Here is a 49,639-nt window from a genome sequence, read left to right as displayed (position 1 = left end):
AAATTATGTGCGGTCCCGGGAAAAAGAGAAAGGCTTGTGCTATCTTACCGGAAATATGGAGGCTATTTCTTATCTTCATTCCAAAAAAATCCGTAATGAAGGTGACGGAGCAAAGCTGATCTCATCAAATGACAGTCAGAATTTTACTTATCGGGGACGGTTTGTAAGTAAGGAAGAGGCTTTTGCAGTAGGAAATGAAACCTCTCAGAAAATTCATAATGCATTGAAGTGGATCATTCGGAAACAGGGAACGTTTTTTGATACGTTGGCAGTTGTTACATGGGAATCTAATCGACTGTGTATGCCAAGATGGAATGTAGATACAGAGATGATTACATCGGAATATGCCTGGGATGATGAAGAACCTGAAGAAGAAACCATATCAGATGGAAATGCAGTCACAGCTGAAAAATTTTACAAAGCACTTCGAGGATATGGAAAAAAGGTAGATAATACATCCGCAATGATCTTACTTGGTTTTGATGCGGCCACACCGGGAAGATTGTCCATGGTTGAGGAGATGACGCTGGATTCTGCGCGATATCTGGAGAATATAAAGAAATGGCATGAGAGCTGCAACTGGATTCATGAGAAATGGAAAGGTAAAGAAAGAATAGCGTTTTCCGGAATGGTTGGTGTTAAAGATGTAGCAGAGATTCTGTTTGGCATAGAAAGTAAAGGCGGACTTGCGATTGCGGACGCAAACGGAAAGAAAATGTATGCGGAAGTTGCGAGAAGATTAATTCCATGTATCTGGAATGGAACCGAAATCCCGCATGATTATGTGAACAGAGCTGTGCTTAAGGCGTCCAATCCATTAACATATAAAGATCGCAAAAATTGGGAAAGGGTTTTAACGTTAGCATGTTCGCTGGTGAAAAAAGATAGAAAAATGGAGGAATGGAATGTGGCATTAGATAAAAATCAAAAAGACAGAAATTATTTATACGGACGTTTACTGGCAGTGGCAGATCGGATTGAATATCGTACTTATGATGATGGAGATAAAGCAAGGGTTACAAATGCAAAAAGATACATGAGTACTTTTTCCCAGAGACCTTTTGAAACATGGAAGGTGATTGAAGAAAATATCCAGCCATATATGAATAAATTGGGGATTGCGGAGAGGCGTTTTTATGAAAATCTGTTAAATGATATTTATGAATTATTTGAAATAGATAGTTTCAAGGATAATAAAAAATTGGATGGTTTATATCTTCTTGGTTTTCACAGCCAGGCTTATGATCTGAAACTGAAAAAGGAAGATTCCAAAGAGAAGGAAGAGGAGGAATAAACGATGAGTGAATTAAAAGGAAAAATTGATTTTACTTTATTTGTAAGTGCTGATAATGCGAATCCAAATGGAGATCCGTTAAATGGAAACCGTCCAAGAATCAACATGGATGGATATGGTGAAATATCGGACGTGTGTATCAAAAGAAAGATAAGAAATAGACTTCAGGATCTTGGACAGAAAATTTTTGTACAGTCAGATGATCGTACAGATGATCCTTATACCAGTTTGAAAGACCGTGCAGATGGATGTGAGGAACTGAAAACTCAGATAGGAAATAAGAAAAATGCAAATCGCGATGCTTGTGCGGCGATTGCCTGCAAAGAGTGGCTGGATGTCAGAGCTTTTGGTCAGGTTTTTGCGTTTAAGGGAATTCCTGTATCATTTGGAGTAAGAGGCCCCGTTTCCATTCATCAGGCGATCAGTCTTTCGCCAATTGATATCATCAGCATGCAGATTACTAAGAGTGTGAACAGCGAATCCGGAAAAGAAAGCAAGGCCTCAGATACCATGGGGACGAAGCATAGAGTAGGTTTTGCAGTATATAAAGTAATGGGAAGTGTAAATGTTCAGCTTGCTGAAAAAACAGGATTCAGTCAGGAAGATGCGGAATTACTGAAAGAGGCATTGAAAACCTTATTTGAAAACGATGCTTCTTCTGCAAGACCAGAGGGAAGTATGGAAGTCTGCAAAATGTACTGGTGGCAGCACGATGAAAAAACGCCGGCTGTTTCCAGTGGAAAAATCCAGAGAGGCTTTGATATTAAATGTAAAGAGGAACATCCAAGAGAATTTAAAGATTACAAAATTTCATGGCATGTAGACGGATGTAAAGAACCGGAGGAGTTTGATTTTGTATAAGGAAGAAGATTTTCTTCAGTTATCCGGAATCCAGCATTTTGCATTTTGCCGAAGACAGTGGGCATTGGCTTACATAGAGTTGCAGTGGCAGGAAAATGTCAGAACAGTAGAAGGGAAAATTTTTCATGAAAACGCACATGATGTAAGTATGAAAGAAAAAAGAGGAGATCTTTTGATCGTACGTGCAATGCCGATTCACTCCTGGGAAATGGGAGTGAGCGGCGAATGTGATGTAGTGGAATTTCATAAAGTAAAAGATGGAATTCAACTGGCAGGGAAAGAAGGGCTTTATAAGGCTGTTCCGGTAGAATATAAAAGAGGCAGGCCGAAAACAGATGATTCGGATATTCTTCAGGTAGCGGCACAGGCAATGTGTCTGGAAGAAATGTTATGCTGCGATATATCTTATGGCTATATCTTTTATGGAGAAACCAGGCATCGCATGAAAGTAGAATTTACAGACGAAGTACGGGAAAAGGTTCGGAAGATATTTTCGGAGATGCATAAATATTATGAGCAGCGCTACACACCGAAGGTAAAAACAAGTAAAAAGTGTAATGCCTGTTCATTGAAGGATATTTGTATTCCTGCTTTGAATAAAAAGAAGTCTGTTTCCAGATATATCGACAGTATAATTGCAGTAGAGGAAAAAGAATGAAAAGGCTTTTGAATACATTGTATGTAACAACTGGGAATAAGTATCTGTCTTTGGATGGAGAAAATGTAGTTGTTTTGGAAGAACAGAAAGAAATCGGCAGAGTTCCTTTGCATAATCTTCAGGCAATCATTACATTTGGCTACACGGGGGCCAGTCCAGCACTTATGGGAGCATGTGCGCAGAGAAATATAGATCTTTCTTTTATGTCCAGAAATGGAAGATTTTTGGCCAGAGTTACTGGTGAGGTAAAGGGAAATGTAACATTGAGAAAGCAGCAATATCGAATCAGTGACAACAGGGAAGAAAGTATACATATAGCCAGAAATTTTATTCTCGGAAAAGTGTATAATTCCAGGTGGGTTTTGGAAAGAGCTACAAGAGACTATGCAATGCGTCTGGATGTAGAAAATATAAAAAAGAAATCTCTGTTTCTTGCACAGAACATGGGGAAAATAAGAGGATGTGAAAGAGAAGAAGAATTATTAGGGCTAGAAGGAGAAGCTGCTTCTGTATATTTCTCTGTGTTTGATGAACTGATATTACAGCAAAAGGAATTTTTTTACTTTCATGGAAGAAATAAGAGACCGCCTTTGGATAACGTTAATGCCATGCTGTCGTTTGGATATTCTTTGCTGGCAGGAATGTGCGGATCTGCGCTGGAAGCAGTGGGCCTTGATCCGTATGTTGGATTTTTTCATACAGACAGACCAGGACGTATGTCGTTAGCCCTGGATCTGATGGAAGAATTCAGAAGCGTTATGGTAGATCGTTTTGTTTTGACATTGATCAATAAAAAAATTATGAAGGAAAAATATTTCATAAAAAAGGAAAATGAAGCGGTCGTTATGACAGATGAAGGTCGAAAAGCCTTTTTGTCAGCTTGGCAGTCCAAAAAACAGGAAACTATTAAACATCCATTTCTGGATGAAAAGATAGAATGGGGAATGGCTCCGTATGTTCAAAGTATGTTGCTGGCGAGATATCTAAGAGGAGATTTGGATGAATATCCGCCATTTTTCTGGAAGTAGGTGAGATAATGCTGGTTTTGATAACATATGATGTGAATACACAAACGGCAGCAGGAAGAAAACGTCTGCGTAAAGTTGCGAAAGAGTGTACCAATTATGGACAGAGAGTGCAGAATTCAGTATTTGAGTGCCAGATGGATGCGACAAAATGCAGACAGGTGAAGAATATTCTGGAGAATATTATAGATAAAGACGTGGACAGCCTGAGATTTTATTATCTGGGTGAAAAGTACAAAAATAAAGTAGAACACATTGGTGCAAAGCCTGGATTTGATGTTACAGATACTTTAATATTATAGTGCGAAAGGTAAGCTTACAGAAATACTTCAGGACATTCGCACCAGAAAATGTGTGTATTTTACTAGAAAAAAATTTACAATATAATGATTTGAATAAAAAACAAGATTGATATGTGCAATAAGCGTAAAAAACAATTTTAGATAAATGTATTTTTGTCTAAAATTGCCGTCAGCCTCTTCGTGAGGCTGTGAGTTGAAATCGTGACCATACCACCGTTATGCACGGTATCGAAAAGTCAGCCTCTTCGTGAGGCTGTGAGTTGAAATGAATCTGAGGGGATAGATTTCTCTCAGGTAATGGTCAGCCTCTTCGTGAGGCTGTGAGTTGAAATATTTTTGTGAGAAAAATAAAAAAGGGGAGCTTTGTCAGCCTCTTCGTGAGGCTGTGAGTTGAAATATGACCGGAGATTACATGGTTGCCGTGCAGGAGGGTCAGCCTCTTCGTGAGGCTGTGAGTTGAAATTCCCTTTGCCAGAGGAATCTGACAGAAAAAGTAGGGTCAGCCTCTTCGTGAGGCTGTGAGTTGAAATATTACAGCCTGATTATTACAGGCAAATGTTTTACTGTCAGCCTCTTCGTGAGGCTGTGAGTTGAAATGTACGACAGAGGATGGAATGATGCACTGGAAAAGTCAGCCTCTTCGTGAGGCTGTGAGTTGAAATAATGATGGAAAAATCATTGGAGCATTTGCGGTAGTCGTCAGCCTCTTCGTGAGGCTGTGAGTTGAAATATCCAGGGAGTGTTCTCGGGGAACTGGAGGCAGGTCAGCCTCTTCGTAAGGCTGTGAGTTGAAATATGTAAGTTGAAATACGAACAATCTTACGGCTATAAATTCCAAATAACTGGGAATTGCAGGGAGAACTTCGCCTGGAAGAACAGTGTGAATGGTATCGTGCAATGTTTGAGGCCTGTAAGAAACGACCATGGCTTCGTGGCTTTGCTTTATGGGAGTGGGCACCAAAGCTGTCTTCTGCTTCCGAGGCATGGAAGGACGACAGTTATGAAATATGTGAGAAACCGGTGCAGGAGATAATAAAGAGATTCTATGAGCATGAGGCAGGAACCTCATTAATGTAATATTTGTAAAGGAAAAAGAACAGTCTGTTTTGATGGGATTAATTTCTGTTATGACAGACTGTTTTTTCTATTCCATTATCAATAGTTGATTTGCGGAAAAACATCGAAATATATGTGTCGTGAGGAGAAGTTTATGCTGTATATAATACTATTAGCTGAGTTATATGGGCATATGTCAAAAACATTATTGACATATGCCTTTTATAGAATTATTATATAAGAAAAGCAAGAAAGGAGCAGTTTATGCCGAGACCAGTAAAATGCAGAAAAGTTTGCCATTTCCCCAATGTTTTAGAATTCTTTCCGGCAGATGATACTGAGAAAAAAACACCTATTGTTCTGACGGTAGATGAGTATGAAACCATCCGTCTTTTGGACAAGAAAGGTTATAGTCAGGAGCAGTGCGCAGCATCTATGCAAGTCGCAAGAACAACCGTTCAACGAATTTATGAGATTGCCAGGAAGAAAATAGCAGATGCACTCATTGATGGATATCCGCTTAAAATTGAAGGTGGAGATTTCAAAATCTGTGATGGTCAGAGCGGTAACTGTAGGCTTGGAGGATGTTATAAGCAGGAGTTTCATCAAAAATATGCAGCAGAAAAAGGAGAAGGTATCATGAGAATAGCAGTAACGTATGAAAATGGACAGATTTTCCAGCACTTTGGACACACAGAGACATTTAAGATTTACGATGTAGAGGAAGGAAAAGTAGTACATTCAGAAGTAGTAGATACGAATGGAAGCGGACATGGCGCATTGGCAGGAGTTCTTAAAGCATTGAATGCAGATGTTTTGATCTGTGGCGGAATCGGAGGCGGCGCACAGACAGCGTTAGCGGCAGCCGGTATTAAGCTTTTCGGAGGAGTTTCCGGAGATGCGGATGAAGCAGTAGAAGCGTTTATCAATGAAACACTGGAGTATAATCCGGATGTGAAATGTTCTCATCATGAGCACAGCCACGGGGAAGGACATACATGTGGCGAGCATGGATGTGGAAGCCATAGCTGTCATTAAGAAAAATAGCAAAAAATAATAATACAAAAGAATGTGTCAAGGTAATGGAGAAAGGCAACTGTTGACTTTTGCTTTTTAGCGTGTTAAAATCAAGAATGTAGAAAAACAAAGACGTTTTGCAGTCATTATTGCAAAGCGTCTTTTTATTTTATCAGCAGTGATAAAGAGTGTGCGGTAAACAGATAATACAGAAAAGGAAGAATGCTCTATGAAAGAATTGTTATTTTTGCTTGTATTGTTTGTTTCTAATGTTATTCAGGCTATCACAGGGTTTGCCGGCACGGTATTGGCGATGCCGCCTTCCGTTTATTTGCTTGGGCTGGATCATGCAAAGGTGGTCCTGAATGTTATGGCCTGGCTGTCCGGACTGATGATTGCAGTGACCGGATATCGACATATAAACTGGAAAGAATTGCTTAAGATGTCTGCGGTCATGTTGTTTGGAATGTTTGCAGGGATACAGATCTGCCGGATCGTGAAATCTGAAAATATTCTTCTGACAATATATGGAATCATAATCGTCGTAGTTGCATTAAAGAATCTGTGCATCCATACAGAGAAAAAACTTCCGGATCTCATTTTGTGGATAGTTCTGATCCTAGCAGGGATAATTCATGGTATGTTTGTATCAGGAGGGGCTTTACTTGTGATCTATGCAACACAGGTACTGAAAGAAAAAGAAGAATTTCGTGCGACAGTGGCCCCTGTATGGGTGGTGCTGAATTTTTTTCTGATGGTTACCCAGTTCAGGAGCGGCCTGGTTGGAACGGCAGATATTCGACTGATCTGTATCAGTATCCTGCCATTACTTATAGCTACATGGTTAGGTAAAAAGCTGGTATGTAAAGTATCTCAGAAGGTATTTCTGAATCTGACTTATATACTGCTTCTGATATCTGGAGTATCTTTGATCGTCTGATGCAGTTGATCACAGGAAGCTGCGGTGGAGAAAGGTGTATAAATATGGCAGTAACATTGCGTGAGATCATAAAACAGGTACAGCATTTGGAGATGAAGCTGGTAGCAGGTGAGACAGGACTAGATCATGAAGTGTCATGGACGCATATGGTAGACAGCGACACGATTTCTGCATTTCTGCAGGGACAGGAACTTACCTTTACAACAGGGTTGGGACTGAATGAAAATCTGACTCTTCTTCGTCTGGTAAAGGAAGTATGGCGAAACAAAGCCAGTGGGATCGTGATCAATACAGGGCCTTATATCAGTGAGATCGGACAGGATGTTATTGATTTTGCAAATGAAAAGGGATTCCCGGTATTTGAAGTACCGTGGAAGGTTCGAATGGCTGAAATCATGCGGATCATATGTTTTGCAATAACAAAAGAGCAGCAGAACGCAATTGAGGTTGCGACGGCACTGAACAATGCCTTTTTATGTCCGTCCCAGGAAGAACTGTATGTTTCGGCACTGATGAGAAAAGGGTATTTTACAGACAGTGCATATACGGTTGTGAATGTGTGTGTTCTGGAAGACAATGATCGTGTAACAGGAACAAGGCTAGAGCAGATTTTATCTAAACTGAACAGTCATATCCGCTGTAATTATAATGGGATTTTGTGTTGTGCCCAGGATAAGCAGATTCTTCTGGTTTTGTGTGATTATTCTGATGAAGCATGCAGAAAAACTACAGAGAGGATTTTTCAGATACTATGCAGGATGGTATGTCAGAAGGAACAGATTTTTGTAAGTGTAAGTAAGCAGATTTACGGGATCAGGCAGATTTATAAGAGCTATCAGTTTGCGGAAAAAATGTCTGATCTATTATGTGTCTGTCAGGTTCCGGGCGAGCAAAGCACAGATGGCGGAAAGATTATTTTTTACAAAGATCTTGGGATTTACAGGGTACTGCTCACACTTACAGATAAGGAAGCAATAAAAGAATATCTGGCAGATACAGTAGCTCCATTGTATGAATATGATGAGATGAACCACTCAGATCTGGTCAGAGTACTTCAGTGCTACCTGGCTAACGACTGCAGTGTCAAAAGTGCGTCACAGGAATTGATCGTACATCGAAATACAATTAATTATAAGCTTGGAAAGGCCGCTGAGATACTTGGAAAAAATCTTTCTGATTTTGATGTGCGTTTTCAGCTGAGGTTGGGTTTCCTGTTATATCAGATGAATGAAATGTAAAAGGAAAATGCGGCAGCAGAATAATAATGATTGTGCTGCAGCACAAAAATAATTGGATAGATGTCTATTGCAGACAGCCAGTGTCGAGAGTAATATATGACTCAGATAAGACAAAGGCGTCTGGTTCACAAATGAATGTGGGCCGGGCGCTTTTCTTATTCTACAACAAATAATAAGTTTGTTTACCGCAAAAATGAACAATATTTAAAACTGAATTACAGATAAAGAGGAGGAAGTTATTATGAGTTTAACAGGAAAAGAAGTAGCACAGATGCACAAAGATTATGTGATGCAGTCATGGGCAAGATCAGGAGCAGATACTTTACCGGTAGAAAGAGCTGAGGGAATTTATTTTTACGATTATGATGGAAAAAAATATGCAGATATGGCTTCACTTCTGGTGTGTTCCAACCTCGGACATGAGCTTCCGGAGATCGTTGAAGCGATCAAGGAACAGGCTGATAAGATGTGCTTCATGGCACCGGCATATGCATCCGAGCCTAAGAGCATGCTGGCAAAAATGCTTGTAGAAGCAGCAGGAGCAGATACATACAAGAGAGTTTTCTTCACAAATGGTGGAGCAGAATCCAATGAGAATGCTATAAAAATGGCACGTATGGTAACCGGAAGAACCAAGATCTTTTCCTGCTACAGAAGCTATCATGGAGCTACACTTGGAGCATCCAATGCTTCCGGTGACTGGAGAAGATATGCAGCAGAGATCGGTGGTGCAAATGGATTCGTACACTTTATGAACCCTCAGATGTATCGTGACGGATATACAAAAGGAGTTGATGATGCAGAGGTAACGAAAAAATATCTGGATGCGCTGGATCTGCAGCTCAGATATGAAGGCCCCGGAAATGTGGCAGCGATCCTGATGGAGTCTATAGTAGGTGCAAACGGTGTCATTCTTCCTCCAGACGGATATATGGAAGGTGTTCGTGCACTTTGTGACAAATATGGAATCCTTCTGATCTGTGATGAGGTTATGGCAGGATTTTACCGTACAGGAAAAATGTTTGCATTTATGAATTTTGACATGAAACCGGATATCATTACATTTGCAAAAGGTGTTACCTGTGGTTATGTACAGCTGGGCGGATGTATTGTAAGTAAAAAGGTTGCGGAGTATTTTGAGAAAAATGTTCTTCAGTGCGGACTTACTTACAGTGGACATACACTTGCATGTGCAGCTGGTGTAGCAGCAATGAAATATTATAAAGAACACGACATCGAGGGCCATGTAGCTGAGATGCACGAGATCGTTGCTCCGTTTATGGATGAGATGGTAAAGAAGCATAAATGTATTGGTGAAGCAAGATGTATCGGTTTGTTCGGTGCACTTGAAGTAGTCAAGAATAAAGAAACCAGAGAACCGATGCAGGAATACGGCGTACCCGGACCGGTAATGCCGTGGATATTTGCAGAATTAAAAAAACGTGGCTTTGCAACCTTCGGACGTGAGAACTTTATTGAAATCTGTCCGCCACTGATCATCACGAAAGAGGAGCTGGAAGAGTATCTCCCGATCCTTGATGAAGTGCTTACAATGGTCGATGAAAAATTTTGTGACTGATAAAGCAGGAGGTAGCCTATGAACTGGGATTATCTACAGCCGGTAAAAATTCATTTCGGCAAAGGCAGAGTAAAAGAAATCAAAGAAATAGCCAGAGAGCTTGGCTGCAAAAGAGGCCTTCTGGTGGCAGGACCGTTTTTCTTTAAAAGCGGTCTTGCCGAAAAGGTCATAAAAGAGTCAGAAGGAATGATCGTTGCTTCTTTTGGAGATGTTTCTCCAAACCCGGACGTTGCAGAGGTAGATGCCTGTGCGGAAGTGATCCGGCAGAAAAATATCGGATTTGTGGTAGCACTGGGTGGAGGCAGTCCCATGGATTGTGCCAAAGCAGCTGCCAGTGTAGCTCTGACTCCGGATTCCATCCGTAAGTATCATGGAACCGGAGTAGCAATGCCGGAGAAACATCTTCCACTGATCGCAGTTCCTACGACTGCAGGAACAGGAAGTGAAGTGACCTGTGTATCAGTTCTTTCGGATCATGCAAATGGAAAAAAAGCGCCGATCGTATCAGAGGGATTTTATCCGGCAGCAGCTATCATTGATCCGGAACTTACTTATACAATGCCACCGCAGGTTACGGCAGGAACAGGAATTGATGTTCTTTCCCATGCGATCGAAGGCTATTGGAGCAAAGGTCATCAGCCGATCTGTGATGTACTTGCGATGCATGCAGCAGAACTGGTATTCAAATATGTTTACAGAGCATACAGGAAGCCAGATGATGAGGAAGCAAGGGAGAAAATGTGCGAAGCATCTTTGATCGCAGGATTGGCGTTTACTTTACCGAAAACTACTTCGTCCCATGCGTGTTCATTTCCATTGACCAATATTTATCACATCCCGCATGGCGAGGCGTGTGGCCTGACCCTGGATTATTTTATAAGAATCAATGCAAAAGGCGAAGGTGGTGAACGTGTAGAGGAATTTGCCAGAAGGATTGGATTCAAAGATGCAGAAGAGATGGCGGATGCAGTTCTTGAATTAAAGAAAAAAATGGGATTGCGGTGTGATCTGAAGGATCTGGAGCTTGATGATGATCAGATTGCGGAGCTGGTTCGTATCAGCAGACATCCGAACCTTTATAACAATCCGGTGGAGATCACAGACGAGATGCTGGATGAGATGTATCGATATCTGGCCAGAAAGTGAAAGATTTTGATTGAATATTGAAAAAAATAATGATAATATAGAGAGAGACGATGGAGTCCGGATACTTTGGTATCTGGGCTCTTTTTGTATTTATGGATGGGAGATGAAAGATTATGAAACTGATCACAGCAATTGTAAGACCTGAGAAAGTGATGGACGTCATCAAAGCACTGGAGCAGGAAGGATATTTTGCTTTTTCAAAATGGGCAATTTCAGGAAGAGGTAAGGAAAAAGGAATTCAGGTAGGGGATGTCCTTTATCAGGAAATGGCAAAAAACATGCTGTATATTACTGTTGGGGACAAAGAAAAAGATGAGGTTGTAGATATTATCATTAACAGTGCAAAGAGTGGGCAGTATGGACATTATGGTGATGGAAAAATTTTTGTTTCCGATATCAGTGAGGCATATACGATCAGTGAAGAAACCAGAGAAGATGATGAATGATATGATTGATGAAGCAGGAGGATATATATGGGTGAAAGAAATAAAAGAACAAAATTAAAAAAATCCATGGGACCTGGTTCGATCTGGGCAGTTGCAGTCGGTTCCATCATTGGATGGGGATGTTTTATACAGGGTGGTCTCTGGACAGAACGTGCAGGTGGACCGCTCCCACTGTTTCTGGGATTTCTGGCAGGCGGTCTTTTAATGATCGTGGTAGGCTACAGCTATTCTTATATGATCGCAAAATTCCCGGTAGCGGGTGGTGAATTTGCCTATGCATATAAAGGCTTTGGAAGAACTGCTTCGTACATATGCGGATGGATGCTGTCGCTTGGATATCTGTCTATTGTAGCTTTGAATGCAACGGCACTTCCGGTATTGGCATCCTATATTTTTCCTGGAGTCTTTAACAGAGGTTACCTGTATACAATTGCAGGATATGATGTATATATGGGTGAAGTCGGATTATCCCTGTTCTTTATCATACTTTTCGGGATCATGAATTACAAAGGTGCGAAATCTGTAGGAAATCTTCAGCTTGCGATGGTCCTTATCATGTGTGCAGCGGTTGTTGTATCAGTCATTGGTGTGATCGCAACAGGACATTTTGATGCTTCAAATCTGCAGCCGGCATACGGAGCCGAAGGCAAGTCTCTTGGAAGCGGTTTTGTATCTATCCTGGCATTGGCTCCGTTCCTTTATGTAGGATTTGACTGTATTCCACAGGCGGCAGAAGAATATGATTTTCCACCACAGAAGTGCAAAATGCTGATCATTTCAGCATTGATTGTAGGTGCTTTGATCTATGGTGCAATGGCACTGGTGACAGATTGTGTTGTTCCCTGGCAGCAGGTTCTGACTATGACAGATGCGAATGGAACTCTTGTAAAATGGCATACAGGTGCAGTTCTTGATCTTGCAATGGGAAAAGTTGGTGTGTGCTTTGTGGCACTGGCAGTGTGCATGGGGATTTTTACCGGTATGAACGGATTCTTTATGACATCCAGCCGTCTTTTATTTGGTATGGCAAGAGCAAAAATGCTTCCGTCAGCTTTTGAAAAGGTTCATCCGGAGCATAAAACTCCGTCCATATGTGTTGGGTTTACCATGATCATCTGCTGTATCTGCCCATTTTTCGGCAGAGAAGTGATCGGCTGGGTTGTAGATATGTGTTCCGTAGGTACTGCGTTCGGATATTTCTTTACCTGTGCAGGTGCTTATATTCTTCTGAAAAAATATGGCGATGATACAGATACAAATAAAATCCATCCGGCAGTAGCAATGGGCGGCTGCGTGATCTCTGTTGTAATATTACTGCTTCTGATCGTGCCCGGTTCTCCAGCATTCATGGCTCCACAGTCCTTTGCAGCACTGATCGTGTGGGTGTTGATGGGAGTTACCTTCTATTTTGTTTCAAAGAAAAATTTTGCGAAAGTCACTAAGAGGGAAATGGATTATCTGATTCTTGGAAATGTACAGGTAGTTCGAGGACTGAGAAAAGGAAAAGATCAGGGAAGAGTTGTACAGGGAAATATTGTGGCTGATCAGAGTAATAAATCTTAAAAGGTAATAAAACGGCTGCAGGCCTATAATACTTTCAGGGTAACAGAAAAACTTCCATTCAAAAAATGGGAGTTTTTCTGTTACCGGAGTATCATATTTGCAAGGTGTGATTTATAAAGTATCTTGACAGAGGTACCGATCCTGTTATACTATTAAAACTGATAAAGGGGAGTAACCTACGTTTGGAAATCTGCGTTTGCAGTGTCGTCAGTACGGTGGAAACATCCGGCGCTGCAGGGAAATGGTGAGACTTTTATTGCATTTTTTGTTATGCAATAAGGGTTTCTTTTTTTATATCATTTATCAAAAAAATCCTTTATTGCATAAAAAAATTACAGTTGGTGAATATTTGCAAAAAAGGAGGTAAAGGTAATGAAGGAAATTTATCAGCAGACAGCAGAGGAAGTTCTCGAGCGTGTGGAAAGCAGGGAATCAGGGCTTACCGATGAACAGATCAGACGGTCCAGAGAGAAGTGCGGATGGAATGAGCTTGCAGAAGGAAAGAAAAAAAGTATTTTGCAGATCTTCTTTGAGCAGTATAAGGATTTTCTGGTGCTGATCCTGATCGCATCGGCAGTGATATCCGGTATGCTTGGAGATGTGGAAAGTGCAGCAGTTATCGTGATCGTTATCACGATCAATGCGATCTTGGGAACCGTGCAGACAGTAAAGGCTGAGCAGTCCCTGCAGAGCTTAAAGAAGCTTTCCGGACCGGAGGCAAAGGTATTGCGTGATGGTGTGGCGGTACAGCTCCCGGCAAGAGAGCTGGTTGTAGGAGATGTGATCCTTCTTGAAGCAGGTGATATGATCCCGGCAGATGGAAGACTGATTGAAAATGCAAGTCTTAAGGTCGATGAAAGTGCCCTTACCGGAGAAAGTCTTGCAGTTGAAAAGAGTATGGACACTATTTTGGAGGAAGCACCGCTTGGTGATCGGACAAACATGCTGTTTTCCGGAAGCTTTGTCACATATGGGCGTGGCAGAGCAGTTGTAACGAATGTAGGAATGCAGACAGAAGTTGGAAAGATTGCGGGACTTCTGAAATCAACTTCGGAAAAACAGACGCCACTTCAGGCGAATCTGGATGATTTTGGAAAGAAGCTTTCCATTCTGATCCTGATATTTTGCGGAATTCTGTTTGCGATCAGTGTATTCCGCGGTGAGAAGATCAGCAGTGCATTTATGTTTGCAGTAGCACTTGCAGTCGCAGCGATTCCGGAAGCTTTAAGCTCCATCGTGACGATCGTCCTTTCTTTCGGAACACAGAAGATGGCAAAGGAGCACGCGATCATTCGTAAGCTTCAGGCTGTGGAAGGTCTTGGAAGCGTATCTGCTATCTGTTCGGATAAGACCGGAACACTTACACAGAATAAAATGACAGTAGAAGATTATTATATTGATGGAAAAAGAATCACAGCAGATGCAATTGATGTAGCAGATCCGGCGCAGAGATGTCTTTTAGACTACAGCATTTTATGTAATGATTCAACAAATGAAAATGGAGTGGAGATCGGAGATCCGACGGAAACGGCATTGATCAATCTGGGCAGCCGGTACGGAATCGAGGCTGCAGGTGTAAGAACACTTTACCCAAGGGAAGGAGAGCTTCCCTTTGACAGTGACCGTAAGATGATGTCAACACTTCACAGAATTGATGATGAAAACCGGATGATCGTAAAAGGTGCGGTTGACCGGCTTCTGGAGCTGACAGACAGGATCTGGACAAAGGACGGAGTTCGGGAAATCACAGAAGCAGATAAAGAAAAGATCCGGCGCCAGAATCAGGAATTTTCAATGGAAGGGTTACGGGTACTGGCATTTACCTATCGTGAAATTCCGGAGAAGCATGTATTGACGACAGAAGATGAGAATCATCTGGTATTTCTTGGCCTGATCGCTATGATGGATCCGCCGAGGGAAGAATCAAAGGCTGCAGTTGCAGAATGTATAAAAGCGGGGATCCGGCCGGTCATGATCACGGGAGATCATAAGATCACAGCAGCGGCAATCGCAAAAAGGATCGGGATCCTACATGATCTGTCAGAGGCCTGCGAGGGTGCTGATATTGAAAATATGAGTGATGAGCAGCTGAAGGAATTTGTCCCGAATATTTCTGTGTATGCAAGAGTATCACCGGAGCACAAGATCCGTATTGTCCGTGCATGGCAGGAGAAGGGGATGATCGTGGCAATGACCGGAGACGGTGTGAATGATGCTCCGGCACTGAAGCAGGCAGACATTGGTGTTGCAATGGGAGTGACCGGAACCGAGGTCGCAAAGGATGCCGCAGCAATGGTGCTTACAGATGATAATTTTGCAACAATTGTAAAAGCAGTGGAAAACGGACGAAATTTATATCAGAATATCAAGTATGCGATCCAGTTTCTTCTGTCAGGAAACTTTGGTGCGATCCTGGCAGTTCTTTGTGCATCCCTTGCAGGACTTCCGGTTCCTTTTGCACCGGTACATCTGCTGTTTATCAATCTTTTGACAGACAGTCTTCCGGCGATCGCGTTAGGCGTGGAGCCGCACAGCAGTGAGGTGATGAATGAGAAACCAAGATCAGCAGACGAGTCAATACTGACAAAGGATTTTCTTGGTAAAATCGGTCTGGAAGGACTGGTGATCGGTATGATGACGATGATCGGATTTTTGACAGGATATCATCAGAATGGTGCGCTGCGTGGCAGTACTTATGCCTTCGGAATACTTTGTCTGGCACGTCTGTTCCATGGATTCAACTGCAAATCGGATCATCCGGTTATCTTTACAAAACGTTTCTTTAATAATAAATGGCTTCAGGGAGCATTTGTACTTGGGGCAGTACTCATTACCGTTGTACTGACGATTCCAGGATTTCATCTCCTGTTTAAAGTAGAGACGTTGGATCTGATGCAGCTTGGCTGTGTATATCTGTATGCGTTTGCAAGTCTTCCGATCATTCAGCTGCTTAAATGGATACGCATGAAATTAAGAAAAAGAGGAGAATGATAGTGGATATAAGTAAAATATCTGTAAAAAAAATCCGAGAGCTTATTGTGTTTACAGCATTTCTTGTGGTCGCCCTGTGGAAGTTTGATGTGGTGCTCGATGTGCTGAAAGCAATATGGGGGATCGCATTTCCTTTTGTACTTGGCGGAGCGATCGCATTTGTGACCAACGTGCCAATGAGCTTTTTGGAAAAGAAAATTTTTGGAAGGGTAAAAAAAGAAAATAAGATAGGTGCAAAATTGGCAAGACCGATAAGTCTGTTCCTTACGATCGTATTTGCGGTTGGCGTGATCGTACTGGTGATGTTTGGTGTGATCCCGCAGCTTACGCGGACAATGGGAACTCTGATGATGAGTATCGCTGATTTTATTCCGCAGATGCAAAGCTGGATCCGGGAATTCTCCCATAATAACCAGGAAATCATGAAGCTGGTAGATCAGGTACAGTTTAATCCGGATCAGGCGATCAAGTGGGGGATAAGCCTTCTTGGAAACGGTGCAGGAAATATGATGAATACCACAATGTCAGCAGTGGGTTCCATAGTCAGTGGATTGGCAACCTTTTTTATTGCTTTTTCATTTGCCTGCTATGTCCTTTTTCAGAAGGAGAAGCTGCATGTGCAGATCCGAAAAGTATTTTTTGCCTTTCTCCCAAAGAAAAAGGCAGATGCTTTTCTTAAAGTCTGTTCTCTGACTTATCGGACATTTGCAAATTTTCTTGCAGGTCAGTGTCTGGAAGCTGTGATCCTCGGCTGTATGTTTGTTGTGATACTGAGTATTTTGAGGATGCCATATGCACTTTTGATCGGAGTTTTGATTGCGTTTACCGCATTGATTCCGATTTTCGGGGCCTTCATCGGGTGTGCGGTGGGAAGCTTTTTGATCTTTATGGTAAATCCGAAACAGGCAATTTTATTTATTATAGTATTTCTGGTGCTGCAGCAGATCGAGGGAAATCTGATCTATCCTCATGTTGTGGGTGAATCCGTAGGACTTCCGTCGATCTGGGTTCTTGCAGCAGTTACGATCGGCGGAAACCTTATGGGAATTGTAGGTATGCTTGTTTTCATTCCGCTGCTTTCCGTGTTCTATACTATCTTTCGGGAATTCGTATATCTGCGCCTGAAAAAAAGCATATCAAACAGGTGACAAAGACAGAAATAGAGGAATATACGGCAGAGGAAATTGTAAATAGTGACATATCAGAGGGGAAATGATATGATGGACTTGTATTGGGATAGTTAAGAAAATCTTATATTTAAGGGGGGAGTTACTGTGTGGTTTGTGTTTGCCTTGCTGTCTGCTGTATTTGCGGCGCTGACCTCCATACTGGCCAAGATAGGTATTGCCGGTGTTAATTCGAATCTTGCAACAGCGATTCGAACGATAGTGGTACTAGTTATGGCTTGGGGAATGGTTTTCCTCACAAATACCCAGGGCGGGATCGCAGCAATCAGCAAAAAAAGCTGGCTGTTTCTGACCCTTTCAGGTCTGGCAACAGGTGCTTCGTGGTTATGCTATTATCGTGCCCTGCAGATAGGCGATGCATCCAAGGTTGTGCCGATAGACAAGCTGAGTGTCGTGATCACACTGGTACTGGCATTTGTTTTTTTGCATGAAAAATTCACAGCAAGATCGATGATGGGATGTATTTTGATCGGTGTGGGAACATTATTGATGGTTTTGTAAAAATGCATAAGAATGCATAAGAAAACTATATACAAAAGGAGAGTGTTATGAAAACACGAAAGAAAATTTCAGCAAAGCTGCTGGCGATCATGCTTATTGCTGCATTGCTGCTTCCTCTTGCATGGAATGTTCCGGTGGAAGCAGCCGAGGCAAAACAGATCGATGTTTTGTTCAGCCATGATACACATTCGCATTTGAACAGCTTTTCAACCATCGTAGATGGAGAGCAAAAAGAAGTTGGCGGATTTGCAAGGATCAAAACTCTGATCGATGAAAAGAAGCAGGAAGATCCGGACACCCTGGTGCTGGATGGCGGCGATTTTTCCATGGGAACACTGATCCAGACTGTATACGATACGGAGGCGGCAGAGCTTCGGATGCTGGGATATCTTGGGTATGATGTGACGACTCTGGGGAATCATGAATATGATTATCGTTCAAAGGGACTGGCAAATATGCTGGAGGCCGCGAAGGCTTCCGGTGAGACAGTGCCGGCACTGGTAGTGTGCAACGTGGACTGGGACAGCATGGAGCAGGATGGATTAAGCGATGGTCAGAAGCAGATCCGGTCGGCATTTGAAGCCTACGGTGTGAAGGATTATGTAGTAGTTCAAAAGGGAGATGTAAAGGCTGCAGTAGTCGGTGTGTTCGGTAAGGATGCCCTAGAATGTGCACCGACCTGTGAATTAAAGTTCAAGGATCCGGTTGAGGCCGTAAAACAGACAGTAGAAAAGATCCGAAAAAATGAAAAAGTGGATATGATCGCTTGTGTGTCCCATGGAGGAACCTGGGAGGATGAGAACAAATCGGAGGATGAGATCCTTGCAAAAGAGGTGCCGGATATCGACTTGATCATCAGCGGACATACGCACACAGAGCTGAAAGAGGCAATTCAGCATGGGAACACATATATCGTATCCTGCGGCGAATACGGAAGAAATCTGGGATCACTTTCCATGACACAGAAACAGGACGGACGGTGGGAGCTGACATCCTATGAGCTGATCCCTGTTTCTGAGGATGTAAAACCGGACCAGGCGACACAGGAACAGATCGATGCCCTGATGGATACGGTGGATAAGAATTATCTTGCCGATTTCGGCTATACAAGGGAAGAGGTTCTTGCTGAAAATGATGTTGAATTCAACAGTCTGGAAGAAATGGGCACGAAGCACGAAGAGTTGAATCTTGGTGATATCATGTCCGATGCATACATATATGCAGTGGAAAATTCCGAGTATTATGATGGTGATCCGGTTGATGTAGCCGTTGTTCCAAGCGGAACCGTGCGGGACACATACACAAAGGGCGATATCACAGTAGAGGATGTTTTTAATTCCTTTTCACTGGGGATCGGAAAGGACGGTGTTGCCGGATATCCGCTGATCAGTGCATACCTGACCGGAAAAGAGCTGAAGCTGGCAGCGGAGGTGGACGCTTCTGTATCGGATTTTATGACAACGGCAAGGTTATATTGCAGTGGATTGAATTTTGCATACAATCCACATCGGATGATCCTGAATAAGGTGACAGATTGTTATCTCACCAGGGCAGACGGAGAGCGGATCGAGATCCAGGATGACAAGCTGTATCATGTTGTGACAGATCTGTATACCGGTCAGATGCTTGGTTCTGTGATGAAAATGTCCTATGGACTACTGTCTCTTGAACCGAAGGACAGGGATGGGAATCCCATTGAAAATCTGGAAGATCAGGCGATCATGGAGGATGACAGGGAATTAAAGGCCTGGGATGCGATCGCAAGATATATGCAGTCCTTTGCGGATACAGACGGCGACGGAATTGCCAATGTGCCGGAATATTATGAGACGACACATGGACGTAAGGTTGTGGAGGACAGCAGAAATATCATTGATCTGGTGAAGCAGCCGAATAAGTTTTCGGCAATGATCGCAGGTATTTGTCTGATCTTTATCGTGATCATTGTGCTTGTGGTATTTCTGATCCGAAGGATGATCCGCAGGATCAAAGTCAGAAAAGGAAAGAGAAATTCAAAATAAATATACGGCTGAGAAGAAAGCTGTCGCTTTAGCGGTTGATAGATCGCAAAGCGGCAGCTTTTATTTGTGGCAGATATATAAATGGTGAAAGAAGATATTTTATAGTTGACAAATAGAGAACAATGCCATACAATCGTTCTAAATAGAACGAAAAGATATGGAGGAAGGCTATGTTTTTCTGGGATCAGCATAAAACGATAACAAGCTGTTATGAAAAAGTCACAGGGAGTGTATGTGAGAAATATCAGCTGACGCATATGGAATATGATATCCTTATGTTTTTACACAACAATCCACAGCATAATACTGCGGCTGAGATCGTTAAGGTCCGTAAGTCGACGAAATCCCACGTGTCCTCTTCTCTGAAAAATCTGGAGAGCAGAGGTCTGATCGAAAGGATCCAGAGTGCGGACAATAAGAAGCATATCGAGATCGTTTTATTAAATAAGGCAGATCGGATCATTGAAGATGGAATAAAAGCACAGAAGGAATTTGCAAAAATCGCTTTGGACGGCCTGACAGTGGAAGAGAAGCGTATTTGTAAAGAGGTGTTTCATAAGATCTGCGAAAATGCGGATAAATATATGAGGTGAGATGATGAAAAAGAGGCAGGAAGCATGAGAGAAAATAGTAAGAAAAACATGCCGGACATAATGGAGGCAATATTTGACGCAGGATATTTGATATTCGATCTGATCGCAGGAATTCTTTTCTTTGTATTTTCGAAGGGTAATCCTTTGTTTATCCTTTACGGAGTACTGACATTGACACTTTGTGGCGGAGATGCTTTCCATCTGGTGCCAAGGATCATCAGAGCTGTCCATGGAAGCAGCGAGAGGATCAGGAAACAGCTGGGAATCGGATTACAGGTATCCTCGATCACGATGACTGTATTTTATATTATTTTACTGTATGTATGGAAGCTTACCTTCCCGGAGCTGAATGCACCGGCAGCAGTGGAAGCAATGATCTGGATCTCTGCGATCATCAGGATCGTGGTATGCTTCCTTCCTCAGAATAACTGGTGTACAGATGATGGAAATATGAAATTATCCATCCTGAGAAATGCAGTTTTTGCAGTTACCGGTATCGGTGTGATCATTCTGTATGCGATCTCCGGAAATGCGAATGGGTATCACATGACAAGAATGGTTGCTGCGATCATCATTTCCTTTGGATGCTATCTTCCGGTAACCTTATTCAGCAAAACAAAGCCCAAGGTCGGATTACTGATGATCCCAAAGACCTGTGCATATATGTGGATCATTGCAATGGGACTTCAGCTTCTGTTTTAGGACAGCAAGCATTAAGTAACCGCCTGACTATGGATCAGACATTGGATGTCCGCAGCGTATTTTGGTACGTCTGCGGACACCTTTTTTGAGATGAATTGCAATTTCTTTTGTAAAATTGTAGAATGAAAGAGCTTATGAAAAAGAGTCATGAAAGAGAGAATCAGGAAATGAATGATAAAATCGCAGTCTGTCTTGGAAAGGGCGGACAGAGAGATATGGCGGAAGCCTTTTGCAGGAGGACCGGAGCGCAGCTTCAGGATAAGCCGGGAGATTTTCTGACGGTGCGGTTTGATTCCAGGGGCGTTTCGCTGTCCGGTTTCGGGCTGACCTATCAGGGGGATTTTGTGGAGACGATGCTTCACAGAGTTACCAGAGGCAGACTTCAGCATGAGATGCTGGTGAAGGCGGTGAAGTCAGATAAGGAGGGAAGGAATGCCATCGATGCTACGGCAGGAATGGGTGAGGATGCCTTTCTTCTGGCAGCCCAGGGCTATGAGGTGACGCTGTACGAGCAGAATCCGGTGATCGCAGCCCTTCTTAAAGATGCCATTCGCCGTGCCAAGAAAAATATGGATCTGAAAGATATTGCCGGTCGTATGAAGGTGATCGAGGGAAACAGTGTAGAAGGTATGTCAAAGCTTCTTGATCCTGTAGACGTGATCTATCTGGATCCCATGTTTCCGGCAAGACAGAAATCCAGCCTGATCAACAAGAAACTTCAATTGATCCAGAAGCTGGAACCACCGTGTTCCGGGGAAAAGGATCTTTTTGATGCAGCTATCAGAGCAAATCCGGATAAGATCATCGTCAAGCGTCCGCTGAAAAGTGAATGTCTTGCCGGCCGGGAGCCGTCTTATACATTGAAGGGGAAGGCAATACGATATGACTGCTATGTATTATAAAGTCAGACACTATCAATACAAAAATCGAATCGGAAATCTTAAGTCTGAAGCTGTAGGCGTGGTAAGCGGGGAAAAACATTTCCCCATATTTCCTGGAAATATGATTTTCAAGCCACTGACGAAATCCAAACCATTTTCCACGCCACTGTATGCTTATGCAGAGGTGTTCTGGTCAACGATCATTAATGAATATTTTATGCCTGCGCCCAGGTATGAACTGGCCATCTGTGAAGGGTATGAGGCAGTAAATGAAAAATATCTTGACTACGGAACGGCAGTACCCATGGCCTATAAAGAAGGGGAATCCCTTTTGAATCTTCTGGAGTTTTTCAGGAAATATCCGGATGAAAAGGTAGATATAGATAATTATGTAAACTATTGCCAGATGTTTTATGATTATAGAGATATTTTTGAAGCTGATTTTTTGCAGGAGCATCGGGAAATGGCGGAACAGCTTGCTATGCAGGTACTGATCTCTGTCCTGAAGGGAGACCAGAATTATCATTATGAAAATGTAGCATTTCTCTGTGATAAAGATGGCGGGATCAGAAGTCTTGCACCTATTATCGATCATGAATTTTCTACGTATTTTATGTTTCCGGACGATATTTCCCGTCATGTATACTGGCTGATGGAATTAAGCAAATCCATCCGCGGATGGGAAGTCCGGCCTGGGGAATATGATAATTTCAAAGATCCGGAAGAACGGAAACTAATGGAAAAAAGTGCCACCTGTATTCATAAAAATCTCCTTTATATAAAAGAACATTATCCGCAGACAACGGAAGAATTTCTGGATAAAGCAGAAAAACTGAAAACAGCATTGACGGAAGCTTCAGAGGATTTTCTGATCCGGGGAAATACGGAATATCCGGACTATGCGGATTCCAGTGCCTGGCTGATCGGAAAAGCCCGATACAAGGATAAAGATGAAGAGAAAGCCAGCGCTTATGAGGCGGAATTATACGGAAAGGGGAAAAAGATTGATTTCCGGGACGTAAGTATCAGTGCAATAAATGAAATAAAAGCTGTGATCAGTCAGATGGAAGAAGTTTTGAGAAAGAGAGAATAAACAAATGGAACAAACAAAAACAATATTAAAAAAAACCTGGGTGGTGGCAGCGCTTGCCTGCGTCTGCTGTCTTCTCTGGGGGAGTGCGATCCCGCTGATCAAGACAGGATACCGTCTGATGCAGATGGATTCTGCAGATACGGCAAGTCAGATCGTTTTTGCAGGTGTGCGTTTTGCACTGGCAGGAATCCTTGTACTGATCTTTGCATCTTTGCGTGAGCGCAAGGTTCTGCTTCCGGATCGAACTGTTCTGAAATATGCGGTGCCGGTATGTATGGCTCAGACGGTATGTCAGTATTTCTTCTTTTATATAGGTGTGGCACATACCTCCGGTGTAAAAGGCGCTATTATCACAGGTCTTGGGAATTTTATTGCGATCCTGCTGTCCTGCCTTGTTTTTCACAAGGAAAAAATGACCGGGCGAAAGATGCTTGGCTGCATTCTCGGTTTTGCCGGCGTGGTCGTGATCAATCTCATGGGAAATTCTCTGGATGCAGGTTTTAGGCTTACAGGAGAAGGATTTATTCTGATCGCGCAGTTTTCTTACGGAATGTCCACGGTGCTGATCAATATTTTTTCCAGAAAGGTATCTCCGGTGGTACTCAGCGGAACGCAGTTTACCATGGGCGGGATCATTCTGTTCCTGATCGGAAAAGGGATGGGAGGACATTTCGGAGTGGTAAATGCCGCCGGTATCGGGATCATCTTTTATCTGGCAATGGTGTCTGCGGTGGCCTATACACTGTGGTCAGTGCTGCTTGCCTGGAATGATGTATCCAGGGTAGCGATCTTTGGTTTTGTAAATCCTCTGTTCAGTGTGATCCTGTCTGCACTGGTTCTGGGAGAGGTACATCAGGCATTTAATATGGGAAGTCTCATCGCACTGTTTCTTGTCTGTGTGGGAATTTATGTGGTAAATCAAAAAAAATCTTCATAAGTGGTATTGCAGTTATTGTTCCCAGGCAATATTTTTTGAAGCGTGTTGCTGAGAACGGAGTGAACAGTAACGGTCGCAGAATGAACAGTAACGATGCCGGAGTTTTAAAAATTGATTTCAATACGGCATTGTGTTAAAATGGCTCCATAAAAAGTGTGAACATAAAAATCCATGCCGGAATAACTGCAGGATCCGGAAGCAGATCCGGCACCGGACAGTAAGGAGGAAAAATATGGAATTTCAGAAACTGATCGAAGAGAGAAGGACCATCCGTAAATACAGACCGGAGAGCAGGATCACAAAAGAAGATCTTCTTGCAGTGATCCGGGCCGCTCAGGAAGCACCCAGCTGGAAAAACTCCCAGACCGGAAGATATTATTGTGTAATGTCCGAAGAGATGGTGGAGAAGGTCAGCAGAGAATGTCTGCCGGAAATGAACCAGGCAAAAGCAGAGAATGCCTCCCTGATCGTTACAACCTTTGTACATAACCATGCCGGATTTCAGAAAGACGGAACACCAGATAATGAACTCGGAAACGGCTGGGGCTGCTATGATCTGGGACTTCAGAACGAGAATCTGATCCTGAAGGCAAAGGAGCTTGGATATGGAACCCTGATCATGGGACTTCGTGCCGGAGACAAGCTCCGAGAGATCCTTTCCATTCCGGAAACAGAAACGGTAATGGCAGTGATCGCCATCGGAAAAGCAGCCGAAGAGCCTGCAAGACCGAAACGTAAAGATGTGGAAGATATTGTGAGATTTTATTAAATAATAGAAGAAATGCCCGGTATACATCAAAATGTCCGGGCATTTTTTAATGGAAGTTAAAGAGCAAAATGGTCTGAAAAGGATTGCCTGGAGGAGTGAATTCTGTTATCCTGTAAGAAAACAGCTGTGACAACATGGAAGGGTTTTGAAAAGCAGAGTTTGGGAGAAGCAAAAAAGCAATACAGTAAAAGCAAGGGAGGTTTTTAACCAATATGCAGATCATACATGAAAATGAATACGAAGAAATCATGAAAAATATCGTAACGCCATATCTTCTGTCTCACAGAAGGGAACTTTATGTACCGGGTGCGGATTATCCGTTTCGTAACGAAAGCAAACGGATCACAGGTAAGATCCATATGCTGCAGTATCTGTCTGATATTGATATGCCTAAAGGTGTGGTAGTCATCAGCCACGGATTCACAGAATCAGCAGTAAAATATGATGAAGTGGCCTATTATTTTCTTAAGGAAGGCTATCATGTATATATTCCGGAGCATTGCGGCCATGGCCGCAGCTATCGTCTTACCGCAGACCCGTCTCTGGTCCACATCGATACATGGAGAAGATATATCCGCGATTTTCTGAAAGCATGTCGCTACATAAAGAAAGCACATCCGGATCTGTCACTTAACTTGTATGCACATTCCATGGGTGGTGCCATCGGTGGTATTGCTGCAGCCTGGGAGCCGGACTGGTTTCACAAGGTGATCCTTTCTTCTCCGATGATCCGTCCTCTTACAGATAATGTTCCGTGGCCGGCAGCCACCGGCATAGCTCTGGAGAAATGCATTTTCGGAAAAGATGAGGAATATGTAGCTGGCCGAAAGCCTTACGATGGCAGCGGTTCTTTTGAGACAAGCTCCGCAACATCAAAACCAAGATACGAGCGATACAAAAATCTCCGTGCAGAACATAAGGAGCTCCAGACCTGGTCTCCATCCTACGGCTGGCTCTGGGCTTCTGCGGAAATGAGCTGGTATCTGCGTCTCTACGGATGGAAAAAATATACGGCACCAATGCTGCTCATCCAGGCCCAGACGGAAGATCTGGTGTCTGTCCGTGCCCTGAAAAATTTTGCCGGAAAGATCAATCGCCAGGGAAAAACAAGCTGTGATTATATCCATATGATCGGAACAAAGCATGAGATCTATGGAAGCAGAGGTAAGATCCTGGAGAAATACTGGGGATATATATTTACATTTCTGGACGATACGGAAAATGATATTGATCACAGATAAGTATTTTTACTACATGTGTATCACATATTTAACAACAGGATTGGCAGCTTTTATTCACTTTCTTTCTTTATCATAGTAAAATTATAAAGCTTTTCTCTTATACATTCGACAAAAAATGTGATATAATCTAACGAATCGTCTTTTTGTACAGACAAACGTACAATCCAAAAAGACAAAATTAAATAAGGGAAGGATTATAGAATGTTATCTGTTATTGAATCAGTGAATGCTGCTGTAAACAATTTTATCTGGGGCGTTCCTGCGATGATCTGTATTATTGGTGTAGGTCTTTATTTAAGTATCCGCACGAATTTTCTCCAGATTCGGAAATTTCCCTATGCCATCAGGGTCACTATCGGACGTATGCTTCGGAAAAGAGAAGCTTCCGATGGAAGTCTGACACCGTTTCAGGCTGTTTGTACGGCGTTAGCTGCTACCGTGGGAACGGGAAATATTGCAGGTGTGGCAGGTGCTATTGCCATCGGAGGACCGGGAGCCGTATTCTGGATGTGGATTTCCGCACTTCTTGGAATGTGTACAAAGTTTTCAGAAGTAACACTTGCGGTACATTTCCGCGAAACCAATGCCAACGGAGATCTGGTTGGAGGACCAATGTATTACATTAAGAATGGTCTAAAAAAACACTGGCACTGGCTGGCATATCTGTTTTCCGCTTTTGGTGTGCTTACTGTTTTCGGAACCGGAAATGCAACCCAGGTTAATACCATTACAACAGCTATTGATTCTGCACTGATCAATTACAATGTGATCGCTGCAGACAATACTTCTACGGTAAACCTTGTTATGGGGATCATCCTTGCGATTCTTGTGGCAATGATCCTGCTTGGCGGAATCAAAAGGATCGGCCAGGTTACAGAAAAGCTGGTACCGTTTATGGCATTGTTTTATATTATTCTTGCCGTCGGTGTAGTTATCATCAACTGGAAAAATGTTCCGGGTGTTTTCAGCGCTATCATCAGAGGGGCATTTAATCCGGCATCTGTGACAGGCGGCGTAGTAGGAAGCTTTTTCATGAGTATGAAAAAAGGTGTTTCCAGAGGTATTTTTTCCAATGAGGCAGGTCTTGGTACCGGTTCCATCGCACATGCCTGTGCAGACACCAGAAAACCTGTAAAACAGGGATTTTTCGGGATCTTTGAGGTATTCACGGACACGATCGTGATCTGTACGCTGACAGCGCTTGTCATCCTCTGCAGCGGGGTGCCGGTTGGTTATGGCGCAGCAGCAGGAGCGGAGCTTACCATCAGCGGTTTTACCAGTACATACGGAAACTGGGTTTCCATCTTTACAGCAGTTGCCATGTGCTGCTTCGCATTTTCCACTATCATTGGATGGGGACTTTACGGAGCCAGATGTGCGGAGTTCCTTTTTAAGGAAAAAGCTATCAGACCTTTTATGGTACTGTACTCTCTGGTAGCGATCATCGGCGCAACTGTTGACCTTGGACTTCTCTGGAGTATCGCAGAGACCTTCAACGGTCTGATGGCGATCCCTAACCTGATCGCAGTATTCCTGCTTTCCGGTGTGGTTGTAAAGCTTGTGAAGGAGTACTTCGCCGGAGAAGGAAAGAACGCCTGAAGGAGTTTTTGAAAAAAAAACTTGACTATCAAAACAAACAGAGTTAGAATTGGTTTAACTCATTAAAGAGTTAACACATAACAGAAGTAAATTCCGTGAAGGGAATCAGTAAAGACAGAGGAACCGTCTTCAGAGAGCTGTAACTGGTGTGATGCAGCGGCGGAACTGCCTTGAATATCATCCCTGAGAAGGAAAGCCGAAAGTTTCAGACAAGTAAGTAGGTTTTCACGGGTGCTTCCCGTTACAGAAGTCGCGTATGCCGGTACGTTGCAGAATCGTGCTTGTTTCAATGGAGAAACAGGGTGGTTGCGGAATTTTATATCCGTCCCTGAAAGGGGACGGATTTTTTTTATCCAAAACATTTTAAACCACGCGGTAAGGATCTGAAACCGGAAAAATATACAAAAGGGGAAAGAGTATGAAAGTGTACAAAAAACTCATGAACGCACTTGCAGCAGTAGAAAAAATTGTACTGGTCATTTCCACACTGCTGATCCTTGTGCTGACTGTGGGAAATGTATTTTCCCGTAAGGTCATCCATCGCTCATGGTCTTTTACAGAAGAGCTTGTTGTAGCGGTGTTTGTTCTCATCACACTTTTGGCAGCAGCACTTGCCTGCCGTGAAAAAGGAGGACTGGTAAGTCTGACACTGGTTACGGACCGTCTTCCGAAAAAACTGGAAAAACCATCTGTGATCCTGATCACGGTCCTGAGCATTGTTTTTTCCGCAATTTTATTTAAATATGGAATGGACAAAGTTCTTACACAGCTGGCAAACGGCAAGAGAACTTTCGTATTGAACTGGCCGGAGTGGATCTTCTGGTCCTTCGTGCCGATCGGAGCAGGCTGTATGATCCTTCATTTTATTGAGTACTGCCTGGACTTCTGCCTGAAAAAAGATGATGAAAAGGAGGACAAATAAATGATCAGTGCAATCTTATTTATCTCCTTCTTTGTTTTCCTGATCCTGGGACTTCCCATTGCAATCTGCTTAGGTCTGTCATCTGTATGTGCCATCCTTTATTCCGGTACATCTCTGACGATCGTAGCTACAAATATGTACTCCGGAATCAGTAAATTCCTGCTTCTTGCTATCCCGTTCTTTGTTCTGTCCGGAAACATTATGGCAAAAGCCGGTATTTCCAAACGACTGATCAACTTCGTAGATACCTGCGTAGGACATAAAAAGGGCGGTATCGCCATTGTATGTGTTATCGTAGCCTGCTTCTTCGGAGCGATCTCCGGTTCCGGTCCTGCAACGGTTGCGGCACTTGGAGCAGTTCTGATCCCGGCTATGGTTGAGCAGGGCGGTTTCTCCGCACCGTTTTCCACGGCATTGATGGCAACCTCCAGTTCCATCGCCATTGTCATACCGCCGAGTATCGCATTCGTTGTATACGCTTCTATCACAGGGGTATCTATTGCAGATATGTTTATGGCTGGTATCGTTCCGGGACTTCTGATGGGTGTTGCTCTTGTGATCATCGTTATGATCGAGGCAAAGAAACATAACATTCAGCCATCCCGTGAAAAAGCTTCCGCAAAAGAACGCTGGGATACATTTAAAGATGCATTCTGGGGATTCCTGATGCCGGTTATCATCCTCGGGGGAATTTACGGTGGTATCTTTACACCAACTGAGGCTGCAGCCGTATCTGTTGTTTACGGTCTGTTTGTTGGTATGGTGATCTACCGTGAGGTTAAGCTCAAAGATCTGTTTGACATTCTTGTGGATTCTGCAAAGACAACCGGTGGAATCATGCTGATCGTAGCGAGTGCTTCCCTGTTCTCTTTTGTATGTACCAAGTTTGGTATTGCAAATGCGGCATCTGAGCTTCTTGCCGGCATTGCACATAATCAGTTTACCTTCCTTCTGATCGTAAACATCATTTTCCTGATCGCAGGATGCTTCATTGATGCAAACTCTGCGATGTACATTTTTATACCGATCATGCTTCCGGTATGTAAGGCTCTGGGCTATGATGTGGTAGCATTCGGTGTTATGGCAACAGTTAACCTTGCGATCGGACAGGTAACACCTCCGGTAGGTGTAAATCTTTTCGTTGCCATCAGTATCAAGATCAAAAAAGGTCTGGAGGTTACTCTTCAGCAGATCTCCAGAGCAGTTATGCCGATGATCGCTGCATCCGTTGCAGTTCTTCTGATCATCACTTATATTCCGGCTGTTTCCACAGCTCTTCCGAAGGCTCTTGCAAAAGAGGGTTCCTATACAGGAGACCAGTCTTCTGACACAGAAAGCCAGAGTTCCAAGGATTCCGGAGACGGAAGTGATTCCTTTAATACCATCGCGGATTACAGTGATCTTGACTGGCCGGAGATGACATGGAACTTTGCATGCTCTACAACTGAAACAAGTACCTGGGCTGACGGAGGACGTAAGTTTGGTGAGCTTATGGAAAAAGCAACCGGCGGAAAAGTCAAGGTTAATATTTACGCAGCAGATCAGCTGACAAACGGAAATCAGTCCGAGGGAATCCAGGCACTGATGAACGGAGATCCGGTACAGATCTCCATGCATTCCAATCTGATCTATTCTGCATTTGACCCGAGATTCAATGTAGTATCCCTGCCGTTTATCTATGATTCCTACGATGACGCGGATGCAAAATTTGACGGTGAGGCCGGAGAAAAGCTGAAAGAGATCCTTGGTGAGTACGGACTTCATTGTATGGGAATCGCAGAGAATGGTTTCCGTGAGCTGACAAACAGCAAGCATGAAGTAAAAACAGTAGACGACATGAAGAACCTGAAGGTTCGTGTGGCCGGTTCCAACCTTCTTATGGAATGCTATAAGAGATGGGGGGCAGATGCCACAAATATGAACTGGTCTGAGACATACACAGCACTTCAGCAGAATACGGTAGAGGGTGAGGAGAACCCGTTGCCTGCGATCGACGCAGCCAGTGTACAGGAGGTACAGCCGTACTGCTCCATGTGGGATGCAATCTATGATTGTCTGTTCTTCTGTATCAACCAGGATATCTATGACAGCCTGACACCGGAACAGCAGCAGGTTGTTGATGAGGCAGGCCAGAAGGCTGTTGAGTATGAGCGTTATATCAACCGTTCCGGCGACGAGGAGATCATGAGCCGCTGGGAGAAGAGCAACGGTGTGACCTTTACAAAGAAAGAGGATATGGATATCGATTCCTTCAAGAAAGCAGTAGACGGAATCGACGACTGGTTTGTAAAGGAGCTTAAGAGTGAAGGCTATGACGATGCACAGGATCTTGTAGATCTGTTTACAGAGGATTCGGTAGATACCGTGGAGGATTACAGTGATCTGAACTGGCCTGAGACGACCTGGAACTTTGCATGCTCCACAACGGAGACAAGTACCTGGGCTGATGGAGGACGTAAGTTCGGTGAACTCATGGAAAAGGCTACCGGAGGAAAGGTCAAGGTTAACATTTACGCAGCGGATCAGCTGACAAACGGAAATCAGTCCGAGGGAATCCAGGCATTGATGAACGGAGACCCGGTACAGATCTCCATGCATTCCAATCTGATCTATTCTGCATTTGATCCACGCTTCAATGTGGTATCCCTGCCGTTCATCTATGATTCCTATGATGATGCAGATGCGAAGTTTGACGGAGAGGCCGGAGACAAGCTGAAGGAGATCCTTAACGGCTACGGACTTCACTGCATGGGTATTGCAGAGAACGGATTCCGTGAGTTGACAAACAGCAAGCATGAGGTAAAATCTGTAGATGATATGAAGAATCTGAAGGTTCGTGTAGCCGGCTCTAATCTCCTTATGGAGTGTTATAAGAGATGGGGGGCAGATGCTACAAATATGAACTGGTCCGAGACCTACACAGCACTTCAGCAGAATACGGTAGAGGGCGAGGAGAATCCGTTGCCCGCCATCGATGCAGCCAGTGTACAGGAGGTACAGCCATATTGCTCCATGTGGGATGCAATCTATGACTGCCTGTTCTTCTGCATCAACCAGGATATTTATGATGCGCTGACACCGGAGCAGCAGGCTGTTGTTGACGAGTGTGGTCAGAAAGCTGTTGAGTATGAGCGTTACATCAACCGTTCCAGTGATGATGAGATCAAAGCACGCTGGGCAGACAAAAACGGTGTGACCTTCACAGAGAAAAAGGACATGGATATCGATTCCTTTAAGAAAGCAGTAGACGGTGTAGATGACTGGTTTGTTCAGGAACTGAAAAAACAGGGCTATAATGATGGTCAGGATCTGGTAGATCTGTTTACAAAGTAATCTTCATATATGTTTATAAAAAGATAAAATAGCCGGAAAGAGGCAGTTCTGAGAGGATTTTTCAGGACCGCCTCTTTTCTTTGCGGAAAAAAGATTATATACTGATAGCAGTCCGACATTTGTCGGGCAGGAGATTATTGAAATATGACCGGAACATAAGTAAAGCATATATTCGCATTTATTTTACTGTATGCTCCGGAGAGTTGATAAGGTAAAGGAAGAAATATGATAAAGATCGATCTGATAACTGGATTTCTCGGATCCGGAAAGACAACATTTATAAAAAAATATGCCTCCTATCTTCTGAAAAAAGGCATGAACATCGGGATCCTGGAAAATGATTTCGGGGCAGTGAATGTGGATATGATGCTGCTTCAGGATCTAATGGGAGACAATTGTGAGCTGGAGATGGTTTCCGGGGGCTGTGATGCGGACTGTCACAGACGGCGATTTAAGACAAAGCTGATCGCCATGGGAATGTGCGGTTACGACCGTGTCATCGTAGAACCATCCGGAATCTTTGATGTGGATGAGTTCTTTGACGCCCTCCATGAGGAACCGTTGGATAAATGGTATGAGATCGGAAATGTGATCGCCATTGTGGATGCGAAGCTGGCAGAGGATCTTTCTGCGGAAGCGGATTATCTGCTGGCTTCCGAGGTGGCAGATGCAGGCTATGTATTACTGAGCAGGAGCCAGGAAGCCACGGTGGAAGAGATCAGCAGCACAAAAGAGCATCTCAACCGTGCACTTGGCCAGATTCAGTGCAGGCGCCGTCTGGACAGTGAGATTCTCACCGGAAACTGGGATGATCTCACAGACACAGACCTGGAAAAGATCCTGGATTGCGGGTATGTGGCAGAGAATTACGTGAAGGAATCCTATGCGGAAGGCGGCGGATTTGATTCTCTGTTTTTTATGAACGTTCATAAAAGCGAGGAGGAACTTCATGAAACTGCAGAAAGGATCCTGAATGATCCATCTTGCGGAGATGTTTTTCGCGTAAAAGGTTTTCTCAGAAAAGAAGATGGACAATGGCTGGAGCTGAATGCTACCCGCCATGAGATCTGCATCCGGCCGGCAAAGCTGGGACAGGAGATCATGATCGTTATTGGGGAGAAACTGAATAAAGAGGTAATTGATGGATACTGGAAATAATACTGCAGGAAAAACAGCACCGGAGAGATATGTCTCAGAGAAGGCCTTTGAAGAGCTGCCAGATACCTTTCAGAAGCTAGCAGAGCTGCTTGGAGAAGATCAGTTTGAACTGGTGGCAGTGAATGATGAGAAAGATCCGCAGGATCAGAAAGCAGCTTCAGAAAGTGCTTTTTCGGAAGCAATTGCGGAAAAGTCCGATGACAATATGTACAGAGTGGATTCTTATGTAAAAAACGGCGAAATCCGTCTTGTGTATCTTATGAATGATGCGGTAGAAAGCTTTCTTGTTTTTGGAAATGCCCGTATGACAGGTGTATACAAACCGGATTACGAGGGCGAGATCCTGGCAGATTTAAGCCGGCAGGGCAGAGAATACATCCTTGTGGTTCACCAGGATGATTCGGTGGTGACTTTGTTTTTTGAAACCCTGTCTCTGGAAAAACATCTCTACGATTACAGCCGGATCGGTCATTTCTGGGTAGAAGGGTATGAATACTTACGGCAGCTGGAATATCGGCTGGCGATCCTCCGCGACAAATATGATTATATAGGCGGGGACAGCTGCAACGCTCTGGAGGAGAAGCTTTCTGCACTGGTGGAATTTCCGCCATTGAATTACTGCTGTTATCCGGCTGTTCCGGAAAAGTATATTGTTCCCAGGGAAAATCCGTGGATTCCCTCGGAAAAGGCATTTGAGGTAATGGGAGAGATCGCAAGGCAGGCAGGAGACCGTACCTTTGTCAGGTGGCTTGAAATTTACCGGAAACTTCGGTTTAAATGGGTAGCACGGAAACTGGCAGGAATGCTTCACCGTACAAAACACATCCAGGTAACGATGTGCCTTTCTGAAAAGCTGCGGGAAGCTTCATCCGGATATGGGAATCGTTCTTTTGGAAAAGAAGCCGATGAAGAACTTAGAGTTCTTACAGAAAAAGCCAGGACAAAGCAGGCAGAGCTGAACGAGCAGGGTATGGGATCCGAAGTACTCAGGGAAGAACCGTTTACCATTGCCAGAGATTCTCTGGGATTTAAGGTTTATCTCATGAAATGGAACAAAGGAAGAAAAGACTGTACCGTTGAAATTGAAGAAATATGACGAAATATATATAGATCCGTAGAGAATATCTGTGAAGTGTTTTTGCCCGGCAGGGATTGCTTTTTTAAAAACACTGGGGTATAATCTAACGGAAAGAGTTAAGAACAGCCCTTTAATAAGAAAGGAGATTTTTAAAATGAAAGTAACACATATTACAGATATTGATAAATTTTTTGAGGTAATTGACAGCTGCAAGGGTAGAGTAGAGCTTGTAACAGGAGAGGGAGACAGATTGAACCTGAAATCCAAACTTTCCCAGTATGTATCTCTTGCAAACATCTTTTCCGCTGGTGAGATCCCGGAGCTTGAGATCGTTGCAGCAGAGAAAGAGGATATCGACAAGCTTATGAACTTTATGATCAACGGCTGATAGGAAGAACGATTTTCAGGGATGTGAGCTTTTCACATCCCTCTATTAATCTGAATATAAAGCAGAATAGGAATGTCTGTTTTGTAAAATGGATATAATGACAGCAGATACAGAAACAGGTATTTTTTTCTCTGTCATCATGAGCATAACAGGATACAACCAGGGGGTATAATACTTCCTGGTCAAACTACGTTAAAAGGAGTGTATACAAAATGGTTAAAATTGATATTATCTCCGGTTTCCTTGGCGCCGGAAAAACAACTCTGATCAAAAAGCTTCTGAAGGATGGATTTCAGGGTGAGCAGGTAGTGCTGATCGAGAACGAGTTCGGTGAGATCGGTATTGACGGCGGCTTCCTGAAAGAGGCAGGGATCCAGATCCGTGAGATGAACTCCGGATGTATCTGCTGCTCTCTGGTAGGAGATTTCGGAACCTCTCTGAAAGAGGTTGTTACCAAATATGATCCGGACAGGATCCTGATCGAGCCATCAGGAGTTGGTAAGCTTTCTGACGTTATCAAGGCTGTACAGGGTGTTCAGGACGAGGTTGACATTAAACTGAACAGCTATACAACTGTTGTTGATGCAAAAAAATGCAAAATGTATATGAAGAACTTCGGTGAGTTCTTTGATAATCAGATCCAGTATGCAGGTGCTATCATCATGAGCCGTACTGATATTGCAAGTGAGAAAAAGGTTCAGGAGTCCCTGGAGCTTCTCCGCAGCCTGAATAAGGATGCTGCTATCATTACAACTCCGATCGAGAATCTTGACGGTAAGAAGCTGGTAGAGGTTATGGAGCATCCGGTATCCCTGGAGCAGGAGATGCTTGAGGAGGAGCATGAGCATCATCATCACCACGACGGAGAGTGTGGCTGCGGCCATGATCATGAAGAGCATGAGCATCACCATCACCACGACGGAGAGTGCGGCTGTGGCCATGATCATGAAGAGCATGAGCATCACCATCACCATGACGGAGAGTGCGGCTGCGGCCATGATCATGAAGAGCATGAGCATCACCATCACCACGACGGAGAGTGTGGCTGTGGACATGACCACCACCATCATCATGCAGATGAGGTCTTCACAAGCTGGGGCCGTGAGACTATTAAAAAATATACACGTGAGGGACTTGAGAAGATCCTTGAGGCACTTTCCGAGTCTGATAAATACGGTATCATCCTCCGTGCAAAGGGAATGCTTCCAGCAGAAGACGGAACATGGATCTATTTTGATATGGTTCCGGAAGAAACTGAGATCCGTGAGGGTGCACCGGAATATACAGGCCGTCTGTGCGTGATCGGTTCTAAGCTTGACGAGCATGCACTGGAGGATCTTTTCGGGATCGCATAAAGCATATGATAAAATAAATGTTCGTTTTGACGCAAAGCCAAAGCGGAATACAGATATAGATTGTTACAGAAAGGAAACAGATACTGTACATTAAATTGTACAGTATCTGATAGGATGGATTTATGGAAGAGACCAGAGTACCCGTTTATCTGATCACAGGTTTTCTGGAAAGCGGCAAGACCTCTTTCCTGAGCTTTACCCTGCAGCAGGATTACTTTCAGATCGATGGAAAAACACTGCTGATCCTTTGCGAAGAGGGTGAGGAAGAATATGATGAGGAAGCACTGAAACAGTGCAATACCGTTGTGGAGAGCATTGACAGCGAGGAAGAGCTTACACCGGAACGACTTGCGGCAATGGAGATCTTGCATCAGCCGGAGCGGGTGATCATTGAGTATAATGGCATGTGGCTGGTAAGTAAATTCGAAGAAATGGAAAAACCGGAAGGCTGGGGCGTGGAGCAACATATCACCTGTGTGGATGCAAGCACATTCCAAGTCTATATGGCGAATATGAAGTCCCTTTTTATGGACATGGTCCGCAATGCGGATATGGTTATCTTTAACCGCTGCCAGGAGAACGACCCGCTTCCTTCTTACAGAAGAAGCATCAAGGTGGTGAACCAGCGTGCGGAGATTATCTTTGAGGATGAAGAGGGCGAGCTTGGTGATCTTTTTGAGGATGAGATGCCATTTGATATTGATGCGCCGGTGATCGATATCCTTCCGGAGGATTATGGTATCTGGTTTGTGGATTCCATGGATCATCCGGACCGTTATGTCGGAAAAACCGTTCACTTTAAAGCACGTGCCCTGAAGCCGCGTGGAATGGGAAGCAAATTCTTTGTTCCCGGAAGAACAGCCATGACATGCTGTGCAGATGATACCACATTCCTTGGTTACATCTGCAAGAGCGCTTTTGCTCCGAAGATCGCAGAAGGCCAGTGGGTGGATGTTACTGCGAAGGTTGCGTTTGAGAAGAGAATGGAATATCAGGGAGAGGGAATCGTACTTTACGCAGAGCATGTAGAAGTTTGTGAGCCACTTGCTGATGAGATGGTATATTTCAACTGATACGATCAGAGCATTTGTATGCCTTAAGGCATAAGAAGGCTGACATTGAAACAGGTGAATTACAGCTGAGGAGTTTTTATGTATTTAATTGCAGGTTTGGGAAATCCGGGAAAGCAGTATGAGGCTACACGCCACAATATGGGCTTTGACACCGTTGACTGTCTTGTGGAGAAGCATAATATCCCGCAGGGCGGCGTAAAATTTAATGCCATGTATGGAAAAGGTATCATCGGCGGTGAAAAAGCTATTCTGATGAAACCGCTTTCCTATATGAATTTAAGCGGCGGTCCGATCCAGGAGATGTCCGGCTATTTCAAGATCGATCCGGAGACAGAGCTGATCGTGATCTACGATGATATCGATCTGGAGCCTGGGCAGCTTCGTATCCGCAAAAAGGGCAGTGCGGGCGGACATAACGGGATCAAGGATATCATCCGCCGCCTTGGAACTGAAAAATTTATCCGTATCCGTGTTGGTGTCGGTGCGAAACCGAAAGACTGGGATCTGGCAGATTTTGTGCTGGGTCATTTTTCGGACAGTGACCGCGAGCTTGTGGATGAAGGGATCAATGATGCGGCAGAGGCTGTGGAGATGATCCTGTCCGAGGGCGTAGATGCGGCGATGAATAAATATAACAGGAAAAAGCCTAAGAATTGAGGTTTGTATGGAAGCATTTTTGCATCCTCTGCAGGGTCTTGCAGAGTTTGAGGAAATAAAAAAGCGCTGTGGCGCAAACTGCGGAATTCTTAATGTTTCCGGATGCATGGAGTCCCAGAAGGTCCATCTGATGTATGGACTTTCCGGGCTTTTTCCATATCATCTGATCCTTGCGGATGATGAGCGCAACGCAAAGGAAATCTATGAGGATTACCGATTCTATGACAAAAATGTATATTTTTATCCGGCAAAGGATCTTCTGTTTTTTCAGGCAGATATTCACGGAAATCTTCTGATCCGGCAGCGGATGCGTGTGATCCGGGCACTTCTGGAACAGGAAGAAGTGACCGTTGTTACCAGCATTGACGGATGTATGGATTTCCTGATGCCGCTGGAAAAGATCAGAAGCAGACTTCTTCATTTTAAAAGTGACAGTGTGATCGATCTGGATCAGCTGAAGGAAGAGCTGGTAGAGCTGGGGTATGAACGCACTGGTCAGGTAGAGCTTCCGGGGCAGTTTTCTGTGCGTGGAGGAATCATTGATATCTATCCGCTGACAGAGGATAATCCCTGGCGTATCGAACTGTGGGATGATGAGGTAGATTCTATCCGGAGCTTTGATGCGGAAAGTCAGAGATCTCTGGAAAATGTAGATGAAATTACGATTTATCCGGCTGCAGAAAAGATGGACGGAGAAGATATGGTATCCTTTCTGGATTATTTTCCGGAAGAAAAAACACTGGTGTTTCTGGATGAACTGAACCACCTGGCAGAAAACGGCGAGGGTGTGGAGGAAGAGTACCGTCAGAGTCGTATGCACAGAGAGGAAAAAGGCGAGGCAAATCTTCCGGAGCAGTGGCTATGTGGCTTTCAGGAACTGCAGAAGAAGCTAAACAGACGGAATTGTGTGGCTGTATCCGCACTTTCTCCCAGACGTTCCGGATGGAAGATCAATGAGGAATTTGATCTTACGGTGAAGTCTGTAGATTCTTATAACAGCAGCTTTGAACTTCTGGTAAAGGATCTCCTTCAGTATAAGAGTCAGGGATACCGGATCGCATTGCTCTCCGGTTCCAGGACCAGGGCGGAGCGTCTGGCAAAGGATCTTTCAGAGGAAGGACTGAATGCTTTTTACAGCCAGGACATGGATCGTATCATTAGCCCCGGGGAGATCATGGTGGTCTATGGTCACGCAAGACGTGGCTTCCAGTATCCGCTGATCAAATTTGCAGTGATGACGGAAACCGATATTTTCGGCAAAGAGCAGAAAAAGCGCAAAAAAAAGAAAAAGTACAGCGGAAACAGGATCCAGGATTTTGCAGAGCTTTCCATTGGTGATCTTGTTGTTCATGAAAAGCACGGACTGGGTATTTACCGTGGAATCGAAAAGGTAGAGGTTGACCGTGTTGTGAAGGATTACATCAAGATCGAATACCGGGGCGGCAGTAATCTCTATATCCTGGCAACCCAGCTGGATGCTTTGCAGAAATATTCAGGATCCTCCGAAAACGCAAAAACGCCCAAGCTGAATAAGCTTGGCGGTCAGGAGTGGAATAAGACCAAGAGCCGTGTTAAGGGTGCGGTAAAAAATATCGCAAAAGAGCTGGTAGAGCTTTATGCAGTCCGCCAGGAGAAAGAGGGGTATGTCTGCGGACCGGATACCGTATGGCAAAAGGAATTTGAGGAGATGTTTCCTTATGAGGAGACAGAGGATCAGCTGGCAGCCATTGAAGATACCAAGAGAGACATGGAAAGCACCAGGATCATGGACCGTCTTGTGTGTGGTGACGTTGGTTACGGAAAGACGGAGGTGGCATTAAGAGCTGCGTTTAAGGCAGTACAGGAAAGCCGGCAGGTGGTTTATCTGGTCCCTACTACCATTCTTGCCCAGCAGCATTATAATACCTTTGTACAGCGTATGAAAGAATTTCCGGTGAAGGTGGAGCTTCTCTGCCGTTTCCGGACATCTGCTCAGCAGAAAAAGACCATCGAAGGGATCAAAAAGGGGCAGGTAGATATTGTGATCGGCACCCACAGAGTTCTTTCAAAAGATGTGGAATTTAAAAATCTTGGACTTCTGATCATTGATGAGGAGCAGCGCTTCGGTGTTACTCACAAGGAGAAGATCAAGCAGATGAAAAAAGATGTGGATGTACTGACGCTGACGGCAACGCCGATTCCGAGAACTCTTCATATGAGTCTCATCGGTATCCGTGATATGAGCGTTCTGGAAGAGCCGCCGATGGATCGTGTGCCGATCCAGACATACGTTATGGAGTACGATGAGGAGACTGTTCGGGAAGCCATCCGCAGGGAGCTTCGCCGGGGTGGACAGGTGTATTACGTATATAATCGAGTCAATGACATTGCCGAAGTAGCCCTTCGGATATCCAGACTTGTGCCGGAGGCCAGAGTGGATTTTGCACATGGACAGATGAGTCAGAGGGAACTGGAGCAGGTAATGTATGATTTTATCAACGGAGATGTGGATGTACTGGTTTCCACCACTATTATTGAGACAGGACTGGATATTTCCAACGTAAACACTATGATCATCCATGATTCGGACAGATATGGCCTTTCCCAGCTTTATCAGCTCCGTGGGCGTGTAGGACGTTCCAACAGGACTGCTTATGCATTCCTGATGTATACCAAAAACAAGATGCTCCAGGAGACCGCGGAGAAACGGCTCAGCGCCATGCGGGAGTATTCAGACCTTGGAAGCGGTTTTAAGATAGCTATGAAGGATCTGGAGCTTCGTGGAGCAGGAAATCTTCTCGGTGCTCAGCAGCACGGGCATATGAACGCAGTTGGTTATGACCTTTACTGCAAGATGCTCAGTGAGGCTGTCAAGGAGGCAAAGGGAATCCGTACTATGGATGATTTTGAGACGACCATTGATCTCAACATCGATGCGTTTATCCCGGATTCCTATATCAGCAACGAGTTCCAGAAGCTGGATATTTATAAGCGTATTGCCAGTATTGAAAGCCAGCAGGAATATGACGATATGTTGGAGGAGCTGATCGACCGTTTTGGTGAGCCGACAAAAGCTGTGTTGAACCTTCTTGCCATTGCAAGGCTGAAGGCTCTTGCCCATCAGGGATATGTGACGGAGATCAAGCAGCTTGGAAAAGATGTCCGGATCACGCTCTATGAAAAGGCCAAGCTGGATCCCGCAGGTATCCCGGCTATTATGGCGCAGTACCGGAGAGGTTTGCAGTTTAAGGCTGATCATGAGCCGAAATTTATCCTGACACCACAGGGAAGGCTGATCGAAGAGCTGATGAAGTTTGCGGGGGAGCTGGCAAAACTGGCAGAGCCACTGGAGTAAAGGGAGGAATCAGCTAAGCTTAGGGTTATCCACGGGAAAAAACATCCGGTTTGTGGATACCGGATATTTTCCCGGAAAGACTTGTGGATAATTTGTGAAATGTCGTGTAAGTTCGTGAAATTCCTTGCTCTTAAAGGTGAAAACGTTTATAATCAAGTATTATGGAATAAGAGCCGGACCGTGATTCTTATGGACGGATAGATGGAGGATGAAATGAGAAATTCAGTAAAGAAAGCGGCAGTTACTGCTCTTGTCTGCGTTACAGCGGCAGGAATGATGGCAGGCTGCGGAAATAAAAAACTCGATGGTACAAAGATCGCAGTGACAGTCAATAAGCAGGAAATCCCGTTTGGCGTTGTAAGTCTGGCAGCACGTATGCAGCAGGCACAGGCTGAGGCAATGTACAAGATGTATCTTGGCGGCGGAAGCGATATGTCTATCTGGAGTACCAAAATGGATGATGATTCCGATGAGACTTACGGTGAAAATGCGGTAACAACTTCTGTTGAAACTGTTGAAAAGATGTGTCTGGAGAAAGAACACGCTTCCGAGTATGATGTTGAAATCACAGATGATGAGCAGAAGGCTCTTGAGGAAGCTGCCAAGAACTTCATGGCTGCCAATTCCGATGAGACAATTGCAGAGCTTGCGGTTGATGAAGATATGGTGAAGACTTTCCTCGAGCTTGAAACATACGATGTGAAGATGAAGGATGCCATTGAAGCTAAAGCGGACGTGAAGCTGGATGAGAAAGAATATCAGCAGATGTCCTTCAGCTATGCAAGTGCAAAGGTCAGCGGAGATGATCTTTCCGATGATGATATCAAGAAGAATAAAGAGAATCTTCAGAAGTTTTATGACAAGGTTAAAGAGGATCCGGCTGCAGATTTCAATACTCTTGGAGATGAGATCTCCGAGGATATGACCGCAACAACCGGAACATGCCCTACCTATGAGGAAGGTGATGACAGTGCTGCCAACGGAACTACTTATCCGGATGAGGTTCGTACCGCTTTAAGAAAGCTGGACGAGGGTGCACTGAACGAGGAGATCATAAAGACAGATTCCGTATGGTATGTTGTGAGACTGGATTCCAAGAATGATAAAACTGCAACGGAGAGTAAGAAAGAGTCTCTGACAAACACCAAGAAGGATGATTTCTATAATGATACAACAGATGGCTGGAAGAAGAAAGCTGATATCAAAGAAGAGAAAAAATTGATTAAGAAGATCAAGATTACAGATAATCACAGCTTTACGATCCAGACTCCAACTCCGACACCGGACCCGGATGTAACTGAGACACCGACAGCAGATTCTGCAGAGGCTGAGGCAACCGAGACACCGGCAGCTGAGGAGCAGACCGATGTGACTGAGACACCGGAGACAGAGGGAGATTCTGCAAAGGCTGATGAGGAGACTGCAGACAGTACAGAATCTGAGGCAGCTGCTACACCGGAAGCTGAGAAATAAGATACCATGTTTAAAATGGAATGATAAGAGAAAAGACAACGAGCCGTGTACGGGTTTATCGTACACGGCTCGTTTTTTGTAATGCTCATGCCTGCTTTACGGATCATCAGATCAGATCGAGATGCTCCAGTGCGTGAAGAATCCCGTCCCTGTCGACTGCACTTGTCTGGTATGTGCAGTGCTTTTCGATGCCTCCGTAAGCATTTCCCATAGCAACGCCGACTCCGGCAGCTTTCAGCATGGGAAGGTCGTTGGGACTGTCTCCGAATGCGTAGCAGTTTTCCCTGGGGATGGAAAGGCGGTCCAGGAGAAATTCCATGCCTGTGGCTTTGCTGGTACCCTTTTGTGTGACTTCCCAGATTCCGTCTCCGTGATCAAAATAGGTGTAATGATCATTACAGAAGCTGTGGAATTTTTCGACATCGGAATCCGGCAGCATATGTACCAGGAATTTGTCATAAGAGTAAGTGCAGGCATCCTCCCGATTGAATTTCGTGATGTCGACCATTGGAATTTCTTTTCGCATTTTGACTCCGAATTCGGACTGGGCCGGAGATGCGCCATCATACAGGATCTCAGTGTTGGATTCAAAAATTGCCTCGATCTTGCATTTGCGGAGAAGGTCTACGGTTTCCTTGCACAGAAGATTTGGGACTGTGCGGAAAAAAAGCAATTTGTTGTCCATGTAAATGTGGGTTCCACAGCCGTATATATAGCCATCGAAATGAAGCTCTGAGAGTGCAGAGGGCATCATTACTTTGGTGCGGCCGGTGTTGATGAAAAGAAGATGACCGTTTTCATGGGCTTTTGTGAGGGCGCTGCTGGTGCTCTCCGGAACCTTGAAGGGGTGAGGCGTAAGCAGTGTGCCGTCTATGTCGAAGAACAGGATTTTTTTATCGTTCATAAGGTCTCCTTTAAAATGGGATTTCTTCTTCGGTGTTACTGTCATCAATGTCAGTAATATCATTAACAGGAAGCGGTTCTGCGGATGTATCTTCAACAGAGTTCAGTGTGCTGACACGGATGCCGTTGAGTTCTATTTCACTTTCCATGGGGATCACAAGGCATTTTCGACCATCGATGATGCGGGTTTCTACCAGTTCTGCCCGGTCCGGTGCTACGTGGATCACCACGTCAGGGGTTTTGATCTCGAATTTCCGGGTGTTGGTGATGTTGGATGCTACCAGAGCTGATTTTTCTCCTGCGGCAAGCTCATACTGTTCATCGAAGTTCTGGAGCTTTTCGTCTTCTACGCCGCATTCTTCGAAGAGACGTTTGACTTCGGATTTGGTGAGGACAACAGGTTCCGGTTCGTCCTTCTGGGATTCGATGAGATCGTTGAGCTTTTCATGGATCTCAAGGACTGTGTCGTAGGCACAGTCATCACCAAGGGTTTCTTCCACCAGAGCATTGAAGGAGTCACGCTGGGTTCCGGCAGATAGTGGTGTGGTGCAGCCGAAGACTTCTTCCATCATGGTGGAGCGGAGATTTTCGGCGTTTTTGGTGTAGTAGAGAAGTCCGTGGATATCGGTACTGCGGTCGTTGAACTGTGGGAAAAGGAAGCCCCAGTCAGGCATTTCTACCAGCCAGTCCCGGATACGGTCTTCAATATTGTTTGTCTCTGCATTGTAATGCAGGCCTGCTTTGGAGAGCTTGACCGGGCAGATACTGCAGAGGATGTGATCGTAGATCTCATCGGAAGCGTCGAACATTTCGGCACCGTCGGAGGATTTGCCGGGGATGTCGTAGACTGCGTGGATGAGGATGATGTAGTAGTTTTCACCGTAGTCGTAGTTTTCTATGATTCTGTCGTAGAAGGCTTCGGTGAGGGTGTCGTCGGTGAGTTTGCTTTTGCGGAGTTTCATGAGGAAGTTTTGGGTTCCGCCTTCGGTTTCCTGATCCAGAGGAAATTCCATGTTGATGAGGTTTTTTCCGATGGTGCCGGTGAGGGTTTTTCGGAAGATGTCGAAGTATTTGAAGGTTTCTTCCTCTGATAAGGATAAGAAGGCTTCTTTGAGTTCGGTTTTTTTGTTTTTTTCACCGTCTACGTAGCAGCCGCAGATGCGGGTGATGGAGCAGCGGTCAGGGGTGAATTGTTTTTTTATTTCTGCGATTTCTTTTTTGTTCATGTGTGGTTTACCTCGGTTTTTTAATTAGTTTGATTATAGCACAGGTGTTTGGTGGGGGCAAGATGACGCGGACGGACGTGTGAGATTTGCAGCAGAAGTCCGGGTGCCGTCGTTTCGCCTGGTCATACTAAGCGTCTGAGGTGTCTCACGGAGCGGCCGGCCCATAACTCGCCATGTACGCTGATGCGTACCTGGCTCAGACAGATGGGCCTTACCCTGCGGCTTGTGGCCGCCGGGTACCTCTCCGTGAACCACCTCAGACGCTAAGTATGGACCAAGGCTCACTCCAAAGCACCCGGACTTCTGCTGCAAACCTCACACTGTGCGGTCATGGTGGGAGGGATAGAGTGGTCTGACGGGAGTTGGATGAGCCATCAGCGCTGCGCTGGATGGCTGGGAGGAAAGGCTGAGTTTCCTTGTGGTTTGCCGGGGAGGTTGTGAGCGTCGGCGCGTTGCTGGACGCCTGTAGTTTGGAAGCCTGAGATTCTATGTGTTTGTCAGGGAGGTTGTGAGCGTCGGCGCGTTGCTGGACGCCTGTAGTTTGGAAGGTTGAGATTCCATGTGGTTTGGAGGGAGGTTGTGAATGTCGGTGCGTTGCTGGACGCTGGAAGGTGGTGTCGAAATTTGGAGATGGTTTTTTGTGGTGTTGTGGTGGGATGTGTGGTATGATTTGTATATCTTATAAGATCTATCCATTTATTTGGTTTCTTTTTGCTTCAATGTCTGAAGCGTTTTTTCAAAAAATATTTATAAAAACTGTATACAGGGTTTCTGAAGTGTTTGGTTGATGGTATAATTGTATATACCAGAAGGAGTATTGTTTGAGAGATAATACGATTTTTGATGATGTTTTTCGTACTATGATGGAGAAAATGACGTTTCTGGTCGTGCCTTTGATCAATGATGTTTTTCATACATCATACCCGGCTGATGTGGAGATTGTGCAGCTGCGTAATGAGTATCAGCGGGTGGATGGTGAGATTATTACGGATTCGCGGTTGTTGATCGGAAACAGGATTTATCATATAGAATGTCAGAGTACGGATGACACGACAATGGCTGTACGGATGATAGAGTATGATTTTGCAACTGCTGTTGAGTTTGCCAGAAAGCAGGGACGGAGGTATCGGATGGAGTTTCCACGTTCTTGTGTGTTGTATCTGAGAAATAGTAGGAATACGCCGGATTTTCTGGAAGTGGATGTGGTTTTTCCGGATGGGGGATGTCATTTGTACAGAGTGCCTGCCATTAAAGTAGAGAATTATACAAAAGATAAGATATTTGAAAAGAGTCTTCTTATGCTGCTTCCTTTTTATATCATGCGATATGAAAAAAGAGGGCATGAGATGAGTGAGAATCCACAACTTTTTCAGGAATTACTGAATGAATATGAAGTGATCCGGAGTAAACTGGAGGTAGAGATCACTGAATCTGGAAGGTCTGAACTGTTCAGTGATCTGATTGGACTGATAACTCGGATATCTGATCATATTTTCAGAAATGAGGAGAAAGTCCGGAAAGGAATAGGTGAGATTATGGGTGGACATGTTCTGGAACTGGAATCTGAGAAAAGGGCAAGACTGATGGCGGAAGCTAAAGAACAGGCTGAAGCACTGGGGCGAGAACAGGGAATGGCTCAGGGAATGGCTCAGGGAATGGCCCAGGGGGAAGAACGACTTAGTGTTCTGATCAACAGGCTTATACTTGATGATCGTGGTAATGAGATCCAGAAGGTTGTTACAGATAAAGAAATGCGTGAAGCCATGTACAGAGAATATCAATTATAATAAGAAAAGATAAAGAGAATCCCCCACTGGTTTTGCTATCCATGGGGGATTCGTTGATTGATCTGAATCTTATAATACAGAATATCCGTAACTGCTGACAATAGCATCGATCTTCTGGCGGTTTTTGCACAGTGGGCAGTTGTCAGAGCGGTAGGAGTGATAGTCCGGGATGTCTCTGGCCTGAAAGATAGAGTGGACAGGGAGTGTGGCTACACTGTCTACACTGCTGTAGATGGCTGCCACGCCGCGGATCTTACCGCCATAGTACAGAACGCTTTCGATAGCTCGGTTCAATGTGGATCCGGTGGTGATGGAACCATTTAGGATGAGGATGTTTTTTCCATTGATCATTGGTTCATAGTTGTCGCGGAAGATCATCTGCCCGGTGCTGTTGAACTCAGGGGTGATGACGTAGATGGTCTGGTGTGCGTTCATGGAAAGGACGCCGGCTTTGGTCAGTTCTTCGGCGAGATAAGCACCGATCACTTCAAGTCCGTCCATGCAGACGATGGTGTCTACCGGAATGGATGCTTCGTAATTTGCTGCGAGAGCGGATGCAATACGCTGTGCTTCAGCGCATCTGGATTTCATAGTAGTGAGATCCAGGTAGTGTGTGATATGGGATTGGGATGTTACGAAGTGTCCCGGAATCATTTTAAGCTGTATGCGGTTGTCAGTGCGTGCATAAATTTTTATGATGTTGTCCTGATCCATAATAAAAACCTCCTGTCGTGATCGTGTTTTACGTGGTTGTTCAGGAGAATTATCCTGAAGGATTACGAAACAGATTTATTTAACCGAATGCGGATTGCAAATATCCGATTAGCTGTGCATATTATACCATTAATTTCAAAAAAATGAAATAATATAATGCAAAATATATAAAAAATATTCAAAAAATCAAGCGTATTTGTTAAAAAATATCCAATATCATGAAAACTTTGACAATAGGATCATTACTATAGAGTGAAAGTACTTGTGAGTACGTAGTAAATTGGAAAGAGAGTGTCATATGTATTATTGCGTATAAAAAAGAGGAGGAGAATCCTTATGGATTCTCCCCCTGTGAGAGTGAGTCGATGTCAGCCTTCAATAGATACATATTTATCAGCTTCAATCTCTTCAGCTGCTTTTTTCGGAATAGAAAGTCTCAGAACACCGTTCTCAAATTTTGCATGGACATCTTCGTTTTTTACACCATTACCAACATAGAAGCTTCTGCTTGTGCTGCCGGCATAACGTTCACGGCGGATATAATTGCCTTTCTTGTCTTCCTCGTCTTTGTCAAGACCCTTGGCAGCAGAGATGGTAAGATAACCATCCTTCAGCTGTACCTGTACTTCATCTTTCTTAAATCCTGGAAGATCTACATCCAGCTCATAGCCTTTATCTGTTTCACGTACATCAGTTTTCATGATATTTTTTGCATGTTTGCCATAAAGAGGGTTCTTTCCGCTAAAGAAATTATCTCTGAATCCAAAATCATCCATCCAGTCATCAAATAAGTTTTCTCCAAATACACTCGGGAACATCATAAGTCATTTCTCCTTTCAAATTGAAAAGCCGTTCCGGTGGATCAAGAAATCCAACTGTTGCCGGTATATAGTTACCACTTCGGGTTATTCCGCAGTGGTGATCGTTTGGTTTTATTCTGAACATCTGGAAGTTCTTTTTTATCTTCTCCTTTGTTCTATATGTAATATAACACCTGTTGTTAGCAAAGTCAATAGGTGAGTGCTAAAAAATTGTGAAGAATTTGTGTTCCGTAAAATGAAAAACTAATTTCCAGTTTTAGCCCTTTATGTTCTTATATTAAAAAGCGAATCGGACAAGGACTGAAAAGCTTATGCAGATTGAACATTCTGCAATGTTATAATAACTTTAAAGCATAGAAAAAACCAAAAAAATCAATATAATAAGGCATATAGACAAAATGTATTAAAAAAATTTTTCGTACATTCTTCTGAGTTGAACAGACGATAGAAAGACAGTGTTCATGAGTATGCAGGTAAAGCAAAATGTAAATGAAAAAGTACAGGAGGAGAGAATAATGCAGAAAAAATATGCAGATTTTAAGCTTGGGGTACCGGATTATGTAACAGTGGAAACAGAAGAGGAGAGACTTGTGTGCCAGGGAGGGCAGACGACAGTAGCTGCCGGTGCAACTACTGTGGAATTTCAGGACGCAGGTGAACATGAGGATATATTTGTCACATCCGAGGATGCAGTGAGATGTGTGAAGCTGAGATGGAACTATAAGATCCCGAAATCAGCCAGATTTCTGGGAGATGCCTGGGAACGTACCTATGGTGATGCGGAATGGCATGGAATGAGCGGAAACCGTTATCTGCCATGGTATTTTCTGGCGAAGCTTTCTGAGAAGGTTCTCTGCTTTGGCGTAAAGGTCCGTCCTTCTGCTATGTGCTGCTGGCAGGTGGATACCAAAGGAATTACTTTGTTTCTGGATGTTCGCTGCGGAAATACAGGAGTACAGCTGAAAGGAAGAAAGCTGTGTGCCGCACAGATCGTCTGCATGGAAGCAGAAGGAGCAGATACTTTTGAAACTGCACATAAATTCTGTGAAAAAATGTGTACAGATCCGATCTTCCCAGAGTTTCCGGTATATGGAAGCAATAACTGGTACTATGCTTACGGTGACAGCTCCGAAGAGGAGATCTTAAGTGATACCGATTATATCCTGAAACTGACCGAAGGTGTAAAAAATCCTCCGTTCATGGTCATTGATGATTGCTGGCAGGAGCATCACCGCCTGGATGAATACAACGGTGGACCCTGGACAAAAGGCAATGCCAGATTTCCGGATATGAAAGGTCTTGCAGACAAGCTGGAGAAAAAAGGTGTCCGCCCGGGTATCTGGGTCCGTCTGCTTCTTAATGAAGATGAGAATATCCCGAATGAGTGGAGGATTTCCTATAATGACTGTCTCGATCCGTCCCACCCGGATGCACTGGAATATATCCGTAAAGATATCGAGAGGATCTGTGATTGGGGATACACGCTGATCAAGCATGATTTTTCTACCTTTGATCTCTTTGGAAAATGGGGATTTGAGGCGAATTTAAGAGACAATTCCATGGAGAAATGGCATTTTTATGATCAGACCAAAACCAGCGCAGAAATCGTAAAAATGCTTTATCAGGAGATTTATGATGCTTCCCGGAGCAACAACGCAGTGATCATCGGCTGCAATACTATCGGACATCTCGGCGCAGGCCTGATGCATCTGAACCGGACCGGTGACGATACCAGCGGACGTATCTGGGAGCGTACCAGACGAATGGGCGTAAATAC

At 44.1% G+C, this 49,639-nt stretch carries 41 protein-coding genes, 1 CRISPR repeat array and 1 other annotated feature; of the genes, 37 read left to right on the top strand and 4 right to left on the bottom strand.

Annotation, left to right across the window (positions count from 1 at the left end):
* From cas8c to AB5026_RS05475, 35 genes are all read left to right on the top strand, one after another.
* Positions 1-1,294 (top strand): type I-C CRISPR-associated protein Cas8c/Csd1 (gene cas8c / locus AB5026_RS05645; RefSeq protein ID WP_368212950.1); only part of this gene is annotated, 1,294 nt, incomplete at its 5' end.
* Between the two features lie 3 nt (positions 1,295-1,297).
* The gene (cas7c, locus tag AB5026_RS05640) at positions 1,298-2,155 is read left to right on the top strand and encodes a type I-C CRISPR-associated protein Cas7/Csd2 (RefSeq protein ID WP_092072103.1); all 858 of its coding nucleotides are present in this window, start codon (positions 1,298-1,300) and stop codon (positions 2,153-2,155) included.
* Entirely contained in the window at positions 2,145-2,813 is a 669-nt protein-coding gene (gene cas4 / locus AB5026_RS05635) for a CRISPR-associated protein Cas4 (RefSeq protein WP_334292743.1), read from the top strand. The genes cas7c and cas4 overlap by 11 nt, the downstream gene beginning before the upstream one ends.
* Positions 2,810-3,841: a type I-C CRISPR-associated endonuclease Cas1c gene (cas1c, locus tag AB5026_RS05630; protein ID WP_092072098.1), complete on the top strand. Its 1,032-nt coding sequence runs from the start codon at positions 2,810-2,812 to the stop codon at positions 3,839-3,841. Before cas4 ends, cas1c begins: the two co-directional genes overlap by 4 nt.
* Before the next feature lie 8 nt (positions 3,842-3,849).
* On the top strand, positions 3,850-4,140 hold the full coding sequence (cas2, locus tag AB5026_RS05625; RefSeq protein ID WP_092072094.1) for a CRISPR-associated endonuclease Cas2: 291 nt from the start codon (positions 3,850-3,852) through the stop codon (positions 4,138-4,140).
* 168 nt (positions 4,141-4,308) lie between these two features.
* A CRISPR array of direct repeats spans positions 4,309-4,935; the repeat unit is 32 nt; unit sequence GTCAGCCTCTTCGTGAGGCTGTGAGTTGAAAT.
* Between the two features lie 54 nt (positions 4,936-4,989).
* Positions 4,990-5,217 (top strand): hypothetical protein, encoded by a 228-nt coding sequence (locus AB5026_RS05620; RefSeq protein ID WP_368212948.1) that lies wholly within the window; start codon positions 4,990-4,992, stop codon positions 5,215-5,217.
* Between the two features lie 243 nt (positions 5,218-5,460).
* Positions 5,461-6,234 carry a NifB/NifX family molybdenum-iron cluster-binding protein gene (locus AB5026_RS05615; RefSeq protein WP_368212946.1) on the top strand — a complete coding sequence of 258 codons (774 nt, stop codon included), beginning with the start codon at positions 5,461-5,463 and terminating at the stop codon, positions 6,232-6,234.
* Positions 6,235-6,442: 208 nt separating this feature from the next.
* Positions 6,443-7,153, top strand: coding sequence for a sulfite exporter TauE/SafE family protein (locus tag AB5026_RS05610; RefSeq protein WP_118368513.1), 711 nt, complete (start codon positions 6,443-6,445; stop codon positions 7,151-7,153).
* Between the two features lie 44 nt (positions 7,154-7,197).
* Complete coding sequence (locus tag AB5026_RS05605; RefSeq protein WP_368212945.1) at positions 7,198-8,391, top strand: PucR family transcriptional regulator; 1,194 nt, start codon at positions 7,198-7,200, stop codon at positions 8,389-8,391.
* 241 nt (positions 8,392-8,632) lie between these two features.
* Positions 8,633-9,970, top strand: coding sequence for an aminotransferase class III-fold pyridoxal phosphate-dependent enzyme (locus AB5026_RS05600; RefSeq protein ID WP_129975898.1), 1,338 nt, complete (start codon positions 8,633-8,635; stop codon positions 9,968-9,970).
* 18 nt (positions 9,971-9,988) lie between these two features.
* Positions 9,989-11,116 carry an iron-containing alcohol dehydrogenase family protein gene (locus tag AB5026_RS05595; RefSeq protein WP_368212943.1) on the top strand — a complete coding sequence of 376 codons (1,128 nt, stop codon included), beginning with the start codon at positions 9,989-9,991 and terminating at the stop codon, positions 11,114-11,116.
* A 113-nt stretch (positions 11,117-11,229) separates the two neighbouring features.
* A complete protein-coding gene (locus tag AB5026_RS05590; RefSeq protein ID WP_059086245.1) occupies positions 11,230-11,562 on the top strand; it encodes a P-II family nitrogen regulator in 333 nt (110 codons plus the stop codon).
* A gap of 27 nt (positions 11,563-11,589) precedes the next feature.
* On the top strand, positions 11,590-13,125 hold the full coding sequence (locus AB5026_RS05585; RefSeq protein ID WP_118368510.1) for an APC family permease: 1,536 nt from the start codon (positions 11,590-11,592) through the stop codon (positions 13,123-13,125).
* A 372-nt stretch (positions 13,126-13,497) separates the two neighbouring features.
* Complete coding sequence (locus tag AB5026_RS05580; RefSeq protein WP_368212942.1) at positions 13,498-16,116, top strand: cation-translocating P-type ATPase; 2,619 nt, start codon at positions 13,498-13,500, stop codon at positions 16,114-16,116.
* Between the two features lie 2 nt (positions 16,117-16,118).
* Positions 16,119-17,264, top strand: coding sequence for an AI-2E family transporter (locus tag AB5026_RS05575; protein WP_368212941.1), 1,146 nt, complete (start codon positions 16,119-16,121; stop codon positions 17,262-17,264).
* Positions 17,265-17,390: 126 nt separating this feature from the next.
* A complete protein-coding gene (locus tag AB5026_RS05570) occupies positions 17,391-17,804 on the top strand; it encodes an EamA family transporter (protein ID WP_147603186.1) in 414 nt (137 codons plus the stop codon).
* 47 nt (positions 17,805-17,851) lie between these two features.
* Positions 17,852-19,825, top strand: a complete 1,974-nt coding sequence (locus AB5026_RS05565; protein WP_147603187.1) for a bifunctional UDP-sugar hydrolase/5'-nucleotidase — start codon at positions 17,852-17,854, stop codon at positions 19,823-19,825.
* Positions 19,826-19,995: 170 nt separating this feature from the next.
* Positions 19,996-20,418 (top strand): MarR family winged helix-turn-helix transcriptional regulator, encoded by a 423-nt coding sequence (locus tag AB5026_RS05560; RefSeq protein ID WP_015525496.1) that lies wholly within the window; start codon positions 19,996-19,998, stop codon positions 20,416-20,418.
* A 24-nt stretch (positions 20,419-20,442) separates the two neighbouring features.
* Complete coding sequence (locus AB5026_RS05555; protein ID WP_178817922.1) at positions 20,443-21,120, top strand: hypothetical protein; 678 nt, start codon at positions 20,443-20,445, stop codon at positions 21,118-21,120.
* A gap of 167 nt (positions 21,121-21,287) precedes the next feature.
* A complete protein-coding gene (locus tag AB5026_RS05550) occupies positions 21,288-22,022 on the top strand; it encodes a class I SAM-dependent methyltransferase (protein ID WP_022427239.1) in 735 nt (244 codons plus the stop codon).
* Complete coding sequence (locus tag AB5026_RS05545) at positions 22,003-23,094, top strand: hypothetical protein (RefSeq protein ID WP_022427238.1); 1,092 nt, start codon at positions 22,003-22,005, stop codon at positions 23,092-23,094. The genes AB5026_RS05550 and AB5026_RS05545 overlap by 20 nt, the downstream gene beginning before the upstream one ends.
* 4 nt (positions 23,095-23,098) lie before the next feature.
* Positions 23,099-24,031 (top strand): DMT family transporter, encoded by a 933-nt coding sequence (locus AB5026_RS05540; RefSeq protein ID WP_022427237.1) that lies wholly within the window; start codon positions 23,099-23,101, stop codon positions 24,029-24,031.
* Between the two features lie 232 nt (positions 24,032-24,263).
* The gene (locus tag AB5026_RS05535) at positions 24,264-24,800 is read left to right on the top strand and encodes a nitroreductase family protein (RefSeq protein WP_022427236.1); all 537 of its coding nucleotides are present in this window, start codon (positions 24,264-24,266) and stop codon (positions 24,798-24,800) included.
* Positions 24,801-25,012: 212 nt separating this feature from the next.
* On the top strand, positions 25,013-26,041 hold the full coding sequence (locus AB5026_RS05530) for an alpha/beta fold hydrolase (RefSeq protein ID WP_022427235.1): 1,029 nt from the start codon (positions 25,013-25,015) through the stop codon (positions 26,039-26,041).
* 201 nt (positions 26,042-26,242) lie between these two features.
* Entirely contained in the window at positions 26,243-27,640 is a 1,398-nt protein-coding gene (locus AB5026_RS05525; protein WP_015525503.1) for a sodium:alanine symporter family protein, read from the top strand.
* A gap of 86 nt (positions 27,641-27,726) precedes the next feature.
* Positions 27,727-27,973 (top strand) — a binding site (T-box leader).
* An 85-nt stretch (positions 27,974-28,058) separates the two neighbouring features.
* Positions 28,059-28,562 carry a TRAP transporter small permease gene (locus tag AB5026_RS05520; protein WP_015525504.1) on the top strand — a complete coding sequence of 168 codons (504 nt, stop codon included), beginning with the start codon at positions 28,059-28,061 and terminating at the stop codon, positions 28,560-28,562.
* Entirely contained in the window at positions 28,563-31,895 is a 3,333-nt protein-coding gene (locus AB5026_RS05515) for a TRAP transporter large permease subunit (protein WP_015525505.1), read from the top strand.
* 225 nt (positions 31,896-32,120) lie between these two features.
* The gene (locus AB5026_RS05510; RefSeq protein ID WP_178817918.1) at positions 32,121-33,053 is read left to right on the top strand and encodes a GTP-binding protein; all 933 of its coding nucleotides are present in this window, start codon (positions 32,121-32,123) and stop codon (positions 33,051-33,053) included.
* Positions 33,037-34,149, top strand: coding sequence for a DUF3878 family protein (locus tag AB5026_RS05505; protein ID WP_015525507.1), 1,113 nt, complete (start codon positions 33,037-33,039; stop codon positions 34,147-34,149). The genes AB5026_RS05510 and AB5026_RS05505 overlap by 17 nt, the downstream gene beginning before the upstream one ends.
* A 136-nt stretch (positions 34,150-34,285) precedes the next feature.
* Positions 34,286-34,519, top strand: coding sequence for a hypothetical protein (locus AB5026_RS05500; RefSeq protein ID WP_015525508.1), 234 nt, complete (start codon positions 34,286-34,288; stop codon positions 34,517-34,519).
* Between the two features lie 212 nt (positions 34,520-34,731).
* On the top strand, positions 34,732-35,874 hold the full coding sequence (locus AB5026_RS05495; protein ID WP_368212938.1) for a CobW family GTP-binding protein: 1,143 nt from the start codon (positions 34,732-34,734) through the stop codon (positions 35,872-35,874).
* 122 nt (positions 35,875-35,996) lie between these two features.
* Complete coding sequence (locus AB5026_RS05490; protein ID WP_021651300.1) at positions 35,997-36,947, top strand: GTP-binding protein; 951 nt, start codon at positions 35,997-35,999, stop codon at positions 36,945-36,947.
* A gap of 78 nt (positions 36,948-37,025) precedes the next feature.
* Entirely contained in the window at positions 37,026-37,604 is a 579-nt protein-coding gene (gene pth / locus AB5026_RS05485) for an aminoacyl-tRNA hydrolase (RefSeq protein ID WP_368212936.1), read from the top strand.
* Between the two features lie 7 nt (positions 37,605-37,611).
* Positions 37,612-40,938 carry a transcription-repair coupling factor gene (gene mfd / locus AB5026_RS05480; protein ID WP_022427189.1) on the top strand — a complete coding sequence of 1,109 codons (3,327 nt, stop codon included), beginning with the start codon at positions 37,612-37,614 and terminating at the stop codon, positions 40,936-40,938.
* A gap of 213 nt (positions 40,939-41,151) precedes the next feature.
* Positions 41,152-42,411, top strand: a complete 1,260-nt coding sequence (locus AB5026_RS05475; RefSeq protein ID WP_022427188.1) for a hypothetical protein — start codon at positions 41,152-41,154, stop codon at positions 42,409-42,411.
* Between the two features lie 106 nt (positions 42,412-42,517).
* Here the strand turns inward: AB5026_RS05475 and AB5026_RS05470 are convergent, their stop codons facing one another.
* Together AB5026_RS05470 and AB5026_RS05465 are read right to left on the bottom strand one after the other, a co-directional pair.
* The gene (locus tag AB5026_RS05470; protein ID WP_022427187.1) at positions 42,518-43,315 is read right to left on the bottom strand and encodes a Cof-type HAD-IIB family hydrolase; all 798 of its coding nucleotides are present in this window, start codon (positions 43,313-43,315) and stop codon (positions 42,518-42,520) included.
* A gap of 10 nt (positions 43,316-43,325) precedes the next feature.
* Positions 43,326-44,540, bottom strand: coding sequence for a DUF4317 domain-containing protein (locus tag AB5026_RS05465; protein ID WP_368212935.1), 1,215 nt, complete (start codon positions 44,538-44,540; stop codon positions 43,326-43,328).
* 821 nt (positions 44,541-45,361) lie between these two features.
* On the opposite strand from AB5026_RS05465, the gene AB5026_RS05460 reads away from it, so the two are divergent.
* Positions 45,362-46,327, top strand: a complete 966-nt coding sequence (locus tag AB5026_RS05460; protein ID WP_368212933.1) for a hypothetical protein — start codon at positions 45,362-45,364, stop codon at positions 46,325-46,327.
* Positions 46,328-46,396: 69 nt separating this feature from the next.
* Here the strand turns inward: AB5026_RS05460 and AB5026_RS05455 are convergent, their stop codons facing one another.
* Both AB5026_RS05455 and AB5026_RS05450 read right to left on the bottom strand, forming a co-directional pair.
* Positions 46,397-47,041 (bottom strand): orotate phosphoribosyltransferase, encoded by a 645-nt coding sequence (locus tag AB5026_RS05455; protein WP_015525517.1) that lies wholly within the window; start codon positions 47,039-47,041, stop codon positions 46,397-46,399.
* Positions 47,042-47,409: 368 nt separating this feature from the next.
* Positions 47,410-47,862: an Hsp20/alpha crystallin family protein gene (locus tag AB5026_RS05450; RefSeq protein ID WP_015525518.1), complete on the bottom strand. Its 453-nt coding sequence runs from the start codon at positions 47,860-47,862 to the stop codon at positions 47,410-47,412.
* A gap of 515 nt (positions 47,863-48,377) precedes the next feature.
* Here AB5026_RS05450 and AB5026_RS05445 point away from each other — a divergent pair.
* Positions 48,378-49,639, top strand: a 1,262-nt coding sequence (locus AB5026_RS05445) for a hypothetical protein (protein WP_368212931.1), incomplete at its 3' end; no start/stop codon positions are given.

The sequence above is a fragment of the Blautia sp. RTP21359st1_E11_RTP21359_211015 genome (assembly GCF_040910705.1).
Taxonomy (GTDB): domain Bacteria; phylum Bacillota; class Clostridia; order Lachnospirales; family Lachnospiraceae; genus Blautia_A; species Blautia_A fusiformis.
Note: the sequence above shows the minus strand (reverse complement) of the source record. Positions and strands in the feature narration are given on the sequence as shown.

What these genes read in the sequence shown, in the direction of transcription:
- cas7c (WP_092072103.1), top strand. Translation starts at nt 1,298, where the DNA reads ATGAGTGAATTAAAAGGAAAAATTGATTTTACTTTATTTGTAAGTGCT.
- cas1c (WP_092072098.1), top strand. Translation starts at nt 2,810, where the DNA reads ATGAAAAGGCTTTTGAATACATTGTATGTAACAACTGGGAATAAGTAT.
- cas2 (WP_092072094.1), top strand. Translation starts at nt 3,850, where the DNA reads ATGCTGGTTTTGATAACATATGATGTGAATACACAAACGGCAGCAGGA.
- AB5026_RS05615 (WP_368212946.1), top strand. Translation starts at nt 5,461, where the DNA reads ATGCCGAGACCAGTAAAATGCAGAAAAGTTTGCCATTTCCCCAATGTT.
- AB5026_RS05610 (WP_118368513.1), top strand. Translation starts at nt 6,443, where the DNA reads ATGAAAGAATTGTTATTTTTGCTTGTATTGTTTGTTTCTAATGTTATT.
- AB5026_RS05605 (WP_368212945.1), top strand. Translation starts at nt 7,198, where the DNA reads ATGGCAGTAACATTGCGTGAGATCATAAAACAGGTACAGCATTTGGAG.
- AB5026_RS05600 (WP_129975898.1), top strand. Translation starts at nt 8,633, where the DNA reads ATGAGTTTAACAGGAAAAGAAGTAGCACAGATGCACAAAGATTATGTG.
- AB5026_RS05595 (WP_368212943.1), top strand. Translation starts at nt 9,989, where the DNA reads ATGAACTGGGATTATCTACAGCCGGTAAAAATTCATTTCGGCAAAGGC.
- AB5026_RS05590 (WP_059086245.1), top strand. Translation starts at nt 11,230, where the DNA reads ATGAAACTGATCACAGCAATTGTAAGACCTGAGAAAGTGATGGACGTC.
- AB5026_RS05585 (WP_118368510.1), top strand. Translation starts at nt 11,590, where the DNA reads ATGGGTGAAAGAAATAAAAGAACAAAATTAAAAAAATCCATGGGACCT.
- AB5026_RS05580 (WP_368212942.1), top strand. Translation starts at nt 13,498, where the DNA reads ATGAAGGAAATTTATCAGCAGACAGCAGAGGAAGTTCTCGAGCGTGTG.
- AB5026_RS05565 (WP_147603187.1), top strand. Translation starts at nt 17,852, where the DNA reads ATGAAAACACGAAAGAAAATTTCAGCAAAGCTGCTGGCGATCATGCTT.
- AB5026_RS05560 (WP_015525496.1), top strand. Translation starts at nt 19,996, where the DNA reads ATGTTTTTCTGGGATCAGCATAAAACGATAACAAGCTGTTATGAAAAA.
- AB5026_RS05555 (WP_178817922.1), top strand. Translation starts at nt 20,443, where the DNA reads ATGAGAGAAAATAGTAAGAAAAACATGCCGGACATAATGGAGGCAATA.
- AB5026_RS05550 (WP_022427239.1), top strand. Translation starts at nt 21,288, where the DNA reads ATGAATGATAAAATCGCAGTCTGTCTTGGAAAGGGCGGACAGAGAGAT.
- AB5026_RS05545 (WP_022427238.1), top strand. Translation starts at nt 22,003, where the DNA reads ATGACTGCTATGTATTATAAAGTCAGACACTATCAATACAAAAATCGA.
- AB5026_RS05540 (WP_022427237.1), top strand. Translation starts at nt 23,099, where the DNA reads ATGGAACAAACAAAAACAATATTAAAAAAAACCTGGGTGGTGGCAGCG.
- AB5026_RS05535 (WP_022427236.1), top strand. Translation starts at nt 24,264, where the DNA reads ATGGAATTTCAGAAACTGATCGAAGAGAGAAGGACCATCCGTAAATAC.
- AB5026_RS05530 (WP_022427235.1), top strand. Translation starts at nt 25,013, where the DNA reads ATGCAGATCATACATGAAAATGAATACGAAGAAATCATGAAAAATATC.
- AB5026_RS05525 (WP_015525503.1), top strand. Translation starts at nt 26,243, where the DNA reads ATGTTATCTGTTATTGAATCAGTGAATGCTGCTGTAAACAATTTTATC.
- AB5026_RS05520 (WP_015525504.1), top strand. Translation starts at nt 28,059, where the DNA reads ATGAAAGTGTACAAAAAACTCATGAACGCACTTGCAGCAGTAGAAAAA.
- AB5026_RS05515 (WP_015525505.1), top strand. Translation starts at nt 28,563, where the DNA reads ATGATCAGTGCAATCTTATTTATCTCCTTCTTTGTTTTCCTGATCCTG.
- AB5026_RS05510 (WP_178817918.1), top strand. Translation starts at nt 32,121, where the DNA reads ATGATAAAGATCGATCTGATAACTGGATTTCTCGGATCCGGAAAGACA.
- AB5026_RS05505 (WP_015525507.1), top strand. Translation starts at nt 33,037, where the DNA reads ATGGATACTGGAAATAATACTGCAGGAAAAACAGCACCGGAGAGATAT.
- AB5026_RS05500 (WP_015525508.1), top strand. Translation starts at nt 34,286, where the DNA reads ATGAAAGTAACACATATTACAGATATTGATAAATTTTTTGAGGTAATT.
- AB5026_RS05495 (WP_368212938.1), top strand. Translation starts at nt 34,732, where the DNA reads ATGGTTAAAATTGATATTATCTCCGGTTTCCTTGGCGCCGGAAAAACA.
- AB5026_RS05490 (WP_021651300.1), top strand. Translation starts at nt 35,997, where the DNA reads ATGGAAGAGACCAGAGTACCCGTTTATCTGATCACAGGTTTTCTGGAA.
- pth (WP_368212936.1), top strand. Translation starts at nt 37,026, where the DNA reads ATGTATTTAATTGCAGGTTTGGGAAATCCGGGAAAGCAGTATGAGGCT.
- mfd (WP_022427189.1), top strand. Translation starts at nt 37,612, where the DNA reads ATGGAAGCATTTTTGCATCCTCTGCAGGGTCTTGCAGAGTTTGAGGAA.
- AB5026_RS05475 (WP_022427188.1), top strand. Translation starts at nt 41,152, where the DNA reads ATGAGAAATTCAGTAAAGAAAGCGGCAGTTACTGCTCTTGTCTGCGTT.
- AB5026_RS05470 (WP_022427187.1), bottom strand. Translation starts at nt 43,315, where the DNA reads ATGAACGATAAAAAAATCCTGTTCTTCGACATAGACGGCACACTGCTT.
- AB5026_RS05465 (WP_368212935.1), bottom strand. Translation starts at nt 44,540, where the DNA reads ATGAACAAAAAAGAAATCGCAGAAATAAAAAAACAATTCACCCCTGAC.
- AB5026_RS05455 (WP_015525517.1), bottom strand. Translation starts at nt 47,041, where the DNA reads ATGGATCAGGACAACATCATAAAAATTTATGCACGCACTGACAACCGC.
- AB5026_RS05450 (WP_015525518.1), bottom strand. Translation starts at nt 47,862, where the DNA reads ATGATGTTCCCGAGTGTATTTGGAGAAAACTTATTTGATGACTGGATG.